The 57,671-nt window shown below is 31.8% G+C and carries 47 protein-coding genes and 1 pseudogene (1 of these 48 running past the window's edge); 20 read left to right on the top strand and 28 right to left on the bottom strand.

The window, feature by feature from the left end; translation table 11 throughout:
* Window positions 1-1,702, bottom strand: partial view of a triple tyrosine motif-containing protein gene (locus BUC29_RS04335; protein ID WP_317043474.1) — the 5' portion only. The gene continues 1,100 nt to the left of window position 1, outside the view; the window shows 1,702 of its 2,802 coding nt (coding positions 1-1,702); the start codon lies at window positions 1,700-1,702; its stop codon lies off the left edge, out of view.
* A gap of 345 nt (window positions 1,703-2,047) precedes the next feature.
* Here BUC29_RS04335 and uvrA point away from each other — a divergent pair, with 345 nt between their 5' ends.
* Window positions 2,048-4,843 (top strand): excinuclease ABC subunit UvrA, encoded by a 2,796-nt coding sequence (gene uvrA / locus BUC29_RS04330; protein WP_073413720.1) that lies wholly within the window; start codon window positions 2,048-2,050, stop codon window positions 4,841-4,843.
* 92 nt (window positions 4,844-4,935) lie between these two features.
* Here uvrA and BUC29_RS04325 read toward each other — a convergent pair whose 3' ends face one another.
* The 6 genes from BUC29_RS04325 to BUC29_RS04295 form a co-directional block, all read right to left on the bottom strand.
* A complete protein-coding gene (locus BUC29_RS04325; protein WP_244160765.1) occupies window positions 4,936-5,313 on the bottom strand; it encodes a hypothetical protein in 378 nt (125 codons plus the stop codon).
* Between the two features lie 161 nt (window positions 5,314-5,474).
* Window positions 5,475-7,127 (bottom strand): mechanosensitive ion channel family protein, encoded by a 1,653-nt coding sequence (locus BUC29_RS04320; protein ID WP_073413718.1) that lies wholly within the window; start codon window positions 7,125-7,127, stop codon window positions 5,475-5,477.
* A gap of 83 nt (window positions 7,128-7,210) precedes the next feature.
* Window positions 7,211-8,680 (bottom strand): lipopolysaccharide biosynthesis protein, encoded by a 1,470-nt coding sequence (locus BUC29_RS04315; protein WP_073413716.1) that lies wholly within the window; start codon window positions 8,678-8,680, stop codon window positions 7,211-7,213.
* Window positions 8,681-8,736: 56 nt separating this feature from the next.
* Complete coding sequence (locus tag BUC29_RS04310) at window positions 8,737-10,023, bottom strand: glycosyltransferase family 4 protein (RefSeq protein ID WP_073413714.1); 1,287 nt, start codon at window positions 10,021-10,023, stop codon at window positions 8,737-8,739.
* A 297-nt stretch (window positions 10,024-10,320) separates the two neighbouring features.
* Window positions 10,321-12,774 carry a YfhO family protein gene (locus BUC29_RS04300; protein WP_073413710.1) on the bottom strand — a complete coding sequence of 818 codons (2,454 nt, stop codon included), beginning with the start codon at window positions 12,772-12,774 and terminating at the stop codon, window positions 10,321-10,323.
* Between the two features lie 53 nt (window positions 12,775-12,827).
* Complete coding sequence (locus BUC29_RS04295; protein WP_073413708.1) at window positions 12,828-13,115, bottom strand: DUF4834 family protein; 288 nt, start codon at window positions 13,113-13,115, stop codon at window positions 12,828-12,830.
* Window positions 13,116-13,239: 124 nt separating this feature from the next.
* Here BUC29_RS04295 and BUC29_RS04290 point away from each other — a divergent pair, with 124 nt between their 5' ends.
* From BUC29_RS04290 to BUC29_RS04270, 5 genes are all read left to right on the top strand, one after another.
* Window positions 13,240-14,208 carry a transporter gene (locus BUC29_RS04290; RefSeq protein ID WP_073413706.1) on the top strand — a complete coding sequence of 323 codons (969 nt, stop codon included), beginning with the start codon at window positions 13,240-13,242 and terminating at the stop codon, window positions 14,206-14,208.
* A gap of 91 nt (window positions 14,209-14,299) precedes the next feature.
* Window positions 14,300-15,985 (top strand): hypothetical protein, encoded by a 1,686-nt coding sequence (locus BUC29_RS04285; protein WP_073413704.1) that lies wholly within the window; start codon window positions 14,300-14,302, stop codon window positions 15,983-15,985.
* A gap of 133 nt (window positions 15,986-16,118) precedes the next feature.
* Window positions 16,119-16,628, top strand: a complete 510-nt coding sequence (locus tag BUC29_RS04280; protein ID WP_139260405.1) for a hypothetical protein — start codon at window positions 16,119-16,121, stop codon at window positions 16,626-16,628.
* A 14-nt stretch (window positions 16,629-16,642) separates the two neighbouring features.
* Complete coding sequence (locus BUC29_RS04275; RefSeq protein WP_073413701.1) at window positions 16,643-17,188, top strand: hypothetical protein; 546 nt, start codon at window positions 16,643-16,645, stop codon at window positions 17,186-17,188.
* Window positions 17,189-17,306: 118 nt separating this feature from the next.
* Window positions 17,307-18,425, top strand: coding sequence for a GTP cyclohydrolase (locus BUC29_RS04270; RefSeq protein WP_073413699.1), 1,119 nt, complete (start codon window positions 17,307-17,309; stop codon window positions 18,423-18,425).
* Window positions 18,426-18,734: 309 nt separating this feature from the next.
* Here the strand turns inward: BUC29_RS04270 and BUC29_RS04260 are convergent, their stop codons facing one another.
* Window positions 18,735-19,220: a hypothetical protein gene (locus tag BUC29_RS04260; RefSeq protein WP_073413697.1), complete on the bottom strand. Its 486-nt coding sequence runs from the start codon at window positions 19,218-19,220 to the stop codon at window positions 18,735-18,737.
* Between the two features lie 120 nt (window positions 19,221-19,340).
* Window positions 19,341-20,600 (bottom strand): cysteate-C-fatty acyltransferase, encoded by a 1,260-nt coding sequence (locus BUC29_RS04255; protein ID WP_073413695.1) that lies wholly within the window; start codon window positions 20,598-20,600, stop codon window positions 19,341-19,343.
* A gap of 483 nt (window positions 20,601-21,083) precedes the next feature.
* On the opposite strand from BUC29_RS04255, the gene BUC29_RS04250 reads away from it, so the two are divergent.
* Entirely contained in the window at window positions 21,084-21,863 is a 780-nt protein-coding gene (locus BUC29_RS04250) for an NYN domain-containing protein (RefSeq protein WP_073413693.1), read from the top strand.
* 34 nt (window positions 21,864-21,897) lie between these two features.
* Window positions 21,898-23,412, top strand: coding sequence for an FMN-binding glutamate synthase family protein (locus tag BUC29_RS04245; protein WP_073413691.1), 1,515 nt, complete (start codon window positions 21,898-21,900; stop codon window positions 23,410-23,412).
* A 44-nt stretch (window positions 23,413-23,456) separates the two neighbouring features.
* On the opposite strand, the gene BUC29_RS04240 is transcribed toward BUC29_RS04245, so the two are convergent.
* From BUC29_RS04240 to BUC29_RS04220, 5 genes are all read right to left on the bottom strand, one after another.
* Window positions 23,457-24,062 carry a hypothetical protein gene (locus BUC29_RS04240; protein WP_139260403.1) on the bottom strand — a complete coding sequence of 202 codons (606 nt, stop codon included), beginning with the start codon at window positions 24,060-24,062 and terminating at the stop codon, window positions 23,457-23,459.
* Between the two features lie 89 nt (window positions 24,063-24,151).
* On the bottom strand, window positions 24,152-24,928 hold the full coding sequence (locus BUC29_RS21630) for a hypothetical protein (protein WP_073413687.1): 777 nt from the start codon (window positions 24,926-24,928) through the stop codon (window positions 24,152-24,154).
* Window positions 24,929-25,078: 150 nt separating this feature from the next.
* Window positions 25,079-25,513 (bottom strand): hypothetical protein, encoded by a 435-nt coding sequence (locus BUC29_RS04230; protein WP_073413685.1) that lies wholly within the window; start codon window positions 25,511-25,513, stop codon window positions 25,079-25,081.
* A 188-nt stretch (window positions 25,514-25,701) separates the two neighbouring features.
* Window positions 25,702-26,100 carry a hypothetical protein gene (locus BUC29_RS04225; protein ID WP_073413683.1) on the bottom strand — a complete coding sequence of 133 codons (399 nt, stop codon included), beginning with the start codon at window positions 26,098-26,100 and terminating at the stop codon, window positions 25,702-25,704.
* A 7-nt stretch (window positions 26,101-26,107) separates the two neighbouring features.
* Window positions 26,108-27,286 (bottom strand): glycoside hydrolase family 88 protein, encoded by a 1,179-nt coding sequence (locus BUC29_RS04220; RefSeq protein ID WP_073414870.1) that lies wholly within the window; start codon window positions 27,284-27,286, stop codon window positions 26,108-26,110.
* A gap of 122 nt (window positions 27,287-27,408) precedes the next feature.
* On the opposite strand from BUC29_RS04220, the gene BUC29_RS04215 reads away from it, so the two are divergent.
* The 4 genes from BUC29_RS04215 (at window position 27,409) to BUC29_RS04200 (ending at window position 31,312) form a co-directional block, all read left to right on the top strand.
* A complete protein-coding gene (locus tag BUC29_RS04215; protein ID WP_073413681.1) occupies window positions 27,409-27,783 on the top strand; it encodes a ribosomal maturation YjgA family protein in 375 nt (124 codons plus the stop codon).
* Entirely contained in the window at window positions 27,780-28,358 is a 579-nt protein-coding gene (locus BUC29_RS04210; protein ID WP_073413679.1) for a non-canonical purine NTP diphosphatase, read from the top strand. Before BUC29_RS04215 ends, BUC29_RS04210 begins: the two co-directional genes overlap by 4 nt.
* Before the next feature lie 193 nt (window positions 28,359-28,551).
* Complete coding sequence (locus BUC29_RS04205; protein WP_073413677.1) at window positions 28,552-30,450, top strand: DEAD/DEAH box helicase; 1,899 nt, start codon at window positions 28,552-28,554, stop codon at window positions 30,448-30,450.
* An 88-nt stretch (window positions 30,451-30,538) separates the two neighbouring features.
* Window positions 30,539-31,312 carry a protein BamP4 gene (locus BUC29_RS04200; protein WP_073413675.1) on the top strand — a complete coding sequence of 258 codons (774 nt, stop codon included), beginning with the start codon at window positions 30,539-30,541 and terminating at the stop codon, window positions 31,310-31,312.
* Between the two features lie 59 nt (window positions 31,313-31,371).
* Here BUC29_RS04200 and BUC29_RS04195 read toward each other — a convergent pair whose 3' ends face one another.
* Complete coding sequence (locus BUC29_RS04195) at window positions 31,372-32,832, bottom strand: aminoacyl-histidine dipeptidase (protein ID WP_073413673.1); 1,461 nt, start codon at window positions 32,830-32,832, stop codon at window positions 31,372-31,374.
* Between the two features lie 178 nt (window positions 32,833-33,010).
* Between BUC29_RS04195 and BUC29_RS04190 the strand changes: the two genes are divergently transcribed.
* Genes BUC29_RS04190 through BUC29_RS04180 form a run of 3 tightly spaced genes read left to right on the top strand, consistent with a single transcriptional unit; the run spans window position 33,011 to window position 35,250 of the window.
* Window positions 33,011-34,072, top strand: coding sequence for a DUF3810 domain-containing protein (locus BUC29_RS04190; protein ID WP_073413671.1), 1,062 nt, complete (start codon window positions 33,011-33,013; stop codon window positions 34,070-34,072).
* Window positions 34,073-34,114: 42 nt separating this feature from the next.
* Complete coding sequence (locus BUC29_RS04185) at window positions 34,115-34,609, top strand: RNA polymerase sigma factor (RefSeq protein WP_073409791.1); 495 nt, start codon at window positions 34,115-34,117, stop codon at window positions 34,607-34,609.
* An 8-nt stretch (window positions 34,610-34,617) separates the two neighbouring features.
* Window positions 34,618-35,250: a hypothetical protein gene (locus BUC29_RS04180; RefSeq protein WP_073413669.1), complete on the top strand. Its 633-nt coding sequence runs from the start codon at window positions 34,618-34,620 to the stop codon at window positions 35,248-35,250.
* A gap of 94 nt (window positions 35,251-35,344) precedes the next feature.
* On the opposite strand, the gene BUC29_RS04175 is transcribed toward BUC29_RS04180, so the two are convergent.
* Both BUC29_RS04175 and BUC29_RS04170 read right to left on the bottom strand, forming a co-directional pair.
* On the bottom strand, window positions 35,345-36,154 hold the full coding sequence (locus tag BUC29_RS04175; protein WP_073413667.1) for a lysophospholipid acyltransferase family protein: 810 nt from the start codon (window positions 36,152-36,154) through the stop codon (window positions 35,345-35,347).
* A gap of 124 nt (window positions 36,155-36,278) precedes the next feature.
* Window positions 36,279-36,932, bottom strand: coding sequence for an NUDIX hydrolase (locus tag BUC29_RS04170; RefSeq protein WP_073413665.1), 654 nt, complete (start codon window positions 36,930-36,932; stop codon window positions 36,279-36,281).
* A 91-nt stretch (window positions 36,933-37,023) separates the two neighbouring features.
* Between BUC29_RS04170 and BUC29_RS04165 the strand changes: the two genes are divergently transcribed.
* From BUC29_RS04165 to BUC29_RS04150, 4 genes are all read left to right on the top strand, one after another.
* Entirely contained in the window at window positions 37,024-37,458 is a 435-nt protein-coding gene (locus BUC29_RS04165) for a DUF4268 domain-containing protein (RefSeq protein ID WP_073413663.1), read from the top strand.
* 207 nt (window positions 37,459-37,665) lie between these two features.
* Complete coding sequence (locus BUC29_RS04160) at window positions 37,666-40,920, top strand: toxin-antitoxin system YwqK family antitoxin (protein WP_073413661.1); 3,255 nt, start codon at window positions 37,666-37,668, stop codon at window positions 40,918-40,920.
* Window positions 40,895-42,829 (top strand): DUF3857 domain-containing protein, encoded by a 1,935-nt coding sequence (locus BUC29_RS04155; RefSeq protein ID WP_167369519.1) that lies wholly within the window; start codon window positions 40,895-40,897, stop codon window positions 42,827-42,829. Before BUC29_RS04160 ends, BUC29_RS04155 begins: the two co-directional genes overlap by 26 nt.
* Window positions 42,829-44,799 (top strand): DUF3857 domain-containing protein, encoded by a 1,971-nt coding sequence (locus BUC29_RS04150; protein WP_073413657.1) that lies wholly within the window; start codon window positions 42,829-42,831, stop codon window positions 44,797-44,799. Before BUC29_RS04155 ends, BUC29_RS04150 begins: the two co-directional genes overlap by 1 nt.
* A gap of 82 nt (window positions 44,800-44,881) precedes the next feature.
* Here the strand turns inward: BUC29_RS04150 and BUC29_RS04145 are convergent, their stop codons facing one another.
* Genes BUC29_RS04145 through mnmA form a run of 4 tightly spaced genes read right to left on the bottom strand, consistent with a single transcriptional unit; the run spans window position 44,882 to window position 49,092 of the window.
* Window positions 44,882-45,292: a hypothetical protein gene (locus BUC29_RS04145; protein ID WP_073413655.1), complete on the bottom strand. Its 411-nt coding sequence runs from the start codon at window positions 45,290-45,292 to the stop codon at window positions 44,882-44,884.
* A 20-nt stretch (window positions 45,293-45,312) separates the two neighbouring features.
* Entirely contained in the window at window positions 45,313-46,257 is a 945-nt protein-coding gene (locus tag BUC29_RS04140) for an NAD(P)H-dependent flavin oxidoreductase (protein WP_073413653.1), read from the bottom strand.
* Between the two features lie 8 nt (window positions 46,258-46,265).
* On the bottom strand, window positions 46,266-47,864 hold the full coding sequence (locus BUC29_RS04135) for a S8 family serine peptidase (RefSeq protein ID WP_073413652.1): 1,599 nt from the start codon (window positions 47,862-47,864) through the stop codon (window positions 46,266-46,268).
* 43 nt (window positions 47,865-47,907) lie between these two features.
* On the bottom strand, window positions 47,908-49,092 hold the full coding sequence (gene mnmA, locus BUC29_RS04130) for a tRNA 2-thiouridine(34) synthase MnmA (RefSeq protein WP_073413650.1): 1,185 nt from the start codon (window positions 49,090-49,092) through the stop codon (window positions 47,908-47,910).
* A 142-nt stretch (window positions 49,093-49,234) separates the two neighbouring features.
* Between mnmA and BUC29_RS04125 the strand changes: the two genes are divergently transcribed.
* Entirely contained in the window at window positions 49,235-51,112 is a 1,878-nt protein-coding gene (locus BUC29_RS04125) for a PEP/pyruvate-binding domain-containing protein (protein WP_073413648.1), read from the top strand.
* On the opposite strand, the gene BUC29_RS04120 is transcribed toward BUC29_RS04125, so the two are convergent.
* The 7 genes and pseudogenes from BUC29_RS04120 to BUC29_RS04090 form a co-directional block, all read right to left on the bottom strand.
* Window positions 51,109-51,666, bottom strand: a complete 558-nt coding sequence (locus BUC29_RS04120; protein WP_073413646.1) for a DUF4956 domain-containing protein — start codon at window positions 51,664-51,666, stop codon at window positions 51,109-51,111. The genes BUC29_RS04125 and BUC29_RS04120 overlap by 4 nt on opposite strands.
* A 127-nt stretch (window positions 51,667-51,793) precedes the next feature.
* Window positions 51,794-52,513, bottom strand: a complete 720-nt coding sequence (locus BUC29_RS04115; protein WP_073413644.1) for a toxin-antitoxin system YwqK family antitoxin — start codon at window positions 52,511-52,513, stop codon at window positions 51,794-51,796.
* 144 nt (window positions 52,514-52,657) lie between these two features.
* Window positions 52,658-54,571 (bottom strand): membrane protein insertase YidC, encoded by a 1,914-nt coding sequence (gene yidC, locus BUC29_RS04110; RefSeq protein WP_073413641.1) that lies wholly within the window; start codon window positions 54,569-54,571, stop codon window positions 52,658-52,660.
* A gap of 80 nt (window positions 54,572-54,651) precedes the next feature.
* Window positions 54,652-56,265 (bottom strand): CTP synthase, encoded by a 1,614-nt coding sequence (locus tag BUC29_RS04105; RefSeq protein WP_073413639.1) that lies wholly within the window; start codon window positions 56,263-56,265, stop codon window positions 54,652-54,654.
* Window positions 56,266-56,480: 215 nt separating this feature from the next.
* Complete coding sequence (locus tag BUC29_RS04100; protein WP_139260401.1) at window positions 56,481-56,897, bottom strand: hypothetical protein; 417 nt, start codon at window positions 56,895-56,897, stop codon at window positions 56,481-56,483.
* A 94-nt stretch (window positions 56,898-56,991) separates the two neighbouring features.
* The gene (locus BUC29_RS04095) at window positions 56,992-57,228 is read right to left on the bottom strand and encodes a DUF3820 family protein (protein ID WP_073414869.1); all 237 of its coding nucleotides are present in this window, start codon (window positions 57,226-57,228) and stop codon (window positions 56,992-56,994) included.
* A 227-nt stretch (window positions 57,229-57,455) separates the two neighbouring features.
* A pseudogene (locus tag BUC29_RS04090) lies at window positions 57,456-57,671 on the bottom strand (glucosamine-6-phosphate deaminase); the annotation flags it as partial.

Genomic DNA, 57,671 nt, shown 5'->3' with positions numbered 1-57,671 from the left:
TACTTAATTTACTTGCCGAAAAATAATGAATGTAATTTTTAGAAAACAGCCATATTTTATTCGAATTATCAACAATTAATTTTCCCGATGTATATTCATCTTTTTCAAAAATCGAACTTAAAACGGTATCTTTTTCAAATTGTCTGGTTTTAGGATTTAATTTAAAAATTCCGCCTTTGTAAGCGTAATAAATTGAATTATTAAAAGTCGTTAAACTGGCACTGTTTCCTTTTTCTGGAGATTTATACGCATAAAAACCATGTGTTTTTAAAAGAGATTTATCCAGTTTTAATCTAAAAATTCCTTTGTATTCATGACTTACATAAACATCTAGGTTTTTTGTGATTTCGAAATAACGTGAAGAATAATCAAAGCCGTTAATCTTATTTATAAACATCCATTGATTATTTACTTTTTCTAAAACCGAAAGTCCATAATAATTTCCCTGAATTAATTGATTTTTATTTCCCGGAACTAGTTCAAACTTCCAGGTTCCCGAAGCTGAAAAAATATTTCTCGCCGAATCATTTGTTATAATAAAAGTTCCCGAATCATGTCCGCAAAAAAGCGTATTATCATACGTAAACAAAGACCAAACCTGACCTTTTGTCCCGTTTATAAATTTAAATTCAGCATTGCTTTGCGTTGGCTTACAAAACAACCCCTGATTGGTTCCAATGTATAACATTCCGTTAAAAACCGCCGATGCGTAAACCGTTCCCAAAACACCCGTATCATCAGTAAAACTATGTACAGGCGACTGAATATTGATACAGTTAATTCCATTATCAAGACCAACCCACAAATTTTGATCTTTATCTTCAAAAAGAGATAAAGCAGTATTGTTGCTAAGACCTTTACTTTGGGTTAAATGATATTTTAGTTTTCCTTTATCAGACAAAATAAAAACGCCGTTTGAAACTGTTCCCAAAGCAAAACTTCCATCCTGAAGACGCTGTGAGCTGTAAACAAAACTTGATTTTAATTCTGAGTCTACATCAGTAACAACTCTTGCAAGCGAATTTCCAACAAGTTTATAAATTCCGTCCAGCTGTGTCTGAATAAGTAAACCTTCATCGGTAGTTAGTACATTTGCAATCGTAAATTTCTTCAAAATAGGATTATCCGAAACTAATTTTGCTCTTCCGCTTTCAATTTCAAAAAGCCCTTCTTTTGTTGTTTGAAAATATATGGCATTTTTGGTCGCAAATGATTTTACGACACCATTTTTAGGAGCGATAATATTAAATCTTTTGCTTTTTGTATCATAAATATAAATGCGGTTTAAGGATTGAAACAGAATCCATTGGTCATATTTTAAGATATTCCAAAACTGCTCGTCATCCAGAATTTTATTCTTGATTTTATCACTCAGCGAAATATATTTTAATTTTCCATCTTCATTTCTGGTCCAGTAACCAAAATTCATATAACTACCCGTAAAGATTTTATTTCCAATAACTTTTACAGACCGAATAATCGTTTCGTTTGGACCTGGATACAATTGCCAGCTCGTTCCGTTATATTCTAAAAGTCCATCATTATTAGCAAAATATAAATAGTTTTCATCGTCCTGTGATATCATCCAACTTTGATTTCCGGCTCCGTAAACAGACGAAGAATATTTAACAATTGGAGGAAGTTCTTGCGCATACAACAAGAAATTCATTAAAAATAACAAGGTAAATAGTTTGGTTTTCAAGTTTGGTCAGGATTTTAAGGGTACTAAAACAGTTCTAAAATAGCATATTTTATACGGAAACCACAAATTTTTAGTAAAATAAAAGATTGTCATTTTAATTGTTAGAAAATCTATTGCATTATTAAATTGTATCCAGCGGTTGAAACCGCTGGGATACAATTTATATAACATTTCCTCAAAATATTCAAATATAGCCTGTGGTTTCAACCACAGGAAACGTATCGTAATGAAAATTTACAATTAAACCCATCACTCAAAACATGGTAATTCTGTTAAGATTTGGGACAATATCCTTAACAGAACTCTATTTAAAATTGATTACTTTTGTAAAAATTGACTTTTTTTATGCAAATTGATCTTTCTAAATTAGACCCGAAGCAAAATATTATAATAAAAGGCGCACAAGTACATAATTTAAAAAATGTAGATGTAGCCATTCCTCGAAACAAACTTGTTGTTATTACTGGGCTTTCAGGATCAGGAAAATCAAGCTTAGCATTTGACACTTTATATGCCGAAGGACAACGCCGTTATGTAGAAAGTTTATCTTCATACGCACGTCAGTTTTTGGGTCGTTTAGATAAGCCAAAAGTAGAATATATTAAAGGAATTGCGCCTGCTATAGCCATTGAGCAGAAAGTAAACACAACAAACGCACGTTCTACTGTTGGAACTTCGACTGAAATCTACGATTACATCAAACTTTTGTTTGCCAGAATTGGAAGAACCTATTCACCAATTTCAGGACAGGAAGTCAAAAAAAATACTGTTTCTGATGTTATTGCCGATGTAAAAACGCTAGAAATAGATAGTAAATGGCTTCTTCTCTCTCCTATCCATTTAGAAGAAGGACGCCAGCTGGAAGATAAACTAAAAATACTTTTACAACAGGGTTTTGCCCGTATTTTGGTAGATAATGAAATGGTACGTTTAGATGAGTTTTCTCCGGAAAATATTCATCAACTAGACAATAAAGATATTCTCCTTATCATTGACCGTATTGTCGTTAAGGAAGAGGAAGAATTCTACAATCGTCTCGCAGATGCTGTACAAACTGCATTTTTTGAAGGAAAAGGAATTTGTTATTTACAGGAATTAGGTACAAATAAACGTTTTTCATATTCAAACAATTTCGAATTAGACGGCATTACTTTCCTTGAACCAAACGTTCATTTATTTAGCTTTAATAATCCTTACGGTGCTTGTCCGGTTTGCGAAGGTTATGGAAATATTATTGGTATCGATGCTGATTTAGTAGTTCCTAATACTTCATTATCTGTTTTTGAAAGTGCCATTTATCCATGGCGCGGCGACAGTATGAGCTGGTATAAAGACGAATTGGTAAAACATGCTTACAAATTCGATTTCCCAATTCACAAACCTTATTTTGAACTTACAGAAGATCAAAAAGATTTAATCTGGACTGGAAATCAATATTTTCAGGGATTAAATGATTTCTTTAGAGAACTTGAAGAAAAGAATTATAAAATACAAAATCGTGTAATGCTTTCGCGTTACCGCGGAAAAACAAAATGCCACGCCTGCCGCGGAAAACGCTTACGCGAAGAAGCTTCGTATGTTAAAATTGGCGGAAAAACAGTTTCAGATTTAGTTGATCTTCCAATTAGACATTTAGTTACTTTTTTCAAAAATCTTGAACTAAATGTTTACGAACAGCAAATCGCAAAACGTTTAATGGTCGAAATCAATAATCGTTTGTCATTTTTGACCGAAGTTGGTTTAGACTATTTAACCTTAAATAGAAATTCTTCTACGCTTTCAGGAGGAGAATCGCAGCGTATCAATCTTGCTACTTCTTTAGGAAGCAGTTTAGTTGGTTCAATGTACATTCTCGACGAACCAAGTATTGGACTTCATCCAAAAGATTCTGAGCGACTGATAAAAGTACTGCTTTCACTTCGTGATTTAGGAAATACGGTAATTGTTGTAGAACATGACGAAGATATCATGAAAGCGGCCGATATGATTATTGATATTGGTCCTGAAGCCGGAACTTTTGGAGGTCAATTAGTTGCTCAGGGAACTTATCCTGAAATTCTAAAATCTGATTCGCTTACTTCAAAATATCTTAATGGTGATTTAGAAATTTCAGTTCCTAAGAAAAGAAGAAAATTCAAAAATCATATTGATATTATTGGCGCGCGAGAAAATAATCTTAAAAATATTAATGTTACTTTTCCTCTCGATGTTTTAACAGTAGTAACCGGAGTTTCAGGAAGTGGAAAAAGTACCTTGATTAAGAAAATTTTATTTCCGGCGATGCAGAAAAAACTGGAAAATGCTTCAGAAAAAGCGGGGCAGTTCAGTGAACTTTCGGGATCTTTTTCGCAGATAAAACATATCGAATATGTAGATCAAAACCCTATCGGAAGAAGTTCAAGATCGAATCCGGTAACATATATAAAAGCTTATGATGACATTCGTGATTTGTATGCAAAAGAAAAATTATCTAAAATAAGAGGTTATCAGGCAAAACATTTCTCTTTTAATGTTGATGGAGGCAGATGCGAAACTTGTAAAGGAGAAGGTTCTATAAACGTCGAAATGGTATTCATGGCCGATGTTTCTTTACCTTGTGAAACCTGTGGAGGAAAACGTTTTAAAAAAGAAATTCTGGAAGTTACTTTTGATAATCAAAACATCAACGATGTTCTTACAATGACTATTGATGATGCTATTGCTTTTTTTGAAAAGAATAAACAATCAAAAATCACTCAAAAATTACAGCCTTTACAAGATGTTGGTTTAGGTTATGTTCAATTAGGACAATCTTCTTCTACTCTTTCTGGTGGTGAAGCACAGCGTATTAAGTTAGCTTCGTTTTTAGTAAAAGGGGCTACAAAAGATAAAGCTTTATTTGTTTTTGATGAACCTACAACGGGATTACATTTTCACGATATTAAAAAACTATTGGCTTCTTTTGATGCTTTAATCGAAAAAGGACATTCTATAATTGTTATCGAACATAATTTGGATTTAATAAAATGTGCCGACTGGATTATAGATTTAGGTCCCGAAGGTGGAGAAAACGGCGGACATTTATTAGCTGCCGGAACACCAGAAGATGTCGTAAAAATAAAAGAATCCGTTACAGGAATTTATTTGAAAGAGAAACTATAAAAATTGAGTTGAAAATATTTCAAAAAAAAATAGCCATAAATTACAAACTTCAAGAATGTAATTTATGGCTAAAATATTTTAAGTGAAAAAGTTTATGCAACTAAACATTTTTCTTCAAAAGGAAAACCATCTTCGTCAATGGCTACTAACACCTTTTTTTGTTTGGATGCCTCGAACGTTAAATACAGCCAGGCGAATGACCATAATCCGAGGGTTAAACAAAAAATCATGAAATTTAAACTGTGGTTAACTACTTTTCCCCCTTTAGAAAGGACCGCAAAAAGTAATTCATCATTTCTCTCTTCTAGTGTAAATCCGTTATGTACCTTATTAGATATCATATTAGAAAACACCTGTACACTTTGTTCCTGACTTAGCTTACTGCTTTTCATAATCATTTGTTTGGTTTTGTCTGCATGTGATACTTTAAATTTAACAATTGGGATAGCGAGTTTAATTTGAAATGACATTAAGACATCAATTTATTGCACTTTCGTGAATATTTTTCAGACTGTCAATGAAGAGATGTAATAAAAATCTACATAAAATTAAATTTAATTAATTACATTACAAAACAAATGAAAGAAAAATTTTAAGATTCCTTTCACATTTTCCAAATATTAAAAAAAGCCTAGCTTTTATTCTTGATATTAAAAAAAGGCGGTTCGTAATCGCTTTTTAGATAATTTTCAGGTATTGTTGTTGTATTTCCGTCTCTTAGAGCGTTATAATGCGGAGACATAATCTCGATTCCGGCAGCATTAAACGAATCCTGAATATTTTGATGAAGTGAAGAATAAATCCTTGGCTGTTTATTAGGTTCTTTTGTATAGACATTGATTTGATACGAAACATAAAAATCATCTAAGCTTGTTTGAAGCACAAATGGCACTGGTGTTTTTTCCGTCAATTCAGTATTTAAAGCTGCGTCTATTAAAGCATTGTGAATATCTTTCCACGGAACGTCATAACCAATCGTTACGGTGGTATGAATTAACAAACCATCTTTAGACTGCTGTGCATTTGCAGAAAAATTGGTTGAGGTACTCGAAAGTATAGTTGCATTTGGAATCGTAATATCTTCAAATTTTGTTGTTCTTATTCTGGTTACCAATGCTGTTTTCTCGATTACTTCTCCGCTTACATCACCAATTTTAATAAAATCACCAATTTTAAACGGACGCATATAGGTGATAACCAAACCTGCAACCATATTGGCAATCGCATTTGAAGAACCTAATGAAAATAAAATTCCAACGAATACTGAAACTCCTTTAAAAATATCAGAATCTGATCCTGGCAGATACGGAAAAATAATGACCAGCATAAAAGCATATGCCAAAAACCTAATTATATTAAATGTCGGCTTTGCCCAATCACTGTAAAAACCATCCACTTTTATGTTTTCTTTATTGATTTCGTCAACAAAAAACTTAACTATTTTAAGTGAATATCTGAAAATTAAAATAATAACAATGATTGTAAAAAGGTTGGGCAGAAAATCAACAAATCCAAAAAAGGCCGCTTTTATTGGAGTTAGTGTCCATTTTAATATTGTTGCCGTGTAAGCCTGAGTTGCCGGAAAAATATTAAAAAGCAGCGGAAGCGTTAAATAGGTCAGTAAAATAAATGCAATTATTTTTAAGATGTCAATAACTCGTGTTGTTACATATTCCTGCTTTTCAGGAGTTAAAATATTGATGTTATTATATTTAAATCCTTTAAAAAATGTTTCTCTTCTTATTGAAAAATAGGATTTTATTTTGTTGAAAACTTTAGATACTAAAAATAAAACAAGGCTTAATATCAGAATCAATAAAGCGGTAAAACCAATTCTTTTTGGTAAAAGTGAATGGTTTTGGTTTTGATATATAACCGCATTTCTAATTACTTTAAAATTACGTTTTACAATCTCATCAGCTGTCTTATTTTCAGCTTTTGCATCAGATTGTAATACTGACATAAGAATGAAATCATTTTTATAGACAATATCAAAACTTATATCAGATGGAACTATTTTTAAGGAATCTGGTCTAAAAATATCATCTTCATAAAGGGATTTTATTTTTGCAGTAATTGCTTTTGCACGATTCTCAGCAGAAAAAGATCCAACATTATTATACACATAGAAAAGTGTGTCTTTAAAAGGAGTTACCGGAAAACCTTTTGGCTTTAGTTTAACTTCGCTTTTTTCAGGATTTTTATTTTTCTGGTTTTGTGCAGAAGAAATAAAATACATTGAACTAACAAAAAACACCAACAAACAAAGTAATTTATTTTTCATATTCAATTAGAAATAAGTTAGTTATACTTCTAACAAATATAAAAACAAATTAGATTGGAAATTAAATTACTTCTTTGCTTATCTTAAATTTTAATTCCGATTTTTCTAAGAACAGCATCGATAACTTTATTAATATCCGGAGAAATATTAAACTTATAATTTAGATAAACATAAAGAATAGTTACTAAAATAGATTTTAAAGCTATGCTTATGAGCTGGAAAAAAGGAAATTCCCAAAAATAAAATGCCAGGAATAAAACAAAAGTAAGCAGCATTGATGAAAGCGTTTCTTTTGTAAATGGGTACAAATGAAGCTTTTTTACAACAAAAAGCAGCTTGGCTAAACTGTACAAGGTAATAGATAATAACGTAGCAAAAGCTGATCCGAAAATTCCAAAAATCGGAATAAATATCATGTTTAGAATTACTGTTAAAACAACCAGCATTAATCCTAAATACAATACCATTCGGTAATATTTGGTATTAAAAATGATCGCATTGTTGTTTCCTAAAATTAAATCAAAATATTTAGATAAACCAATCATAAACACAACCGCAATACCACCGCTGTATTCTTTTGGAACCAATTCGTATAATTGATTAATATTTACAAAAATGCAAAGCATTACAAAACCACCTACAATCTGCAGGTTTATAGAAGTCTTTTTATAAAGATCGTTCAATTCATCATGCTTGTTTTCGTGCATTAATTTGGCCGTAATAGGATACACAATTTGATGCATCGCCCGACTAGGAACCGAAATTACCAGAGCAATATAAGTAGCAACAGAATAGAATGCAATATTCTCAATCTGCATATATTGGTTTAATATCATTTTATCCCCATCCAAAAGCAAATTGGCAACACTTCCTGATAATATAATGTAAAAAGTATATATCAATATATCTTTTGTATTTGCTGGTATTGTAAACTGAAATGTTGGTTTCTGAATACTAAATGCATATAACATTGTTATTAAAAATGCTAAAAAATATAGACCTGCAGTTGCATACACAAATCCTTCTACACTTAGCCAATCGTAGTAAACACCTATTAATAGAAATAATGAAAACAATCGTAAACCTACTTCTTTTACAAAGTTGCCAAAAACAGAATACATATTTACTCGCAGCCAGGCATAAAAAATTTCAAAATAGGCCATACACAATCCTATAAATGGTATTAGCCATATATAACTTTTTACAATTGCATTCTTTTTTGATACAAAAAATAAAATCTCGTCATAAAAGACAAGACCAATCAGTAAAAGGGGTATAATTAGGAATAACGGAAATAAAACAGTAAAAGATAAAAAACGGGATTTTTCTTCTTCTGTCTGGTATTGCGAATAAAATTTAACCAATGTATTTTGCATACCAATGGCAAATAATGGCATAATTACATTGGCGGCAGATGTTATATAATTCGTTAAACCATAATAAGTTGCACCCAGAAAAAATGGGTACAAATAAAGTGTGTTTATGGCTCCTATTGCGAAACCTATATACGTAATAACAGTATTTTTAAAAGACTGGTTTAAAACAATACCCATTTTTTTATTTTAGATTGTAGAGTTCAGATTTTTTTATTGGATTATCGATTTTAATCTTACTCCTGAATCAATTGTGCTAATTGTTTCGTTAGGTTTTTTCTTGAATATTGCTGTAAACCAACACCATTAGCTTGTAAATTTCCTTCCAAAAATTGATTATAAAAGCCCAAAATTACACTTTTTAACTTCGCTTTTTCTGAATAATCAAAAAATACGCCTGTATTGGTTTCTTTTATTATATCGGCAAAATCAGAACCTTGTGGCCCAATCGCTATTATTGGTCGATTTGAAACCATATATTCAAACAATTTTCCGGGAATGATACTTTTAGTATCTTCTGAATTGATTTCTATTAAAAGCAAAACCTGAGACTTTTTTTGATGTGCAATTGCCTCGTTATGCGAAACGTACCCTAAAAGATTTAAATAATCATTCAGTTTAAATTCGTCTACAGAATCCAAGACTTCCTGACTCACTGCTCCAATTAGTTTAATTTCTAAATGCATTTTAAAATCAGGAATTTCCTGAAGCAGTTCTACCAGACATTCCCATAGAAACTTAGGATTTCTGTCTGATAAAAAAGAACCGATATGAGCAAGTGTGAATTTTGTGTCTAAAGTTTGTTTTTCGACTTTTTCAATATCGTAACCATTTGTAATTACAGAAATTGGTTTATTAGTAATCGCCTGAAATTCTGCTTTTGTAGTTTTACTGGTAACTATAATAGTATCTGTAGAATTAAGAACTGTATACTCTAATTTTTTATGTTTTTTAGCCGCATAATTAGACAAACGCAGTGCTTTATGATACCCAATAGTTGTCCACGGGTCGCGGAAATCGGCAAACCATTTTACATTTAGTTTTTCTTTTAATTTTAAACCTATTAAATGTAAACTATGCGGCGGTCCCGAAGTAACAATAGTATCAATATCATTTTCTTTGATGTATTTCTCAAGATAAGAAACAGAAGGTTTTACCCAAAAAACACGGGCATCTGGAATAAATAAGTTGCCTCGTACCCAAAGAAAAGCTTTATCTAAAAAAGTCTGCTTTTTTTTGTGTGGAAAAATTCCGGAACTGATTTTCTTGGTTTTATTTTTTGAAAAAACAGAAGCCAGTTGATACGGCTCCCAAATTTTATTTTTAAGAACAATTACTTTATCTGATATTTCGCTTACCAAACCTTCGTCAACAATTGGATATGTTGGGTTTTCAGGAACATACACAATCGGCTCAACGCCAAAATCCGGCAGATACTTTGTAAATTTCAACCAGCGCTGTACTCCCGGTCCGCCTGCTGGAGGAAAGTAATACGTTATAATTAAGAGCTTTTTTTGTTCCAAGGAAAATCGTTTATTGTTAAAAAGTGTAAGTTTATTTCAAAGCAAATCTATTATAAACTTTATATATGATATAAATTAAAAGTAAGATGTTTAAAACTATCCAAAAATTATAAAATCCCCAGACAATTTTATATTCCGTTTTCATGCTCGAAAAGCTAAAATATTCTCCTTGACTTTCATTATAAAAGTCATCATATCCCATTATAAAAATTCCACAGAAAATAAATACTGCTAAGTCTAAAAAGATAAAAAGAACAACTTTAATAATCTTCAATAACATTTCTTATCTGAGACTGATTACTGCAACTGATTACTAAACAATCTCTTTCTTTCAAAATAAATTCCACCCGCCAAAAGCAACAGCATTCCAATAGAACTAATTAAATTGATTGTCCCTCCAGTTTTAATAATCTGAGGTTCAAACTTAAATTCGATTTTATGTTTTCCGCCCGGAATTTCCATCGCTCTTAAAACATAATCAACAGGAAAATGATCTGTCAATTTACCATCAATATAAGCGTTCCAGCCATTTTTATAATAAATTTCCGAGAAAACTGCTAAGCCGTCTTTTGCATTATCAGATTCGTATTTAATATAATTTGGCTTGTATTGAACAACTTTAATAGTGCCGGTTGTATCCCATTGTTTTTTCATGCGTGCATTTTGAAATTTACTTTCATGTTCATGAACATTAAAAACAGCTACTTTTTTAGTATCAATATGATCCAACGCTTTCATTACATCATCTGGTTTATTCACCAATTTTACTGTGCTTACAAACCATGCATTTCCATTTGCATCTGGATTAATTGTTGGTATAGGCGCGCCTGTCGTATCTCTCTGAATTACATACTTAACATTTAACATATTAAGTATTTCAAGATTCATTGGTTTGGTTTTATTTGCGATTTGATAATCAAATAATTGTTGCATTCTTCTTGGTTTTGCAGCATGATACCCCCCAATAGAATGGTGAAAATACGAAGCTGTTGCGCTTGACATGTTTCCATCCATATCGAAAACTCTGTAATGAGTTGTGTCTTCTAAAATTTTAGCATCTGCCGGCGTTTCCTGAAAAGGAGCAGCAATCTGAACCGGACTGACAAAATCTTTTGCAGATACATATTTTTTATCTACAAAAAACAAATCAAAAATCATCAAAAGCGCAACAATTACCAAAGTTGTGGTTTGTGAAAATTTATTTTTTATAAATAACCATAAAACTCCAAATGTCACTATGATGAAGAAACCTGAACGAAGTAAATCTGCAGAATATAAAGACATTCTGTCTTCTCTAAGAGCATCAACAAATGCTGCACCGTAGTTTTTTAAAAAATAATTATCATTACTTCCTGAAAAGTGGAAAGAACCTTTTGCAATTATTAAAATTGCGATAACTCCCAATCCAAAAACTCCTGTTTGAATAAGTGCTTTTTGTTGTAGTTTCGGCTCTTCTTTTGCTTTAAAAAACGATTGAATTCCCATAACAGCAAGGACAGGAAAACATAATTCTAAAATTACCTGAATTGATGATACTGCTCTAAATTTATCGTACATAGGTACGTAATCGATAAAAAAGTCCGTTAATAACGAGAAATTTTTTCCCCATGAAAGTATTAACGAAAATAATGCCCCTGAAAGAAAAACATATTTAATTTTTCGATCATCAATAAATAAAGCCAAAACTGCCAGAAAAAACACAACAATACCAATATATGCAGGCGCAGCTACAATAGGCTGATCTCCCCAATACGTTGGTACTCCTGACGCATATTCAGCAGCTTGAGACGGAGAAGCTCCCTGCTCAATAGCAAAAGAATACATACGGCTATCAGGCCCAAGGTTTTCATGATTAGAACCTCCAAAAAGCCTAGGAGCGATAAGATTGAAACTTTCTGCAATTCCATAGCTGTATTCTGTAATATACTCTCGGCTTAAAGCGTTTTCATTTTCTTTTTTAGTCCCGTCAGGATTAAAAGTTAATTCACTGTTACTGCGCGTACTAAATTTAGCATATTCGCTTGTTGCCAGCAAATTTCCGGCATTTACTCCAATGGCAAAAATTCCGGCTGCTGCCAATGTTCCAATAGCAGTCAAAAGCGGCTTATATTCTTTATCTTTTATAAAATTGAAAGTAAAATAACCTGAAAGTATCAATAAGAAAATCAATAAATAATAGGTCATTTGAAAGTGGTTAGCATTAACTTCTAATGCAACCGCAAACATCGTGAGTAAACCTCCCCAAATATATTTTTTCTGAAAAACGAGTATAAAACCGGCAATAACAAGCGGCATATAAGCAATTGCATGTGCTTTTGCATTATGACCAACACCAAGAATAATGATCAGATAAGTAGAAAAACCAAACGCAATCGCGCCTATAAAAGCTTTTAAAGGATCTGTTTTAAGAACTAATAACAAACCATAAAAACCTAAGAAATATAGAAATAAATAATCTGCCGGGCGTGGTAAAAAACGTAAGACATCATCTATTTTTCCAACAAAATCATTTGGATAGTTTGCCCCTAATTGATAAGTCGGCATGCCGCCAAAAGCAGAATTTGTCCAGTATGGCTCTGAATGTTCAGCAGCTCTAAAGTCATTTTGCTCTTTGGCCATTCCGGTATATTGTGCAATATCTGACTGGAAAATTTGTTTTCCCTGCAGAACCGGATAAAAATAAATTAATGAAACGAGAATAAAGCCCAAGATTACAAGGGCGTGCGGATAAAATTTATTTACTATTTTCAATTTTGGCTGGTTTGGTTAAATGATGAATCCTCCTTTAGTTTTAGGATGCAAACTTAATCTATTTCTTCGTAATCAACATAATCACCTACTTTTTTGGTTTCGCGTGATTTTTTAGCATTTGTAGTATCTATGATTATTTCGTCGTTGTTGTTATTACGAGTTTTTTGCCATGTATCCTGGCTGTATTGCTGTTGTTGTTTCTGAAAATTTTCTCCTGCTTTCTCAACCGCTTTTTTAACCAAAACAGGCAAAAAGATTTGAGCTAAAAATTTAAAAATATAATAAAACGCAATAATCCACATTATCGTTTTAAACAAATTTGTAAAAGATGCTTCTTGCATGATCATATAATTTTTTTCCAAAATTAGTAAATCCGTTGTTTAAAAATAAAATATGAATCTTAAATAAATAATAAAATATGTACATTTGAAATACGTTATAGCTTTTTAATCAAAAAATACATTTATGTTGAAAATTAAAAACTTACTCTTTTTATCTCTCTTCTTTGTACCACAAATTTTCTTTGCACAATACACTGATGTGATTAATTCAAACCGTCCGGGAGAAACCATGTCTGCTTATGCAGTTGGAAAATCAGTGATTCAGGGCGAAATTGGTGTTTATGGCATTAAAGAAAAACACGATTTATTAGATTATGACGCTGCTGGTTTTGGAACCGATTTAAGTATTCGATATGGCGCTTTTCTTGAACAGCTTGAATTTATTCTTGATGTTCAATATCAAATGGAAAACTTCGATACGCCATATACAAGCTATAAAAAGAATAATTTTAGACAAACTGTTTTAGGTGCCAAATATCTTATTTATGATCCTTATAAAAACTATAAAGACGAGCCGAATATTTATAGCTACAAGGCCAATCACAGTTTTAAATGGCGCGAATTAATTCCTGCTGTTTCTATATTTGCCGGAGCCAATTTTGTTGGTGCAGATAATCCTTATTATTTTTCTCCAGACGGCGCAATTTCTCCAAAAGTTGCTTTAGTGACCCAAAATTTATTTGGAGGAGGTAGATGGGTTTTTGTAACCAATATTATTGCTGATTATATTGGAACTGATTATCCTAGTTATGGATATATCTTAACTTTGACTCATGGATTTAATGACAAGTGGTCTGGTTTTGTTGAAAATCAAGGCTATAAAAGTGATTTTTACAGCGATGCAATTGTCCGCGGCGGCGCAGCCTATCTCTTATCTCCAAACATGCAGATTGACGCTTCTATAAGTACAAATTTCAAGAATACACCATCTATTTTATATGGCGGATTTGGTTTTTCATGGCGATATGACGGATGGTACAAGGAAAAACAAATCGCTAATAAGAACAAAGACAAAGCGAAGAAAAACTCTGATAATAAGGAAAATATAGATTATCAGGAAAAAGAAAGAAAACGTAAAGCTAAGTATGAGTAAAAGATTTATACGAAAAAACATAAGATAAAGTTTTTTCGTATAGAAAAAATCTTATATTTGAAATTCACATTTTTAACAAAAAATTTCAAGTATGATGCAATTTTACTCAATTAATTTCAAAAAGTCAAACTTATTTTTCAAATCATTTACACTTCTTGCAGTGTTTCTTCTTTTTTCGTGTGAAAATGAAAAATACGATTTAGGTAATAAAAGTCAAAGTCAAAAAAGCGAATTTGAGGTAAAAAATGGTAGACTTCATTTTCCTTCAAAAGAATCCTTTGCACAGTTATATAATGAATATGTCAACTTATCAGAAGATAAATTAAATGACTTATTGATACCACTTTATAACAAGGGCTTTCTTTCTTTAAGACCAATTGTTACTGAAAAAAACGAAGAAATAATTTTCAACCTTTATAAAGAAAAATTAAACTTAGAAAGACCTAGAGACAGAACCTCAAAAAATGCAGGCGAAGTTACAACTGCACCTACTGAACCACCTGTTTTTGATGATCCGCTTGGACCAGTAGATTTTATTGGAGATGATACTTTTGCAGGTTTCTTGAATATTGATGGAGAGATACAAATTGGTGAAGATATATATAAATATACTGATGTAGGTTTGTTCATTGTTGACGAAACAGAATATACTACTCTTGAAGATTATTTAGGCTCTGAAAGTATTTCTAGTGATCCTTTTATAGAAACTGAACTTCAAGTTAGAGTAGATGTAACTCTTTTACTTCCTGAAAACTATCCAACTCCAATAGGAGCAGGAAAAATTGTATATTACAGACCATCAAATTATCAATCTAATACTTCCAGTTCTACATATAGTAGTCCGGTTGCGGGATCAGCAGTGGCTAACGATCCAAACTATTATTCATTTTTAAGCAATTTAAGCAGCTGTGACCCTAAAAGTGGCTTATTTGGCAATTTATTTGGAGATAATGATGTATGTATAGATCAATACGAAAGTAAAAGACGAGTAAAAACAAAAGCCTTTAACTATAACTATTTTCTTGTTTACCATATGGGGGTTAAATGCGTTCATCAATTTAAAGGATGGACTGGTTTTTGGCGTGTAGAAGCAACAGATGAAATTAGACTGGTAGTCGAAGCTGCTCAATTTGAATATGATGTTGACAAATTATTAGGGAATTCTGAAATTAATAACAATGCGCAGATTAAGGAATTTTATTATGAAGATAAAAAATTAACATATGGTCCAAATACAATTACTGTCGGAGGAGCATATGGATTTACATTTACTGATTTAAATCATTCTTCTTTACCTCAGATTTTTCAAAATACAGGCCAGGGATTGTCATTTGAATGGTTTGGAACAGGATTAAATTCATTAGATAATTTAATTCAAAATGAAATAAATTCAAATTTGAATGCTAAAAAATTAAATGAGCATTTTTATAACTATGCCTATAATGAAGCTAAAAGTATAATACAACAAGCGCAAAACAGTTCGTACACACCTCCTGCAAATAGAACTTTTGGTGCTAAATTTCCTGAAAATGGTAAAATCCTTATCCAAAAATCTGTTGTAGATCAAGGTTTAAATATTGGAGTTAGAGAAAAAACATTTGATTGGGGAGCTGAAATTAGATTCAATGCTAAATCTTCTGGAGGTGGACCTTGGAAAATTACAGGAGGAGAAGGATCTGTTTTAGCCAGACCAAAAAACTTTAGAGTAAAAATTATTGGCGCCGCAAGAAAAGGGACAAGTTGGCATGGAAGTAAGTTTAGTGTAGGTATTGACTAATTTTATTAAATTTTTAATTCATATAAATTAAACTATTGCAATAAATTAAATGAAAAAAAACGCCTTAATTCTGCTGCTCTCTTTACAGTTAACATCTTGCGCATTTCCATCATATACTTTTCAAGATCAAAAAATGCAAACTGGAATAGATTTCAGCAGCGGAAAATGGTTATTAAACGGTATTGATTCTCCTTATAAAATTAATGACAAATTAACTAAACTTGCAATAAATGACTTTGATAAGCTAATAAGAACGAATTTAAACTATGCTCCAGTAACTAAGGGACTTCTATTACCAAAAAACATTCCGTTTAATCCAAATTTAACTGAACTAAAGAATTTAAAACTTGGAAATGATTTTGATTATTTTATAAACTTAAAAGCTAAAGTTCTTAAAGATGAAATTGGAGTTATTGATTTTACTGTAACAAATAGTTTAAAGGAAAGTTATAAAAATGAAGTTGAAATTGAGATTGAAATATATGATTTGAATAATTCTGAAATAATTTATTCAAAAACAATAAAAGGTTCTGTCGAAATATCAAAAAATTCTCAAGACTTTTATATAGCTAAAACCACAGATGGTCTAATTTTAGGAGCTTATAAAAAATTAATAAGGGATATAAATAAAAAGTCAATTTAATAAAATTCACTTCTATGAAACAATCAATTTTTATTTTTCTGTTTTGCTTAATCATTCAAATTAACTATTCTCAAAACAGCGGAGTAGAAAAATCAATATTTAATATCCAAACTGGCTTTTTAGGAGTTTGGGTAAATAATGAACTTCGTTTATCAAACCAAATCAGTTTAAGAAGTGAAATTGGTTTAGATGCAGGGCTTAGAGGTTGCTCAGATTGTGATACAAAATATGCGTTGGCTCCTGTTATTACTTTAGAACCAAGATGGTATTACAATATAAATAAACGAATTTTACAAAATAAAGGAAGCAATAATAGTGCTAACTTTTTAACATTAGCAATTAAATATCACCCAGATTTGTTTGTGATTTCAAATACAGATAATACATATGTATCTAATCAAATAGCGTTTATACCAAAATGGGGAATAAGAAGAAATATAGGAAATAGTAATTTTAACTATGAAGCAGGAATTGGAATTGGTTACAAGTATTATATTGACGAAAAACAGTTTGAAACAGCTGCAGATTTACATCTTAGAATTGGATACACGTTTAAATAAATAATAAAGAAAGCCCATTCAATTGGGCTATTTTTATACAAATCTTTTTTGTTCAATTAAAGATAACTATATTCGTTCTTAAATATAAATAACAAAAACTCAACAAATAAAATCTTAAATGATTACAATCAAAGAAGCTAAAACTAAAAAAGAACTTACCGAATACATAAAATTTCCGTTCTCACTTTATAAGGATAATCCATATTGGGTTCCTCCTATTATTGCCGACGAACTCGAATCGTTTGATAAAACTAAAAATCCGGCTTTTGACAATGCTGAAGCTTATTTCTATTTAGCTTATAAAGACAATAAAATTGTTGGACGAATTACAGCTATTATAAACTGGGCAGAAGTTAATAACCAGCATAAAAGAAAAGTTCGTTTTGGGTGGTTTGATGCTATTGATGATATTGAAGTTTCAAAAGCGCTTCTTGAAAAAGTATATGAATTAGGCCAAAAACATAATCTGGAACATGTCGAAGGTCCAATGGGATTTTCTAATTTAGACAAAGTTGGTGTTCTAACCGAAGGTTATGATCAGCTTGGAACTATGATTACATGGTACAACCATCCTTATTATGTAACTCACTTAGAGCAGCTTGGTTTTGAGGTTGAAAAACAGTATATCGAAAGTATTTTTCCTTTTTCGAACGTTAAACCGGAATTTTTCCAAAAAGCGCAGGCTTTGATTAAAAAACGTTACGAATTAAAAGCACTCAATTTCAGCAAAACAAAAGACATTATGCCTCATGTAGACAAAATGTTTGATTTGTTTAATGAAACCTATGCTAAATTAGCTTCTTTTGTAGCCATTTCGGATGTACAAAAAGAGTATTTTAAAAAGAAATACATAAGTTTTATAAATCCCGAATACATCAAATTTATCGTAGATAAAGATGATAATCTCGTAGCGTTTAGTATTGTAATGCCAAGTTTTGCTCAGGCTTTACAAAAAGCAAAGGGAAAACTTTTTCCATTTGGTTTTATTCATCTTCTAAAAGCAAAAAGAAAAAGTAAAGATGTCGTATTTTATTTAATTGGCGTTCATCCGGAATATCAAAATAAAGGTGTAACTGCCATTATTTTTGATGAATACTATAAAACATTTTCTGAAAAAGGAATTCAAAACTGCATTCGAACTCCAGAATTATTAGAAAACAATGCCATTCATTTACTTTGGAAAAACTTTGATCCCACTATTCATTGCCAGAGAAAAACTTATTTGAAGTATTTATAAGTTTTCAGTGGCAGTTCTCAATTTTCATAATGAAGATAAAAAATATACCATAAAATTATGTGATGAGTGTAATAGTGAATTTTACAAAGAAATCTCAAGTATGGAAAATTTATGCCCTGAATGCAGTCATATTTTATATGGGTGCAAAAATCGCGAACATATCTTTGTAAATCAACGGTGTGCAAAATGTTATTGGAATAGAAATTCCAGCGATTATATCAATACGATTAAGAATCAAAAGTAAATTCTTTAATACAAAAAATCCATTCGCCCCCAAAACGAATGGATTTCTTCATTAATAACAATTCATTACTCCACTTTGCAATCTATTTTGGTCAGCGCATTTTTCTGATCAAATTTTAGTTTTGTTTTATCTTTAAATGAAACCTTATCATTGGCTTGAACAATATCTCCATATCCTTCAATAAAAGTTCCGTCTTTTTGTAGAAAAACAACCTCTCTTACCGATGAAACTCCTTCAGACATAAAAGTATAATCGGCAACAAGAGTATCACCTTTCATATTACCAATAAGAGTTCCTTCATTTTTATCTTTCCCTACTAAATTGTAGCTTAATTTTCCGTTTACTTCCTGATGAGAGTTTACATTAAAACTCATTTCGATAACGCTTCCGTTTGATCTCCATGCATAACATTGATCTCCTGCCGGCTCTACAATTTCAGCTTCTTTTGGCGGACTTGGTGTAATTTGTACCGGTTCTGTTGTAGTGGTTTCTTTTTTACAAGAAACGAGAACCGTCAGAATAAGGGTCGATATTGTTAATACTTTTTTCATAATGCTGTTTTTTATTTTGTGATTATGAAATAAAGTTACCTTAAATAAAAAAAATCCATTCGTATAACAAATGGATTTTTTTACATAATTTCCACTTAAGGAAATTTATTTTATAAGTAATTACGAAACATCTACTGTAGTACGTTCTGCAATTTCTTTATAAGTTCCGTTAACTAATTTCTCGCGAATAGCTTCAAAAGCAGTTAAGGTTTCATTGATATCTTCTAATGTATGAGAAGCTGTTGGAATCATTCTTAACAAAATAATTCCTTTTGGAATAACAGGATAAACAACAATAGAAAGGAAAATACCGTAGTTTTCTCTTAAATCGTTTACCATTACCATCGCTTCAGGAATACTTCCTTCTAAATAAACCGGAGTAATACAAGTATTTGTATCTCCAATATTAAATCCTTTTTCTTTTAAACCACTTTGAAGAGCATTTACATTTTCCCAAAGTTTATCCTTTATTGAAGATGAATTACGCAGTAACTCTAAACGTTTCAATGAACCAATTGTTTGGATCATTGGTAATGCTTTTGCAAACATTTGAGAGCGTAAATTGTATTTTAAGTAATCAATAACTGTTTTATCTGCAGCCACAAAAGCTCCAATATTTGCCATAGATTTTGCAAAAGTAGAGAAGTAAACATCAATATCATCCTGAACTCCCTGCTCCTCACCTGCTCCGGCACCAGTTTTACCAAGTGTACCAAAACCGTGTGCATCATCTACTAATAAACGGAAATTATATTTTTTCTTTAATGCTGCGATTTCTTTTAATTTTCCCTGCTGTCCTCGCATTCCAAAAACACCTTCGGTAATAAATAAAATACCTCCGCCTGTTTCTTCGGCCATTTTAGTAGCACGCTGCAGGTTTTTTTCCATACTTTCAAGATCATTGTGCTTGTAAGTAAAACGTTTTCCCATGTGCAGACGAACACCGTCAATTATACATGCATGAGAATCTACATCGTAAACAATAATATCATTTTTAGTAACCAAAGCATCAATAATAGATACCATTCCCTGATAACCAAAATTTAACAAATAAGCTGATTCTTTCATAACGAAAGAAGCTAATTCATTTTCTAATTGTTCGTGGTAAGTTGTGTGTCCAGACATCATACGAGCTCCCATCGGATACGCTGCACCAAATTGAGCTGCCGCATCTGTATCTGCTTTACGAACTTCTGGATGATTAGCTAAACCTAAATAATCATTTAAACTCCAGTTTAGGATATTTTTTCCATGAAATGTCATTCTCGGACCCAACTCTCCTTCTAACTTTGGGAAAACGTAATAACCTTCTGCCTGAGAAGCCCATTTTCCTAAAGGTCCCTTATTGTCCTGAATTCTTTCGAATAAATCTTTTACCATAAATATATTTTGAAGTAATAATTTTATTTATACAGGTCGCAAAAATAATGATTATTATTCTAAAATAGAGTTGGGCTTTTGTTTTTATTAAAAAAATATCTAAATATTAATTTACAAAAACTTTACACCATATTAAAGTTTTGAATTTAAACACTTTAAGTTTTAAAAAAGAATATACATTAGTTTAACAAAATGCTTTATTTGTAGGTAATATATTATATTTAAACTACGTAAATACAAAGGCATATTTTATGTTTATTAAAACTAACGGTATAAGTTTTTAAGAATTAGTTTTCGGCAGTCAGCTATTTGCATTAAATATTTAAAACAATAAATTCATCTATTTTACAAACAAATTTGTTCGCATATATTATTTATAATGATAATAATTAAGAGCATTAAAAACACTTATTGATTAACAAATTCTCACAAAAACGAATTTTATTTTAACTTTGAAAGTACATAATTTCTAATATCTTAAAAATGCCTTTAAACAACATAAAAGATTTAAAATTGGCTGTTCTTATTGATGCCGATAACGTGCCGTATAGCAATGTAAAAGGTATGATGGAAGAAATTGCAAAACTTGGAACCCCAACAACCAAGCGTATTTATGCCGACTGGACAAAACCAAATGCCAATGGCTGGAAGGGAGTTTTGCTGGAACATGCGATAACACCCATTCAGCAATATAGTTACACAGTTGGGAAAAACTCTTCAGATTCTGCTTTGATTATCGATGCTATGGATTTGCTTTACTCAGGAAAATTAGATGGTTTTTGTATTGTTTCGAGCGATAGCGATTTTACCCGTTTAGCGATTCGTTTACGGGAATCTGGCATGAAAGTAATTGGTATTGGTGAAAAGAAAACCCCAAGCTCTTTTATTGTTGCCTGCGACAGGTTTATTTATATTGAGGTTTTGGATGGAGCAACGCAGAAAAAGAAAAAACCAAAAGTAACCGCAGCAGACAAAAAACCAATCGAAAAACCTGCTGAAAAAGCACTTCATAAAGTCGATAAACAAACTATTGAACTTATTGAAGCTACTATTGAAGATATTGAGGATGACGACGGCTGGGCGTTTCTTGGCGATGTCGGAAATTTGATTGTAAAGAAAAAACCAGAATTTGACCCAAGGAATTATGGCTATTCTAAGCTTACACCCATGTTGAAATCATTGACCGATATTCTCGAAATCGACGAAAGAGAATCTGATAAAAAAGGCATCAAACATGTCTATGTCAGATTACGATTAAACTAATTAATTTATTACCTATTATTATTGTTTAAAAAACATGAGAAAAAAATTCTTTATTTACGGATTCTTATTGTTTCTAATTGTTGCTGCAATTTACTATTACACAGGACGTGGTTATTTACTCGTTTTTATTATTCCAATTTTACTGATTATTGGAATTTACAATGCTACTCAAAAAAAACATGCTATTTTAAGAAACTTTCCGGTTTTGGGTTATTTCAGATACTTATTTGAAATGATTGCTCCGGAAATTCAGCAATATTTTATTGAAAGATCTACAGACGGAAAGCCTTTTTCAAGAAATCAGCGTTCGCTTGTTTACCAAAGAGCCAAAAATATCGATTCGAGCACTCCTTTTGGAACCCAGCAAAATCTAAATACAGAAACGTATGAAGGTATAAAACATTCTATTTTTCCGGCAAAAGTCAACGAAGAATTACCTCGTGTTTTAGTAGGCGGAAAAGACTGTAAACAACCTTATAATGCTTCTTTATTTAATGTTTCGGCAATGAGTTTTGGTTCTCTGAGCGAACATGCGGTTCGTGCCATTAACCTTGGAGCCAAAAAAGGGAATTTTTATCAAAATACCGGAGAAGGCGGTTTAACCGAATTTCACCTTGAAGGCGGCGGCGATATTACATGGCAGATTGGTACAGGATATTTTGGCTGTCGTGACGAAGACGGAAATTTCAGCCCTGAAAAATTCTCTGAAAAAGCCAATCTACCAAATGTAAAAATGATTGAAATTAAACTTTCACAAGGTGCAAAACCAGGTCATGGAGGTGTGCTTCCGGCTGCTAAAAATACAGAACAAATTGCTAAAATAAGAGGTGTAAAACCGCATACTATGATTCTTTCTCCTCCGGGTCATCATGCTTTTTCTGATGCAAAAGGATTAATTCATTTTGTTAAAAAACTACGTGATTTATCAAATGGAAAACCAATTGGTTTTAAATTATGTATTGGAAATACATCTGAATTTGAAGCTATTTGCCACGAAATGATTGCCGAAGATATTTACCCTGATTTTATTACAGTTGACGGTGCAGAGGGAGGAACCGGAGCTGCTCCGCTTGAGTTTGCTGATGGCGTAGGAATGCCTTTTGAACCTGCATTGATTTTCGTGAATAAAACGTTAGTAGGTCTAAACATTCGCGACAAAATACGCATTATTGGAAGTGGAAAAATCATTTCAGGATATTCGATTCTTCATGCCGTTGCTTTAGGCGCAGATATGTGCAACAGTGCACGGGGTTTTATGTTTTCTCTGGGCTGTATTCAGGCTTTAAGATGCCATAATAACGAATGCCCAACCGGAGTTGCTACTCAAAATAAAATGCTGATGAAAGGTTTGGTTGTAACTGACAAATCAGATCGTGTTTATCATTTTCATAAAAATACACTTCATGCCGCAAACGAACTTTTGGCTGCAGCCGGAAAAACATCTTTTGCAGATGTTGATATTAATATTTTTATGCGTGGAGATGAATTTACAAATTTATCAGAACTCTATTTCCCAGATAATTTAACAAATGTTACAAAACGTAATTAATAGAAAAAGCCTCTTTATTCAAGAGGCTTTTTTTAAAATCTGTTCTACTTTTTCTCTTTCATATTGTGAGAAAAAAAATCAATAGCTCTTGCTTTTAGTTTATCAAGAGGAAGCTTATCACTTTCGAATTCATAGAAATTAAGAAATCCATCATTTTTAAAGCAAAGAGCATAACCGTTATATCTTTTGTTTTCTTTGGTTATTTTATAAGACAATGCCTTCACGTCTCCAATAGTATTTTCTACTTTAAACTTTTGAAGATTACTACTGTTTTTCAGACTTTTAAAACTTGGCTCGATTTCTTCTTTAGACACAAAATCGTGAATAAAAACATTCATGTTATCCGGAGATTTAAATGCCATCCGGAGCGTATCATCATGCCTGTTTTGAAGATAATAATTCTTAGCTATTTTTATCTGCGTATCAAGTGCTATATAAATCAATGAATCCTTTTCTAATTTTAAAATGCCGTAATTTTCTTTTTGTAAAGGCGGCAAACTGTCTAATTTTTCATAATCAGAATACAATATATCATTCGACAATTTATTTTGAATTTCACGTTGGCGTCTAAAATTCTCTTTCATCTCTTCCTGCGAAATTCGAAAATTTTCCATAACAGGATCAATATTCGAAGAGCTGGATTTGTTCATATTAGAACAAGTAAACAGAAGTCTGCAGCTTAAAATTATAATCGACAAAACACCTAATACCGTTCTCCAGGTTGACCTTTCCTCCATAATTACTGCAGGTCTTTTCCGGTCAAAATAATATCATTTACCGATTTGCCTTTATCATCAAGATATTCGTATTTTATTGTCGTAATGTTGTAACGCTGTATCGAACCCAAAACCGTTTTTAAGTCGCTGCTTCTTAGAATGCTTTCTTTCATTAAAACTTTTGCCCCTTCACCTTTTAGTAATTCAGCATATTGTTTTGGTACTTCAATTTTATAAACCAATTCGTTTTTATCGCTAATATCAATTTTCAGGATTTTGGTGCCGTCTTCATTTGTAATAGGCATATTTTGGTTCATTATAGAAAGCATTTGCTGTAATTCAGGATTTAGCCCGGAACCAGAAGTCTCTTTTTTGTCAATTGAAACCATTTTGCTTTTATTCAAAAGTTCATTTAATTCTTTTTCGTCGACTTTCAACTCTGCAAGAACACTGGCATTATTAGCCAAAAAGAACATTTCAAACTTTACACCTTCTCTAATTAATTCCATAGAAGCTGCATCACTTTTTAATATTTCGCTAAGGAGCGATGGAAACATTTGACTGTAAACAGACTTGCTCGATCCATCTGGTTCTAAATTAGTATAGATTCTAATTTCAATTTTATTTTCTGCCAAAAAAGCATTTGCCTTGGCACTGCTGATAATATTATTTTGAAAAAGCTCACTTGAATTATTAAAAGCGTTAACATATTCCTGCATTTTTTGTTTGGTGTTTTTACAGCTTACCAGAAACAATAAAAGAACAAATGTGCATGCGATTTGGGTAGTTTTTTTGATCATAGTTTTATAGGTTTTATTAAGTAGAATTTTACACAAACATAATCTAATATTAGAAGTGTTCCAAAGAAACTTATTATTCTTAACAAAAAAGAAATAGCCCCTTTGCATATCTACAAAGAGGCTGTTTCCGATACTAATTCTGATATTTAATTAAAGTTTTGCTGTTTCTTTATTGTCGGTCGAAGCTCCGCTTTCTAAAACGGCTAATTCTTCTTTATCGACTAATTTCTGAGCAAGTATTGTATTATTATAGGCTAAAAAGTAAACATCAAATTTTACTCCTTCATCTATTAAATCTGTAGAAATCTGATCGTTTTTAATCATTTCTTTTAACAAATCAGGAAACGAATTAGCAGCAGCAATTTTATTTGCTTCGTCCCCTTCTAAATTTGTTTCAATTCTAATTTCAATTTTATTTTCATTTAAAAATGCTTTCGCTGCAGTACTGGTAATTCCGTTACCTTTTATTGTCGATGAATTATTGTAAGTACTTACGTGTTCCTGTATTTTCTGCTTGGTATTTTTACAGCTTACCAGCAGTAATGCAAAAGCAAACGCAAATGCGATTTGGGTAATTTTTTTCATAATTTTTTAGGTTTTTGGTTTATTTTTAACTCAAACATAATAAATTTATAACACAAAAACAACCTAAATTGCAAAATTAAAAAAATGCAATTATTTGAATATAAAGCAATTGTAGGAAAAATTAGAGCTAAAAAAAACTCTTTAAATATGCTTTAAAGAGTTTTCTTAAAAATCACAAATAAACAGTGTTATAATTCTGTTATCGATTCTTTATTTATTATTTGTTTTACAAGAACTGTATTATCATCAGCCAGAAAATAAGCATCAAATTGCACACCTTCATCAATTAATTCTTTAGGAATCTGATTTTTAGCAATCATTTCTTTCAATAATTTAGGAAAAGATACTTCTGCGTTTGATTTATTAACTGTATTTTGTGTGAGATTGGTTTCAAATCGCAATTCAATTTTATTATCATTGACATAACCTCTTGCAGTTGTCAGTCTCACATCTTTCGCCTTAAAAACTGCGGCTGTACTGTTATATGTTTTGACATATTCCTGAAGTTTTTGTTTTGTATTTTTACAGCTCAAAAGCGTTACAGAAAGAATTAATGCAAATGAAATCTGGATTATTTTCTTCATCATAATTCATTTATTTTAGTTTTTGAAGTCTTAAAAGTGCTTCAAGATAATAATAATCTGCATAATTAATAGAACAGTCAATTTCACTTCCGGCAGGTTTGTGTCCTGTGGCGTGCAATAAAAATGCCGAATTTACATCGCGGCTTTGATAATTATCTGAAAGCGAAACAATCATTTTTTTAGACTTTGTTAAATATTCATTTTTCAGCGTTTTATCTTTTGTATAAGAACTCAATTCTAATAATGCCGAAGAAACAATTGCCGCTGCTGAAGCGTCTCTAGGCGCATTTGGAATATCCGGAGCATTAAAATCCCAATACGGAACCAGATCTTCTGTTGTTAGTTTATCCAAATATACCCGGGCTAATTTATGTGCAAAATCTAAAAATTTAGGATCTTTAGTTTCTCTGTAAACCATTGTAAAACCATAAATTGCCCAGGCTTGTCCTCGTGCCCACATACTGTCATCACTGTAACCTTGCGCAGTTCGTCCTTTTATTTTTTTTCCGGTTTCAAAATCATAAATCAAAACATGATACGAAGTATAATCAGGTCTAAAATGATTATTCATAGTCGTTTCGGCATGCCTTACGGCAATATCGTACAGGTTTTTACTGCCTCCATTTTTAGAAGCCCAAAACAACAATTCAAGATTCATCATGTTATCAATAATAGTATTATGACCGCCCATTTTATTATGAGGCCAGGACTGAATTGTTCCAACTTTGGGGTTAAAAAGAGTTGCCAGAGTATCGGCTGTTTTAAGAATAATTTCCTTGTATTCTTTATTTTTAGTCAATCGGTAACCGTTTCCGAAGCTATTAAAAACCTGAAAACCTAAATCGTGATCTGCTGCTTTACTAACCGATAACGGAGTCAGGAAACGTGTAAATTTATCGGCTTCTTTTTCCCATTTTTTATCTTTTGTAGCTTCGTATAAATACCACAATTCTCCCGGCCAGAATCCGCTTGTCCAGTCTTTGTAATTTACAAATTTCCATTCATTACTTCCATTCAGAACCGTTCTTGGAGAAGTTCCGTCATTCGGAATTACTTTCAGGGTTTTAGATGCCTGATCTGCACAATAATCAAGCTGTTTTTTAATATTAAACGAATCATTTTTTTGAGAATACCCTTGATTTCCAAGAAGAAAAACAGCCGAAATAAGGGCAAGAAATTTTGAATTCATGTGGTTATTTTTAGATAAATAGTTTTTTGAACTGATAAATTTATAAAATAAAGTAAACCTATTCGAATCTTTGTATTTTTGTTTTACCAAAAAAGTACAATTATTTCCAATCAAAATAAACTTTGAGCAAATCCAGAATACAATATTCCATAGCATTTCTTATTACTATTGCAGTTGGAATTCTTTCAAGAAAAATTTCATTTATTCCGTTATGGATTGGTGATTTTCTTTACGCTGTAATGATATATTTTTTGATTAAAATATTTTTTCATGAAAAAAAAACGCATTTTATCTTTTTGCTTTCTCTTGTAATTTGTTATTCGATCGAGTTCTTACAGCTTTATCAGGCGCAATGGATTATAGATCTTAGAAAAACACTTTTCGGAAGATATGTTTTAGGGCAGGGATTTTTATGGTCAGATATTTTAGCCTATACTTTGGGCTGTACTTTTATCTTTTTAGTCGAAAAATTAATTTTAAAAATACAAAACACATGAAACTCGTTTTCGCATCAAACAATAAAAATAAAATCAAGGAAATTCAAAGCATCTTAAACGGATCGATTCAACTGCTAAGTCTTGAAGATATTAACTGTCATGAAGATATTCCGGAAACGGCAGATACTATTGAAGGAAACGCGATCTTAAAAGCCAATTATGTAACCGAAAAATATGGCTACGATTGTTTTGCCGATGATACAGGTTTGGAAGTGAAAGCTTTAAACGGAGAACCAGGCGTTTATTCTGCCAGATATGCCGGCGAACAAAAAAATGCTGATGACAATATGAACAAGCTTTTAAAAGCATTAAAAGATGAAGAAAATCGAACGGCACAATTTAAGACTGTTATTGCTTTAAATTTAGAAGGAAAACAGTATCTTTTTACAGGTTTGGCTAAAGGAAATATCACTTTAAACAAAACTGGAAATCAAGGTTTTGGATACGATCCTATTTTTCAGCCGGAAAATTACAGCGAAACTTTTGCCGAATTACCTTCTGAAATCAAAAATAAAATTAGTCATCGCGCAAAAGCAACCGAGCAACTAATTGATTTTCTGAATTCAAGAAAATAATTGTTTAAAATCCAACATTTTAAAGGTCAAAATTGATATTTCGCGACGTATTTTTTTTGGTTTCTTTCGAAAAGGATTTTACCTCAAACATAACTTTTTGAAAATCAAATCATAACAAATATATAAATCTTAAAAATGCATTAGTATATCTGAATAATTAACAGTAATTTTGCACCCTATTTTAAAAACACATATGAATAAATTTGAACAATTAGGATTGAATGAATCGTTACTGAAGGCGATTTTAGATCTAGGATTTGAAAATCCGTCAGAGGTACAGGAAAAGGCGATTCCCCTATTATTGGAAAAAGACACGGATATGGTTGCGTTGGCTCAAACAGGGACAGGGAAAACGGCAGCTTTCGGTTTTCCGCTAATTCAAAAAATTGATGCCGACAACAGAAATACACAAGCATTAGTTTTATCGCCAACACGCGAGCTTTGTTTACAGATTACTAACGAACTTAAAAACTACTCAAAATACGAAAAAGGTATTAATGTGGTAGCAGTTTACGGAGGAGCTAGTATTACAGAGCAGGCAAGAGAAATAAAAAGAGGAGCACAGATTATTGTAGCAACTCCGGGAAGAATGCAAGACATGATTAACAGAGGTCTGGTAAACATTAAAAACATAGATTACTGTGTTCTTGATGAGGCTGACGAAATGTTAAACATGGGATTTTATGATGATATCGTTTCGATTTTATCTGATACTCCAGACGAAAAAAGTACATGGTTATTCTCTGCAACAATGCCGCAGGAAGTTGCCAGAATTGCAAAACAATTCATGAGCGAACCAGTTGAAATTACTGTTGGAACTAAAAACTCTGGCTCATCTACAGTTTCTCACGAATTTTATTTAGTGAATGCTCGTGATCGTTACGAAGCCCTAAAACGTTTAGCAGATGCTAACCCGGATATTTTTTCTGTGGTTTTCTGTCGTACTAAAAGAGACACTCAGGCTATTGCCGAAAAATTAATTGAGGATGGATATAGTGCTGCTGCATTGCATGGAGATTTATCTCAGGCACAGCGTGATGGTGTAATGAAATCTTTCAGAGGAAGACAGATTCAGATGCTTGTTGCAACTGACGTTGCTGCTCGTGGTATTGACGTTGATAACGTAACACACGTTGTTAACTACCAATTACCTGACGAAATTGAAACTTACAACCACCGTTCTGGTCGTACTGGTAGAGCTGGAAAATTAGGAACTTCTATTGTAATTGTTACAAAAAGTGAGTTGCGTAAAATTTACTCTATCGAGAGAATCATTAAACAAAAATTCGAAGAAAAAACTATTCCATCTGGAATCGAAATCTGCGAAATTCAATTATTACACTTAGCTAATAAAATTAAAGATACTGAGGTTGATCACGAAATTGACAACTATTTACCAGCAATCAATAATGTTCTTGAAGATTTATCTAAAGAAGAATTGATTAAAAAAATGGTATCTGTTGAGTTTAACCGTTTCATTACTTACTACAAAAAGAATAGAGATATCTCTGCTCAATCTTCTGGAGAAAGACGTGAAAGAGGTGATTCTGAACCAAGAGAATTCAATAATAACGGAGCAGTTCGCTATTTTGTAAACATCGGTTCTAGAGACAATTTCGACTGGATGTCTTTAAAAGATTACTTGAAAGAAACATTAGACTTAGGTCGTGATGATGTATTTAAAGTTGATGTAAAAGAAGGTTTCTCTTTCTTTAATACTGATCCGGAACATACTGATAAAGTAATGGATATTTTAAACAATGTTCAGTTAGAAGGGCGTCGTATTAATGTTGAAATTTCTAAAAACGACGGCGGCGGAAGACGTGATCATAACAACCGTGGCGGAAGACGTGATTCTTCTAAAAGAGACGGAAATTTTGCCCCAAGACGCGAAGGTTCAGGAGGCGGATTTAGAAGCGACAGAAACTCATCTTCAAGACGTGAAGGTTCATCTGGAGGATTTAGAAATGACAGAAATTCTTCTTCAAGAGAAGGCGGTTTCAGAAGAAACGAAGGAAGTTCTGACAGAGCCCCAAGACGTTCTGAAAGCTTTGGTGATTCGCCAAAACCAAGAAGACCAAGAAGAGATTAATTCTCTTTGTTAATTTTCTGATAATTATATTCCAAGACTGCGAAATATTTAATCTCGATTTACTACTTTTAGTGCTTTAAATCAGGATATGAAATATTTCGCAGTTTTCTTTTTTTTACTATTCTCCGCCATTGGTTTCGCACAAGAGACTGAAACTACAACTCCTCAAAGAGTATCGGGTTATATTATAAATGACGATAGTAAACAACCTCTTCCAAACGTAAATATCATTAACACCAATAAAGTACGCGGTGCTAAATCTGATTCAAAAGGGTATTTTGAAATTGATGTACAGCCTAATGATACGATTCATTTTTCTCTTTTAGGATTTCAATCTCTAAGAATCAGAGTAACAAATGACTGGATAAAAAATAAAGTAACGCGAATTCAACTTACTGAAAAAGCCATTGCACTTGAAGAAGTTGTGATTGCACCTTTTAATCTGACGGGGTATCTTGAAATTGACTCGAAATTAATTCCAACAAAAGAAAATTACCGATACAGCATTTCTGGTCTTACACAAGGTTATGAAGCTGGAGAATACTCGCCAAATGCTTTTGGAAAAGTATTGGGTTCTATTTTTAATCCGGCAGATATGCTTTATAATTTCTTCGGAAAAAACAGCAGAGAGCTTAAAAAGCTGAAGGATATGAAAAAAGACGACACAATTAGAAATCTTTTAGAAACCAAATACGATCGCGAAACTATTGCTGTTCTTTTAGGAATAAGCAAAGATGAAATTCCTGAAATCATGCATCGATGTAACTACTCAGATGCTTTTATTCAAACAGCAAATGATTTACAAATTTTAGACGCTATAAGCGGCTGTTATGAACAATATAAAGTATTAAAACGCAATTAAGTTTTCAGTCGCAGTCGCAGTTTTTCAGTAAAAACTGCGACTGTAAACTGTGACTGTAACTATTTTACCGGTATATTCGAAAGAATTTCCAATACAAATTTCCAATATTTTTGTGCAGATGAAATACTTGCTCTTTCGTCTGGAGAATGCGCTCCGTGGATTGTAGGTCCAAAAGAAATCATATCCATTCCCGGATAATTTGTTCCTAAAATTCCACATTCTAAACCTGCATGGCAAGCTACAACTTTAGGTTGTTCTCCATTTTGCTTTTCGTAAATCTCTTTTAAAACTTCTAATATTTCAGAATTTACATTTGGAGTCCATCCTGGGTAAGATCCGGAAAGTTCAACTTCGCATCCAACTAATTCAAACGCAGAACGCAAAGAATTAGCCAAATCAAATTTTGAAGATTCAACAGAAGAACGTGTTAAACATCCAACCAAAATTTCTCCGTCTTTTACCACTACTCGCGCAATATTATTTGAAGTTTCAACTAAATCAGCCATATCAGCGCTCATTTTGTAAACTCCGTTTTGGGCAGCATAAATCGCTCTGATAATACCTTCCTGAACACCTAAATCCATTACTTTTTCAGGTAATTCAGTTTTAACGATTTCGATAGATAAATTAGGTTCAGTCGTTTTGTATTCCGCTTTGATATCAGTAATAATTTCCTGCATATCAAACACAAAGGCTTCATCAAACATTTGAGAAATAATCACTTTAGCAACACTTTCTCTAGGAATAGCATTTCTAAGACTTCCTCCATTGATTTCAGCAATCTGCAAACCAAAATTTTCAAAACCATCAAACAATAAACGGTTCATGATTTTGTTTGCATTTCCTAAACCTTTATGAATATCCATTCCTGAATGTCCTCCGTTTAGCCCCTTTACAGTAATAGTATATCCTACTGAACCTTCAGGAACTTCTTCCTCATTATATTCTCTAGTCGCTGTTACGTCAATTCCTCCAGCACATCCAATATCAATTTCATCATCTTCTTCGGTATCCAGATTTAATAAAATCTGTCCTTGTAAAATTCCTCCTTTAAGGTTTAATGCACCTGTCATTCCTGTCTCTTCATCAATTGTAAACAAAGCTTCAATTGCAGGATGCGGAATATCTTTACTTTCTAAAATTACCATAATGGTTGCTACTCCTAACCCATTATCTGCACCAAGAGTTGTACCGCGAGCACGAACCCAGTCACCATCAACATACATATCGATTCCTTGTGTGTCGAAATCAAAAACTGTATCTGCATTTTTTTGGTGCACCATATCAAGGTGCCCTTGCATTACAATTGGTTTACGGTTTTCCATTCCTGGGGTTGCCGGTTTTCTGATGATTACATTTCGAATTTCGTCTTCAAAAGTTTCTAAACCTAAGCTGTTTCCAAAATTTTTCATAAACTCGATCACACGCTCTTCTTTCTTTGACGGACGCGGAACGGCATTTAAATCTGCAAATTTGTTCCAAAGTAGTTTTGGTTCCAGATTTCTAATTTCCTGACTCATTATATTTTGTTTGATGTTTAACAATTAAGAGCTTCAAAGTTACAAAGTTTAAATGCTTTTTTAGACACAAATTTCACGAATTAGCACTAATTAGTCACATTAAAATCAAATTCCTCAAATACAATTCTTTTTTAGTTATAATAATTGTAATTATATTTACTTATCCAAAAATTATAATGTGAAATCAAAATATATACTTCCTTTATTTCTTTTAATTCAGATTCTCTTTTTAAAAATTCTGCCGTTTTTTCCAGATTATGTCGAGGGTCTTTACAGCAACAATTTATACATTAGAATTTCAAACTTTTCACGAACAATTTTAGGTAAAATTCCATTTTCGGTTGGAGATTGTATTTACGCTATTCTTATCTTGTCAATTATAAGCTGGTTTTGGAAAATTCGAAAAACCTGGCGATCAGACTGGAAAGATCATCTTTTAAAAATTTTAGGTAAAATTTCTGTTTTTTACTTTTTCTTTCACGTGCTTTGGGCATTCAATTATTATCGAAAACCTCTTTTTGAGAAAATGGAAATCAAAAGAGAATATACCGATGCTGATTTATTAGCCTTTACAAAAAGACTGATTGTAAAAACTAATGAAATTCAGTTTAAAATCACAAAAAATAAGGTCAAAAAAATTAGTTTTCCTTATTCTCAGGAAGAAGTTTTTAAAATGAATTTAAATGGGTATAAAAATCTGGCGGAGGAACATCCTTATTTTAAATATCAAACCTTAAGTATAAAAAAATCACTATTCAGTGTACCATTGACTTACATGGGCTTTGGAGGATATTTAAACCCATTTACAAACGAAGCGCAGGTAAATGATTTATTACCGATGTATTCATTTCCGCTAACGGCTTCTCACGAAATGGCACATCAAATAGGTTTTGCGAGCGAAAACGAATGTAATTTTATAGGTGTTTTAGCTTCAGTAAAAAATGACGATTTATATTTTCAATATTCAGGCTATAGTTTTGCTTTGCGTTATTGTCTCGGAATCTGGAAATTTAAAAACGAAAAAGTTTTTGAAGTTTTAAAAAACCAGATAAATCCCGGAATTTTAAAAAATTATCAGGAAAGTCAGGATTTCTGGAAAAAATACGACACTTTTATTGATAAAGGTTTTCATTTTTTATATGATAATTTCCTTAAATCAAATAACCAGAAAGACGGAATGGAAAGTTACAGCAAGTTTATTGATTTGATGATAAATTATTACAGAACAAGAAAATTTTAATTCAACTGTAACAAAAATGTTTTCATTACTACTAATACATTTATGAGCGAAAATCTAGAACAGTCATTTGTTGCACAATTGCAGGCAAATCAGAATATAATCCACAAGATTTGTAGATTATATACTGATGGCGAAGACGCTCATAAAGATTTGTTTCAGGAAATCACCATTCAGCTCTGGAAAGCTTATCCAAAATTTAGGGGCGACAGTAAATTTTCGACCTGGACGTATCGTGTTGCTTTGAATACAGCAATTACATTATACCGAAAAACCAAAAGAACTATATCTACCGTAGATTATGAAAGTCATCAGCATTTTGTGAGAGATGTTGATTATAATTATGAAGAGGAAGAACAGATAAAATTGATGTACAAAGCAGTTTATCAGCTTAATGACATCGAAAAAGCATTAGTTTTTATGTATTTAGAAGACAAAGATTATCAAGAAATAGCCGAAACCTTAGGAATCAGCGAAGTGAATGCGCGCGTGAAAATGAACAGAATTAAGGGGAAACTTAAGAAAATACTAAATCCTTAAAAATTATTATGAAAGAACTGGATTTACTAAAAAAAGACTGGAAAAAGAACTCGGATTCTTTTGAACAAATTTCTGAAAAAGAAATCTATAAAATGATTCACAAAAAATCTTCATCGATTGTGAAATGGATTTTAATTATCAGTATTTTGGAGATTTCTTTTTGGACTTTTTCAAACTTATTTATTAATACAGATGATGTTTTGCGAAAAATAAATCATCCGGAAATTGTTGCTGCCCTTGAATATCTAACGTATCTAAATTATTTAGTAGGTTTAATTTTTGTTTTTATTTTCTATAAAAATTACACTACTATTTCTACAACAGTTGCTACAAAATCTCTAATGAGTGCTATTTTAAGAACCCGAAAAACAGTTCAGTATTATGTTTGGTACAATCTGGGAATGATAGTGGTTACATCTATTTTAAGTTTCTTTATTGCTTTTGTCTACAATCCCGATATGGCTTTTTTAAGGGAAAAACTAGCCGTTAACGGAAAAGCAATGTTAACCACAGTTGGGATTTTAATTCTTGTAATCTTAGGTTTCTTCGGATTATTCTGGTGTTTCTACAGATTATTGTACGGAACTCTTTTACGCAGATTGTATGTTAATTATAAGGAGTTGAAGAAGATAGATTTTTAAAGTTGCTAAAGTTCTGAGATTCTAAGATACTACGTTTTTTAACCTGAAACTTTAAACAAAAAACAATCTAAAATCTAAATTCAGAAATCTAAAATCAATAATCCCATTGTCTCATTTTATTAAGTTCTTCCTGTGCTTTTAGTTCTTCGGCAGGAATGACTTTTAAAAATGATGGATGCTGTTCGATAGCATATTCTACCTTTTCTACGATTTGCTCGATAGTATCGTTTTCATAATCAATTTCAAGAGGTTCTTTGATTATGAAAGACTGCAGGATGTTTTTCTTTTTCATACGAAGTCCTTTTTTGTCAAAAGAACGACGGAAACCATCAATAACAATTGGAATTACGATAGGTTTGTGCTGTTTTATAATGTGTGCTGTTCCTTTACGAACGGGTTTAAAAGACTTTGTAGTTCCCTGCGGAAACGTGATAACCCAGCCGTCTTCAAGGGCAATGCGGATATTTTCGGTATCATTTGGGTTTACTTCGCGTTTTTCGGTGACATCAACACCTTTTGATCGCCAGGTTCTTTCTACAGTAATTGCTCCAACATAAGCCAAAATTCTTGGCAATAATCCGGCCTGCATTGTTTCTTTTGCGGCAACATAATAAATATTCATTTTTGGCTGCCACAAATAGCCAATGTTCTTAATAGTATCTTGACGTCCGCTTAAACTTGCGTTAAACACATGAAACATTGCCACAACATCGGCAAAATAAGTCTGATGATTGGATATAAACAAAACATTTCTGTCAGGAAGCGTTTTAATAATTTCAGATCCTTCAATCTGCAATTCGTTAAAACCTCTATATCTTCTATGAGTCATGGCACCTAAAATACGGATTAACCATTTCTTGATGAATAATATATGTCCAAAAGGATTTCGTTTAAACAATCCCATAACGTCGTTTTGTGTTTTTTTTGGTTAAGTCGCAAACATACAAAAATTATTCTTTTAGCAATAGTAATAAACAATTTACGAAATAATTATATATTCCCATGAATATCAAATTGTTAATTTTATGTTATTCGGATTTTTCTGAAAAAGCAAATTTAAGCACGTCTCTTAATTCGCTTAAAATCATTGCCGTTGCCCCCCAAACAATATGATTTTGAATATTAAAAGCAGGAACTAAAATATCATTTCCGTAAGAAGTTGACAATGTGGCTTCCATTATGATTTCGTCATCTAAAAACTCTGATAAAGGAAATTCAATAATTGCTGCAACTTCACGAACGTCCGGATAAAACGAAAGTTCTTCCTTTGCAATTCCTAAATACGGATGTACTAAAAAGTTACTTGGCGGAATATACATAGGAGTAAATTGCTTTATAATTTCAATTTTTTCGGGAATAACCCCAATTTCTTCACTCGTTTCACGCAAAGCTGTTTCCTTATAATCACGATCTGTAAGTTCATATTTACCACCCGGAAATGCAATTTGCGACGAATGGACTCCATTGTAAGCATTTCGAACAATTAAAATTAAATTCGTTTTCCCATTTTTGGGATAAAACAACATCATTACGGCGGCAACTCTTGGATTTTTTGAATCAATATCTAAGTTTTTCAAAGCCTGAATACGTTCTTTAGGAGCCATTTTTATATGTGACAATTCTGCCGGAAGCTCAACTGGAATTAAATTAGGAACATATTGCAAAAAATCTTGAAAATCCATATTCAAAGTTTATTTTTGTACTTTCAAATTAAAATATAAATATACTCTAGAAAATGCGGTTCTACAAGTTTTCTAAAACAAAGCCATAAAAATGTACAGCAGAGAAGAATCACAAAGAATGAAAAGAGAATTTTGGGTAGCATTTGCCGAAAAGTACCCACGAAAATGGATTCTTTATGATACCAAGATTAAAGATTTCTCTTTTAAATTCTATGTAGATAATAAAAAAGCACAGGTGTTAATTGACATTGAACACAGAAGCGACGAAAAACGAAATGCTTATTTTGAAAAAATAGAAGCCTTAAAAAACATTCTGGAAGAAGAGTTTATCAAAGATTTGGTTTTCGAAAAAAATTACACTCTAGAAAGCGGTAAAACCATTAGCCGAATCTGGGTTGAAAAACTTGGGGTCGGTTTCAGTAACCGTAATAACTGGGATGCTATTTTTGATTTCTTCAACGAAAATATGCATGCTCTCGAAATGTTTTATCTGGAATATGATGAGTTTATAAAAGATGTTCAATAGATTTTGAATATCATATACTAATAAATAAACCCTATTATTTTTGATAAAATATAGGGTTTTATTTTTTCTTTCATATTTCAAAATTTCAATAATTACAAGACTTTTTATTGTTTTTAAAACTGCTTAAAAATATTTTACAAAGAAGTATTTCTACTAGGTGCATATTATGTTAAAATTTTTATATTTGAAAAAACCTAAACCAAAACAATGAAAAAAATTTTACTATTCCTTTCTTTAATTTTATTTTCAAAAAACTATTCCCAAACCGATTACACTTTTGTATACAACGCCGATTCCATCATTAATAAAGGTGCTCGTTTACACGATCAAAAAAAATACGATGAAGCGATAAAAGAGTACAAAAAAATTAGCAAATGGGACCCTAAATACCTGACTGCTCAATACGAGATAGCATTGACACTTAGCGCACAACAGAAGAAAAGTGAGTTAAAAGCATTTCTGGAGGATCTTCATAAAAGAGGAAAAATGGAGGAGAATCCGGAACTTTTTCAGATTTATGCAATCTTTTTAAGTAATGAAAAAGAATACGAAGCTTCTGAAAAAATATTTAACGAAGGTCAAAAATATTTAGGCAATTCGTCTACATTTTTATATAATCTTGCCGTTTTATATATTCGAAAAGATGAACCGCAAAAGGGTGTCGAGGTATTGAAAACGATCATTACAAAAAATCCAAATCATGCCGGATCTCATTATTTATTGGGGCTTACTGCTTTTGATAATGGAAAAATTACAGAAGGGACATTGGCACTTATGACTTATTTAATGCTGGCTCCAACCGGTCCTTATGCAAATCAGGCGATTACAAATTTGAATGCAAATTACGGTCAGAATTATATAGCCGAAAGTAAAGTTATTTTCTCTAAATCTGGTGATAATTTCGAAGAAATCGAAACTATTTTAAGAAATCAATTACCTCTAAAAAAAGTCTATAAAATCAAATCAACTATCGATGATAATCTCACGCGTCAAATTCAGGCTGTTGCAGAATATGCTGTTGAGCATAAAATGGAAGACGGTTTTTTTGAAACAACTTATATTCCGTGGGTAAAACAAATGGTAGAAAAGAACCAGCTGGAAGGTTATTCATATTATAGTCTGGTTTCTATTGAAGACAGAATTGGTAAAGAATTAAACAAACAAAAGAAAAAAATAAACTCATTTATTGATGATTATCTTCAAAAAGATTTCTGGCCGGTTTTTGGAAAACGAAAAATGGATATGTTTGGAACTACCGAAGAAGTAATTGTTTCTATCGATAAGCACAGACCTTATATAATTGGAAAACAAGTAAATGGATTATTTGAAGGTAAATGCAAATACTTAAATGAATATGAAAATTTAGGCAGCGAACTTAATTTTAAAAATGGTGCTCTGGATGGTTTACAAAGATTCTTTAATAACAAAGGAAATCTAATTGAAGAAAAATCTTTTTCAGCAGGGAAACTTAACGGAAAAAGAACTACGTATTATGAAAACGGAAATATTTCTTTAATCGAAAATTATAAAAATGATGTTTTAGATGGCATTAGTACATCATTTTACCTGAACGGTGGCAAAAATTGCGAAGTTAATTTTGTTAATGGAGAAAAAGACGGAACTTTCATTTGTTTATATGAAAGCGGGACTAAGAAAAATGAAAGCCAGTTTTCTAAAAACAAACTAAATGGAAAATATGTTCATTATAATGAATTAGGAGACATTCTTGAAACTTACAATTTTGTCAATAATATGATCGATGGAAATTATGTTGAGTATTTCGATGGAAAAACAATTCAGTCTGAAGCTTTTTATAAAAATGGAGTTATTGAAGGAACTTCTAAAATCTATTATCCAAACAAAACTCTAAAAAAAGAAAATACATTTATCGCGGGAAAAATTAGTAAGTCTGTTGAATATGGCGAAAATGGAAACAAATCGTCGGAAACTATCTATAATAATAAAGAAGAAATAGAAAGTTACGCGTATTTTGATAATCAGGGAAATAAGTATTTTGAAGAAAAATACAAAGGAGGCGAATTAAAATCTGGTGTTCAATTTACTGCAAACTCTCCAGCAGGAACAGAAGTTAATTTGGGCAAGAAAGGCTTCGAAGTAAAAAATTACAATGGTACACCCCGTATTATTGGAAATTTTGAAAAAGGTAAAAAAAATGGAGAATGGAAGTATTTCTTTTCTTCTGAAATTTTACGTTTAAAAGAATCTTACATTAATGGGAAAAACAATGGTCTTACTACAAATTACAATCGTAACGGAAATGTTTCGAGCATTTGTAATTTTGAAAATGATACTATTAGTGGAATTTATGAAGTTTATAATGCTAATAAATTAAATCAGGTCTATCATTACGATAAAGGACAGCAAAATGGCCCTTTTACCACTTTTTACTCAAATGGCGCTGTACTTTCTGAAGGTTTTATAATTAATAATGAAATCAATTCTAATAAAACTATATACTCTCAAAGCGGAAAAATATCAAGTATAGAAACTTATTTATCGGGATATTTAACTCATATTGAAACGTTTACTGACAATGGAGATATCGAAAACAGCATTGATTATAAAAATAAAACCGGAAATTTTAATTTAACTTTTAATAAAGGCGTTTACACTAAAAACAGCTCTTATATTAACGGTATATTGAATGGAAAATTAACCGCTCAGGATAAATTCAAAAATAAAATTGTGGAGAGTGAATATGCAAATGGTATACTTCAAAATTCTTATAAAACATATAGCCCATTAGGATCAATTCTTGTTGAAAACAATTACTATAATGGTAAATTAAATGGTTTAAATAAATATTACGATTATGTTGGTAATTTAAGAATGACTTTAGAATATGCACATGGTCTTGAAAACGGAAAAACCATTCGTTATTATAACAATAAATCTAAATTATCAGAAAGTAATCATGTAAATGATATTGATGAAGGAAACAAAACGTATTATAATCAAAAAGGTGAGCCCGTATTAATTTTAGGCTATGAAAACAATGTCCCTAAATTTTATATCAAAAAGAATAAAACTGGAGAATTGACTGAAAAAGTTTTAATCGAAAATCAAACAGCCCAGATTTCATCATTATATCCTAACGGAAAAACGGCTATTCAGTTTAAAATTACTAAAGGAAATTTTGATGGAAAATTTGTAATTAATAATGTAGATGGAAAAGCTGATTATGAATGTAATTATATTAATAACATGTTAGATGGAGATCGAATTGAATATTATGCCAACGGAAAAATCTATAAAAAAGAACATTTTGTTAATAACGAATATGATGGACAGCAGCAGTATTTTAAAGAAGATGGACAACTTTGGGCTGATATCTCTCTAAAAAATGATGAATTACACGGAAACACATTAATCTACAACGCTGGGAAACTAGTGCAAACAAATAAATATGACTCAGATGAATTGGTCGACATTATTAAATAAATCTTTTTTTCTGACTTTATTTCTTATTGCATACTCTAGTATAATTACAGCGCAAAAATCTTTTCAGGACACTAAAAATCTGTATCCGGATTATAATGAAATTGTCATTGATAATTCTGAATTATATGATATTTCGATAGAAAACAATGGTTTAAAAATTCTGCAGGACACGCATTATGAATCAATGATTTTAACTCAAAATGGTATAATTAACAACAAAGAATCTTTTTCATATTCAGGATTAATTCCGCTAAAAAGTTATGAAGCATATACTGTTTTAAATGATAATGAAAAAGAAAAAAAACTAAAAGTAACTCAGACAATTGAAAAACAATCTGAGCAAGGTTCTATTTTTTATAATGATGTAAAAGAACGTCAGCTTACATTTCCGGGTATAGAAACCGGAGCAAAAAAAGTGTATCATTATCAAACTCAGTTTTTAGATCCGCACTTGCTTCATAAATTTATATTTGGAGGGGTTTTGCCAATTCAAAATTGTGTTTTAGAAGTTCGAACAGATAAAAATGTCGTGATCGATTATAAAATTTTCAATGATCCTGATAAAACAATTACGTATTCTAAAACGGAAAAAAAAGGAAAATGGATTCACAAGTGGACTTCTTCAAACATTAAACCATCAAAATATGAAGACAATGCTCCTGGCTATTTGTATATAGTTCCCCATGTTGATTTTTATATAAAAGAATATACAATTAATAACAAAACTACTCCAGTTTTAGGAGATATAAATGAGCTTTACAACTATTACAAATCATTTGTAAAAGACTTAAACAAAAAGGAAGATCCTGATTTAAAAGCTTTGGCAATTGACCTTACAAAAGATAAGAATAATGATGAAGAAAAAGTAAAAAGCATTTTTTACTGGGTAAAAAACAACATCAAATACATTGCTTTTGAAGATGGTTACGAAGGTTTTATACCACGTGAAGCCAGTTTGGTGTTTGAACGAAAATTTGGAGACTGCAAGGATATGGCAAATCTTATATCTACAATGTCTTTATATGCAGGTTTAAAAAATGTAACAATTGCCTGGATTGGAACCCGAAGCATTCCTTACTCATACAATGATCTTGCAACACCATCAGTAGACAATCACATGATTGCAATCTTTAAAAAAGATAACGATTATGTATTTCTGGACGGTACAGATAAAGAAACACGCTATGGAATTCCCACTGCTTTTATTCAGGGAAAAGAAGTTCTTTTTACAGAAAACGATCAATATAAAATTCAGCCAGTTCCGGTTGTTCCCGGTGATTTAAACGAGATTAAAGAAGATGTAATTCTTAAAATCGAGAATAGTAAATTAGTCGGAAATGCAAAAATTTCCCGTTATGGTTATAACCGAAGCCACGTTTTAATGCAGATTGGTGATGCGTCAAACAAAACGCGTCAGGACATGATAAAATCACTAGTTTTAAAAGGAAATAACAAGTTTAATTTAAAGGATTTTAAAGAAGAAAATCTTTTAAACAAAGATTTGCCATACACTATTAATTACAATTTCGATCTTGATAATTATATTGTAAAAGTTGATAAAGAAACGTATGTCAATTTGTTTTTGGACAAATTTTTAGAAAAAACAATTATTGCAAAAGATCGTGTTTATCCATACGAATTTGAATATTTAACAAAATTCTCAACGCAGTATGCATTAGAAATTCCAAAAAATAATACAATCAAATATCTTCCAAAAAACTTTGATCTCGATAATGATTACGTAAAAGCAAATTTCGTTTATGAATTAAAAAACAACATTTTATATCTAAATGTGAGCCTTACGGTAAAAAAGTTATTACTCAACAAATCTGATTTTGAACCTTGGAATGCCACAATAAAAAAACTAAAAACTAACTATAACGAAACTATAATTTTACTCGAAAAATAATGAAAAACCAATTATTAAAAACCATTTTTATTTTTGCAGCATTGCTAAACACCTCGTTTTTCTTTGCTCAGGAATATACTTTTAAGGACTATAACTGGAACGAAAAAGATACGAAGATTGAAGTTCCTAAAAACTACGAAAACGAGAAAGAAGTAATCTTAAGTCGTAATTTAAAAATAGAAGTTGTTGTAGATAAAAATACTGCGAAACAATACCGTTTGATACATGAAAAAAAGTACATAAACTCAGACGATGCAATCGAAAGAAACAATAAAATCTATATTCCGTTTGGCGATAATGAAAATGTTTTGATTACAAAAGTTCGGGTAATCTTAAAAAACGGCAAAACAAACGTTCTTGATAAAAAAGACATCAAAGAAGAAGTTGATCAGGAAAAAGGAATGAAATATAATTATTTTGCCCTGAACGGTCTTGAAAAAGGCGCTGTAATCGAGAAACTTTATATTATAGAAGAAGCTCCCGATTTAAAAGGAAATACAGTTAAAATGCAGGATGAATATCCTATTAACGAGTTTAACTTTGAATTGATAGCTCCGGCTCATCTTGTTTTTAAAACCAAATCTTACAACGGTTTAAGCGAACCCGTTTTGGATGATAAAAAATTTGAGAACAAAAAAGTTTTAAGTATTTCTGAAAAAGATATTCCAGCTTTAAAAGATGACGAAGCGTATTCAAATTGGGATGTGAAAATAAAATTATTCAGATACAAATTAGACGCAAACCTTTATAACGGCGGTAAAAACCTAAGCAATTTTAAAGAATATGCTACAAGAACTTATGAGTTGATTAATCCCGTTTTAGATAAAAAACAAGAAAAGGCGATTAACTCTTTCTGCAGCAATATTCCAGTTTCTAAAGATCCTCAGGAACAAATCTGGAACATTGAAAACAAGATTAAAAAAACAATTATTTATGATAAATATACGGATTCAAAAGATGGATTAAGCGATATTATCAGTTCAAAACAAGCAAACAGTTTAGATATCATTAAACTTTATGTTGCTGTTTTTAAATATTTTAAAATCGAACAGAATCTTGTTTTTACTTCAAACCGATATAAAGTTCCTTTTGACAAAGATTTTGAGAGTTATGAAAATTTAGACGAGTTTTTATTCTATTTTCCAAGTATCAAAAAATACCTGACACCAACTGAAGTAGAATACAGATTACCGCTTTTTCCTAGTTATTTAGGAAATAATAACGGATTATTTATTAAAGAAAAAGTATTTGCAGGTCTTTCTATGGGAATTGGAGAAATAAACTTTATTGAAATCCCCGGAACTGAAATCACGCATGATTATATGGATATTACAGCCGATTTTACAAAAGATATCGAAAATCCATTAATTACAAGCCACATGACTTATGGCGGATATTCTGGTTTAAATTTTCAGCCGATAAAGGATTTTGTTTCTAATGATCAATACCAGACAATGCTAAAAACCATTTCTGAAAATTACACGTTACAAACTGAATATAAAACCCTTACAACAGAAAATGATGGCACTGAATTTATTGGAAAAAAACCATACAAATTAAACTTAACATTTGATGGAAAAGACATGATTCAAAAAGCGGGAGGAAATTATTTGTTTTCTGTAGGACAAACCATTGGTAAACAAATGGAATTTTATCAGGAAAACAAAAGAGTGCTTCCTATTGAAATCGATTATCCACACTATTATACCAGAAAAATTAAAATCATTTTACCAGAAGGCGCAACCATCAAAAATTTGGATAAGTTTGTGATGGATTTCAAAACAGAACTTAACGGTAAAACCGAAGCCGCATTTACAAGTAATTATTCTCAAAACAAAAACGAAGTAATAATAGAAAATACTGAATTTTACAACATCATAAATTATCCATTAAGCAGTTTTGATCAATATAAAGCAGTTATCAATGCTGCCGCAGATTTTAATAAAATTGTGGTTATCGTAACGCAATAGTTTTTTTAGAAATTAATTCTGATGAAATAAAAAACCCGACAACTTTAAAATTGTCGGGTTTTTGTTTTGTATAATTATTTAATTACACCGTAAAAATATTATAAACAATAATATGATCTTCGTAATTAATATAAAGCTGTTTACGATTATCTTGCTTTTTTCGCGTAATTATCGAGAGTTTGCATTCGCGTCCGTCGTTGTCTTTGCACATAAAAGAATACACAATATCGGTATCATTTTCTTCGCGTTCTATATAATCCAGAATATTAAAAAGCTGAATTTCTTGAGAATAAACTACAATTCTATGCTTATCAGTATCCAAAACAACCGAAAGGTTTACCAAATCAAGATCTGACCATTCTCCCCACTTCCCTCTTTCATTTTTTTCCAGAACACTAAATCCCGAAGTTTTAAAATGATAAGACTGACTTTGAACTTGTTGAAATCCAAAACCGAGAAACAATACTACTATATAAGTGCAAATAGAATTCATAAAATATTTCCTGCAGACAATTAAAACTCAAATGTAGCTTTTTCTTGGCATGCATCTCTAAAATCCGACATCATTTCTTGAACAATTTGTTCTACTGGCAAAATTTCATGGATCAATCCGGATATTTGCCCAATTTCGAGTTCTCCTTCTTCAAGATCACCTTCAAACATTCCTTTTTTGGCTCTGGCTCTTCCTAAAAGTGCTATTAAATCTTCTTTAGAAGGGCATTTCTCATACAAAGCCTGAACATCATTATAAAATTTATTTTTCACCAATCGAACTGGAGCTAATTCTTTTAAAGTCAATTGAGTACCCCCTTCTTTTATATTAACTATCGTTTCTTTAAAATTATTGTGGGCAGAAGATTCTACTGATGCCGCAAAACGGCTTCCAACCTGAACGCCATCGGCACCTAGAATCATTACGGCAAGCATTCCTCTTCCGGTAGCAATTCCGCCAGCGGCAATAAGCGGAATGTGAACTTTTTCTTTAACCATCGGAATCAAGGTTAAAGTCGTCGTTTCGTCGCGTCCGTTGTGTCCGCCTGCTTCAAAGCCTTCAGCCACAATAGCGTCTACGCCGGCTTCCTGCGCTTTTAATGCAAAAACACTGCTGCTTACAACATGCACAACTGTAATTCCTTTTTCTTTTAAAAACGAAGTCCAGGTTTTAGGATTTCCTGCCGAAGTAAAAACGATTTTCACGTCTTCTTCAACAACAATATTCATAATTTCTTCAATATTAGGATACAACATCGGAATATTGACTCCAAATGGCTTATCAGTCGCTTTTTTGCATTTCTGAATATGTTCTCTCAAAACATCAGGATACATTGATCCAGCGCCAATTAAACCTAAACCACCCGCATTACTAACTGCCGATGCTAATTTATAACCACTATTCCAGATCATTCCACCTTGAATAATTGGATATTTTATATTGAAAAGTTTTGTAATTCTATTCATTAAAACGCTTATTGTTTTATAAGTTTTCCTGTTTTCTGCAAATCTCCAGATTTAAAAGTATAAAAATAAAGTCCGCTTGTTAAGCTTTCCACAGAAAGAACGGGATTTTGATTTGTAATTTCTTTTTCAATCAGCTTTTGTCCTAAAATTGAATAAATAGAAACTGATGCCGTTTCATTTTCAAACAAAAATGAAATATTGGATTTTGCAGGATTTGGATAAACTGAAAAATCAAATGAATTCTGAAAAGTTTCTGTTCTTAATGTCGAGCCAAAATTCGGAATTCCGAAACCATAATTATTATCCGGAGTTGTATATCTGTCAGCCGACTGAATAATCATATTTCTAATTTCCTGATTTGTTTTTGATGGAAATGCCTGCCATAAACAAGCTACCATCCCTGCCATTATCGGGCAAGAAAAAGAAGTTCCGTTTGCAGTAGAAATTGTTCCCGAAGTAGTCGAAACCACAGCCGCAACTCCCTGCGCCATTACATCTGGTTTTGTACGGTTATCAAAACTTGGCCCAATAGAACTAGAAGATGCTTTAACTTTTGAAGCATTAACCGAACCCACTGTAATAACAGAAGCGCCATCTGCAGGTGAACCAATATGGTTTTCTGCCTGATTTCCCTCATTTCCGGCAGAAGCCAAAACAATGATTCCTTTACTAAAAGCAATTTCAGCGCCTTTGGTAATAAAATTTGTTGTACCATTCATATCGCTGTAAGTGTGGCTGTAATTTGGATTATCAAAAGCAAAATAACCCAAAGAACTCGTGATGATATCAGCTCCAACAGCATCTGCTTGTTCTGCAGCTTCAACCCAGTACGATTCTTCAACAGGATTTTCAGAAGCATCGTTTTCTGTTATAAACAAATAATAAGAAGCGTCCGGAGCAGTTCCTACCAAAGAGTTTTCTTTGTAACCTCCCATGGCAGATAAAACTAAAGTTCCGTGACTGTCTCCTGCATAAAAGTCTGTACTTCTGTTAACAAAATCATAGCCACCTAAAATCCTATTATTATCTCTTAATCTTTGAAAAGGTTCTGCTGTATTTACACCTGGAAAACCGGCATCTAAAACGGCAATTATTTTTCCCGAACCTGTAAAATTCTGCTGATGCAAGGTTTGCCCGTTGAGCATTTGTATTTGATTTGCAGAAGTTCCATAAGCATAATCAACCGCAGTTTCGAGTTTTTTCTTTACTTCCGAAATTTTATTTACTGAAGCCTTTTTTGAAGTTCCATTCAAAGTTTTATTGGCAAAAACTATTTTATCAACAAATGAAAGCAATTTCAGAGCATTAATATCAGTCTGGCTACCTCTAATATGCAGCGCATTTAACCATTTAGATTGTGCCATAACAGTTATTCCTGTACTCGCTTTTACCTGATCTATATAAGTAGTTTCAAGCGGAGCATCTGTAACATTTAAAGCAATATTTTGTGCTGTACGACGATCTAATGATCTCTGAGAAAGGGTTTGTGATGGATTATTAAAAAAATCCTGTGCATTTGGTTTTCCCGTAAAATAAACCCAGGCGTCCTCCTGAGCAAATAAAACAGTCGAAAACAATACTAAAAGAAAAGTAAAATTATATTTCATAGATACTCTTTTAAAAGGAAAACCTCATTAAAAAAGTATAAAGCTAAGAAATTACTCCCGAACCAACTAATTCATTTTCTAAATACCAGGCCACAAATTGTCCTTCTGTAATGGCAGACTGAGGTTCTTCAAAAGAAACATACATTCCGTCTTCAAATTGGTGTAAAGTCGCTTTTTGCAAAGGCTGACGATAACGAATTCTCGCCATTACCTCCATTGTTTCACCAGGTTTTAAAGTCATGTCTTCACGAATCCAGTGTACTTCAGATTCTCCAACAAATAATGCTTTTTTGAATAATCCTGGGTGATTGCTTGTTAAACCTGTGTAAATGGTATTAGTTTCAACATCTGTAGCGATTACAAATAACGGATCTGTAGTTCCGCCCACATTCAATCCTTTTCTTTGTCCAACAGTAAAATAATGCGCTCCCTGATGGTTACCCATAAATTTTCCCATTTCCGGACGATAATTCAATTTTTGAGCTTCAATTTTTAGTTCATCTTCTAAAGAATCAGCTTCTTTTTCTATAGTATAAATTGGATCGTTTTTGTCAATCTGAACAATTTTACCTTCTTTTGGCTGTAATTTTTGCTGTAAAAACTCTGGCAGACGAACTTTCCCAATGAAACAAAGTCCTTGAGAATCTTTCTTTTCGGCTGTAACCAATTCCATTTCAGCCGCAATTTGGCGAACTTCAGGTTTTGTCAAAGCACCTATTGGAAATAAAGCTTTAGAAAGTTGTTCTTGTGATAATTGGCATAAAAAGTAAGACTGATCTTTGTTTACGTCATTTCCGGCAATTAATTGATAAACCGTTTTTCCGTCAACTTCGATTTCGCTTTTTTGGCAGTAATGCCCAGTTGCCACATAATCAGCACCAAGACTTAAAGCAATTTTCATAAAAACATCAAATTTGATTTCGCGGTTACAAAGCACGTCAGGATTTGGAGTTCTTCCTTTTTCGTATTCGTTAAACATATAGTCAACGATTTTTTCTTTGTATTCTTCGCTTAAATCAACTGTCTGAAACGGTATTCCTAGTTTTTCTGCAACCAATAAAGCATCGTTACTATCTTCTAACCAAGGACATTCGTTAGAAATGGTAACAGAATCATCGTGCCAGTTTTTCATAAAAAGTCCAATAACTTCGTATCCCTGCTGCTGCAATAAATAAGCTGCAACACTAGAATCAACTCCGCCAGAAAGACCTACAACTACTCGTTTCATTTTAAAATGTTTATATTTTTATAAGGGTGCAAAGATACGCCATATTTTAGAAAATTTAATCCCTTTTAATTAGTTTATATAATCCCGCAGTAGATAAAACTTATTGTTTAAATACTTACTTTTAATATTCAATAAAATGGTCATGAAAAAGTCTCTTTACAGCTTGTTTTTCCTTCTAATGTTTGTGTCTGTGAATGCGCAAAAGTATTCTTCTACGCTGCAGGATTATAATGCTTACAAGGCTTTTAGAGGAAAACCATTATCTGATAAATTTTCGAATATCGAATCTGTAAAAGTTATTTACGATTTGAGAAAACAAAAAATGTATTATTTCAACAGTACTTTAATTCCGCTTCATTATGATTTTGTGGTTAACTATTTGCGATACAATTATGATTTAGAAGTTTTTAATAATGAAAATTATAGTAACACTTTAAAAAATCGAGATTTTCTATTAGGAAATCTGAACCACATTAAAGGAACAGATAAATGGATTTTTGAATTGGCGGCTTCAGACAGAATGCCAATTGAGCAGATAGAACGCTTTTTTAATCTCGTTAAAAATTCAACTTTTATCAAAGATGATTTAAAGTTTTATCTAAATAATCCAGATCAAATGGAATGGTTTGGTTTAGAACAATTCAAAATTCCATGCGTAAAATCAGATTATATTTTTAATGAAATACAATATCAGGAAGTTGTTTCCGGAACTAATGTCGGAATTCTAAAAGAATACAAAATCAAAGATTTGGATAAAACCAAACCAAATCCTGATGAAATTATTGTTTTAGACGGAACGCCGGAAATTCTGCCAAACGTAAGAGGAATTATTGTTAATGAACTTCAGACTCCGTTAAGTCATTTGGTAATTTTAGGAAAAAACAGGAAAATTCCAATTATGGCTTATACATTGGCATTAAAAGATGAAAACATAAAAAAATTACTTTCTAAAAAAGTAGAGTTGAAAATTCAGGTTGACACTTTTTTTATAAAAGAAACTGATAAAAAAATTGTTATTAAAACAAATTCAAAAAAGAAAAAACTAATCATTGATAATACCGTTACGGATTTAGTCGATTTGTCTAAAATTCCAAAAAAAGGAGTTAATTACATTGGTTCAAAAGCACAAAATATGGCGTATTTGATTGCGATTTCGAAAGAAATTCCTTTTAAAGTTCCGGAAAATGCGCATGCCATTCCTTTTTATTATTATACCAAACACATTCAAAAAGAGTCAATATCTCCTTTAATAAAAGAACTTTTAGAATCTACTAAAAAAGATTCGGCAGTTTGGATAAGTAAGCAATTGAAAAAAATTCGCGACGCTATTAAAAAAGAACCTATTGATCCTGAATTAATTTCGAAGCTAAATTTGGCTTTTAAAGACGCTAAATTTAAAAACTTCAGGTTTCGATCATCAACAAATGCAGAGGATCTGGACGAATTTAACGGCGCTGGATTATACGATTCGAAAACCGGAATTATCGGCGACAGCGTTAAAACTTTTGAAAAAGCAATTAAACAAGTTTGGGCAAGCGTTTGGAACGAAGCTTCGTATAACGAAAGAGAACTTTTTGGAATCGATCAGGAAAATATTGCAATGGGCGTTTTGGTTCATCGTTCTTTTCCCGATGAATTGGCAAATGGCGTTATTATAACCAAAAACATTTTTAGAGACAATTTTCCGGGAATCACGGTTAATATCCAAAAAGGTGAAAACTCAGTTGTAAAACCTGCAAAAGGAGAAATATGCGAACAGTTTGTGGCTTATCATTTTAATTCTGGAACAAATGATGACGATTTTGATGTTGACTATACTTCAAACTCAAATCTCAATAATAATGAACCTTTATTAAGCCGAAAAGAAATGAGCAGGCTTTTTCTGGTAAGCAAAAAGATAGAAGAAAAAATGTATCGCTATTGGAGGAAAAATTCATTTCATCCAGTAGATATTGAATTCAAAATTGTGGGCGAAGATCGGGATTTATACATCAAACAAGTACGTCCGTTTAATGATTAATAAAAAACCAAAAGATCAATTTCGCTGGTTACCGTATTGATCAAAACAATTTTAAAATCAAAATCCTGAATATTTATTTTTTCCTGAACTGCTTTGCGAATATTTCCATTTTCTAAAGAAAAATTACCTGCAAAAGCAATTTTTACATCAACAGTATTCAGGTATTTTGAAGCTTTTCGATTTACAATAATCGAAGCTGCAACATAAAAACCAATTATAATAATTTGAAAAAACAGCAGTAATTCTATTTTTTCAAATGGATACATAATATCTAAAATAGAAAGTGTAATTGTGGCAAAAAGAAAAATAATCGCATTTACAGTAAACGATTGTGTACGAAATCTTAGAATTGAAAAAATGGCAAACAAACCAAAACCAATACCAACGCCGATTTCAATTTTTGTAAACAAATAACAAAGCGAAAATGTACAAAGCCCAACAATAACCATTAATGGATTTATGGTTTCGTTATCTTTTCTGTTTGAGAAAAAATACAAAATCAAAATCGAAAAAAACAACAATAAAAATCGTCCGATAAGTTCGTTTAAATCCATTGAATCAAAATATTAGCTCAATCAAATTTAAACAATTACACAAAAAAAATCAGCCACGAATTCACAAATTTTAGTTTTATAACAAATTCGTGAATTCGTGGCTGAAAAATTTAATTCTTCAAATATTTTAATTGCTCATTTTAGGTTTTGAGTCAGCTTTATAACTTTGTTTTGGGTCGCTCATGTTTATTTCTTTCAATTTCCCTTTTGTATAAAACTGCCAGATTCCGGCTTTTTTACCATTTACAAATTTCCCTTTTGAAGCAACTGCTCCGTCTGCGTCATAAAAAACTGCACCGCCGTTATATTCATTGTTTTTATAAAAAGACTCTTCCTGAATAGTTCCGTTTTGTCCAAGTTTTCTATACTTTCCTTCTTTTATACCATTTACATACGTCATTTCTTCAGCAACTTTCGCATTAGGATAATAAACAGTTCGCACACCATCTAGTTTTCCATTTTTGTACGTTTCAGAAGTCATCAAAACTTTAGAAGCCTTGTGATAATATTTCCATTCTCCTTCCCTAACTTTCCCAACTTCTTTCCCTTCGCTTACTATATTTTTATTCTGGTCATAAAAAATTGTATATGATGTTCCGTCATTTGCAGTAAAATCACGTGTTGCAATCACATCTCCTTTTTTGGTATCATCAAAAAATTTAAAAATTCCGGTTTCCTTTCCGTGAACAAAAGTTCCTTCGTAGCGCGGACGCTTGGATTCCTCATAAACTCCTTTCCATACGCCGTCTTTTTTTCCGTTAGAATCTAATTTATTAAATTCGGTTTGAGCATTTAAGATGAAGACATTTAATAATACAAGTCCGGTTATCAGTCTTTTAGAAATCATATTTTATTTAATTTTAAACTAAAACGAAAATTCGTTTCATAAAGTATAATTGTTTTTCTCAAAGTTAAAATATTCATTCCTTTTTCAAAAGGAAGATATTTCTATAAATTAAAAAATCCCGATTTAATCGGGATTTTTAGTTTTTTATTTCTTTTTATTTTGAGTTTTTTTAGCTGCTTCCTGCTGCTCCATTACTTCCTGAAGACGCTGTTGGAATTTACTTGGCTTTTTAGGCTCTTTTAATTTGTTTTCCTGAATCTGCGCGTGAATTTTCTCGCTGTCGACAATATAGTTTTTGATAACAAACATAATTCCGATTGTAATTAAGTTTGAAATAAAGTTGTATAAACTCAATCCTGCACCGTAACTGTTGAAGAAAATTAACATCATTAATGGCGAAACATAAATCATGATTTTCATCATTTTTGCCATATCCGGCATACCTTCCTGTTGAGGCGCTGCCATCTGCTGATCTCCAGAAGTCATTTTCATGTAGAAGAAAATTGCAATTGCTGCCAAAATTGGGAACAAACTGATATGATCTCCATATAATGGAATGTGGAATGGTAATTTTACAACAGAGTCAAAAGATGATAAATCGTCTGCCCAAAGGAATCCTTTTTGTCTTAACTCAAAAGCTGCTGGAAAAAACTGGAACGATGCATACATAAAAGGAAGCTGAATCAACGCCGGAATACATCCTGCCATTGGGTTTACTCCTGCTTTGTTGTACAGTTTCATTGTTTCCTGTTGTTTTTTCATTGGGTCTTTTTTGTATTTCTCTCCCAACTCATTGATATCAGGTCTTAAAACTTTCATTTTAGCCTGAGACAAGAATGATTTATAGGTAATTGGCGACATTGCCAATTTGATAATTATTGTAAAAATAATGATCGCAATTCCTAAAGACAATCCAATAGTTGAACTTAAGAAACCGAATAACGGAACGAAAATTAATTTGTTAATCCATCCGAAAATTCCCCATCCTAGTGGAATAATTTTTTCGAAATTTTTATCGTACGATTTTAAGACTTTATAATCTGCAGGTCCAAAATACAAATGCATTTTATAATTAATTTCTCCACTAGAGAAAGCCAAAGGAACGGTTGCTTTAAATTGTTTTGTAAAAACCGTATCGATTTTATCGTCTTTAACTAAGTTTTCAGAAACTAAATTTGCTTTTTCAAAAGCCGTATCGGTTTTTAAAATTGTAGCAAAAAAGTGCTGTTTAAATGCAATATATTCAACTTTATCAGGTGTTTCTTCTTTAAGATCTCCCTGCCCTACGTAGCTTTCTTTTCCTTCTTCGTAGTTATAATAAATTTCGGCATAACGATTTTCATAAGAAACACTTTTTTCGTTTCTGTAAGTTTTTAAATCCCATTGTAAATCTAAAGGTTTAGCAGAATTTAAAACTTTATTTAAACCTTGAGAACGGATATCAAAACCAACTAAGTAATCGTTTGGTTTTAAAACATATTTATATTCTAAGAATTCGTTTGCACCGGCTTTTAAACGCATTGATAAAACCTGATCTGCACCAACTTTTTCTAATGTTGGTTCAAAATATAAATCTTTAGAATTTAATGTTCTGTTATCTGTTGTAAGAAGCTGTAAATTTAAGTTTGAATTATTGTTTTTAATTAACTCAACTAATTCTCCAGAACCTTTTCTAAATTTTTCGAATTCTTTTAAAGTTGCTTCAACAATATAACCACCTTTATTAGCAATTTTAAGTTTTACTTTCTCGTTTTCGATAGTTGTAAAAGATTCTTTTGCAGAAGGAAGTGTAGCAGAATATGCAAAACCGCCTAAAGTTTTTTGTAATTGTGCTAATTGAACTGTATCACCTGGCGTTACAGCAGCAGTTGGTACAACAGCAGTTTTAGCTCTATCAGCTTTTGCCTGAGCTTCTTGTTTAGCTACTAATTCTTTCTTGGCTTTTTCAGCAGCAATTTCTTTTTCAGAAGGTTTGTTTTGGTACATTATCCAAATCAAAATTCCGAATATCAATACAAAACCAATGATTGAATTAAGGTCTAATTTTTTTTCTTCCATTATTATTTAAAAAAGTTATTCTTCGAAGCCTATTAGTTATGAGTTTTACTCAAAAGTTACATCTTCCGGAATATTAATTATTATTTTTTATGTGCATTTACCGCTGCAGCTACAAAGTTTACAAAAATTGGGTGCGGATTTGCTACTGTACTTTTGTATTCCGGGTGGTACTGTACTCCAATAAAGAACGGATGGTTTTCAAGCTCTACAATTTCTACCAATCCTGTATCTGGATTTACTCCAGAAGCCTTTAAACCAGCTTTTTGCAATTCGTCAGCATATTTATTATTGTACTCATAGCGGTGGCGGTGACGCTCAGAAATAGTGGTTTCACCATAAATTCTGTGAGCCAGAGTATTTGGTTTAATATCACATTTCCAGGCTCCAAGACGCATTGTTCCTCCTTTATCAGTAATATTTTTTTGTTCTTCCATTAAATTCACAACCGGATGCGGCGTTTTCTCGTTCATCTCAGTTGAATTTGCATCAGCATAACCTAAAATATTTCTAGAATATTCAATAACAGACATCTGCATTCCTAAACAAATTCCGAAGAATGGAATATTATTTTCACGAACGTAACGTACTGCCTCGATTTTTCCTTCAATACCTCTTTCACCAAATCCTGGAGCAACTACTACTCCGTCAAGAGTTCCTAATTTTTCTTCTACATTCTCTGCATTAATATGTTCTGAATGAATAGAAATTACGTTTACTTTCGTTTCATTTGCTGCACCTGCATGGATAAACGCTTCTAAAATAGATTTGTAACAATCCTGCATTTCTACATATTTTCCAACCAAACCGATATTTACGGTTTGTTTTGGACTTTTTAACCTGCGTAAGAAAGTATTCCAGTTTTTAAGATCCGGAGCTGCTTTTTTAGGTAAATCTAATTTCTTCAAAGCCACAACATCTAATCCTTCTTCAAGCATTAAATTTGGAACTTCATATATCGTAGAAGCATCTATAGATTGGATAACTGCTTCTTTTTTAACATTACAAAACAAGGCTAATTTTTGACGTAATTCCTGAGATAATTCATGCTCAGTTCTACAAACCAAAATATCAGCTTTAATTCCGCTTTCCATTAAAGTTTTTACAGAGTGCTGCGTTGGTTTTGTTTTTAACTCGCCGGCAGCAGCCAAAAATGGAACTAAAGTTAAATGAATAACAATTCCGTTATTTTCGCCTAATTCCCAAACTAACTGACGAACAGATTCTATATAAGGTAATGATTCAATATCACCAACAGTCCCGCCAATTTCAGTAATAACAATATCATAATCACCTGATTTACCAAGCAATTGCATTCTGTCTTTGATTTCATTTGTAATGTGAGGAACAACCTGAACCGTTTTTCCTAAAAATTCTCCTCTTCTTTCTTTCTCAATAACCGAAAGATAAACTCTTCCTGTTGTAACGTTATTCGCCTGAGATGTAGGAACGTTAAGGAAACGCTCGTAGTGACCTAAATCTAAATCTGTTTCAGCACCATCATCTGTTACGTAACATTCGCCGTGTTCATAAGGGTTTAACGTTCCCGGATCCACATTGATATAAGGATCAAATTTTTGAATAGTTGTACGGTATCCTCTTCCTTGTAACAATTTTGCTAAAGATGCTGCAATGATCCCTTTTCCTAATGAAGAAGTCACACCGCCTGTAACAAAAATATATTTTGTTTGATTCATTCTGTTGTTTGTTTGTAAGTAGTTGTGTAAAAAACTTGGCAAAAGTACAAATTTAATTAGACAATTTATCTATTCGAGAATGAGATAATTTACAAATTTTTAAACAGATTGATTACTTGGTTTTATAATCAATAATTTTAAGCTTTTATTAGGAGTATTTTTAAGAAATATCTTTAAACTGGCTTTGGATATTACTACTTATGCAATGGTAAAAATTATTTATTTTGAACCTGAGTAGTATCTTGAATTATTTTTTCAGTTTTCATTACAGAATCGCGATGGCGTTTCATATCCTCTTTTATAGCTTCAACCTTATCTTGAGACATTTTATTTCTTAAATAATCAGATTTGGCAGCAAAAAAGATAGAAAAATATATTACCAATGGAATGAAAATCAGTCCAATTCCCATCCACATTCCAATTTTAGCAATCGAAGTTGAAATGTTTGCTTTTTTTGCCTGAGATAAACCAACTGCTCCCAAAATTATGGCAAAAACAGCCAATACTATATAAGCTATTTTAAAAGCAAAATGTGGTACAAAAACAAAAATAAGTGCCAATACAGCAAGTATTATTGCATATCTGCCTTGGCTTTCTCCTGGTTTTGATTGTTGGGAATTGTTTTCCATCATTTAGGTCTTTAATATTTACTGTAAAAATATAAAAACACCTCAAAAATGTTAATTCCCTGAAACAAAGTTACTAACAATTAAAACTCGTATTTCGTTAACTATTACCTTTCGGATACTGCTTTTTTATATTTCGGATTAACTCTTCTAAACCGTTTAATTTTAATTCGTAAATAAGCTGCAGCTGCTGTCCTAATTCACCTTTTGGAAAACCTTTATTATGATACCAAACTACGTAATATTCAGGTAAATCGATTAAAAATCGTCCTTCGTATTTCCCGAAAGGCATTTTGGTGTGAGCTAATTTTATGAGAAGTTTTTTGTCTTGTTCCATAGTTTTAGAAGAAAAAAGAAGCAAGAAAAAAGAATAAGTCTCTCTTCTTGCTTCAATTGTATGCAAAGCTATTATTAATTTGCCACAGATTAAAAAGATTTAAATGATTTTCGCCGCAAATTCACAAATTATTTTAAATGCATTGGTGAATTGCTTCGCCAGTTCGCTATCGCTCAAGTTATAACGAATAAAATCTTAATGCCATAGAACCTTAGCAACTTAGAATCTTAGTAATGCCATCTCACGAAAGCTTCCATGGCTGCGTAAGTTGCTAAACCTAACTGCTGATACAAAGCTGCTGTTTCGCTGTTTCGGTCTTCGGCTCTCTGCCAAAATTCTCTTGCGTCTGTTCCCTGAAACACAACACCGTCTTTCTGTGATTGGTGTTTGAATATTCCGTGGCGTTTTGCCAAAACCTGATCCGGACTCATTGGCACCGCCAT

Source organism: Flavobacterium defluvii (assembly GCF_900129555.1).
GTDB lineage: Bacteria > Bacteroidota > Bacteroidia > Flavobacteriales > Flavobacteriaceae > Flavobacterium > Flavobacterium defluvii.
Note: the sequence above shows the minus strand (reverse complement) of the source record. Positions and strands in the feature narration are given on the sequence as shown.

What these genes read in the sequence shown, in the direction of transcription:
- uvrA (WP_073413720.1), top strand. Translation starts at nt 2,048, where the DNA reads ATGCAAATTGATCTTTCTAAATTAGACCCGAAGCAAAATATTATAATA.
- BUC29_RS04325 (WP_244160765.1), bottom strand. Translation starts at nt 5,313, where the DNA reads ATGTCATTTCAAATTAAACTCGCTATCCCAATTGTTAAATTTAAAGTA.
- BUC29_RS04320 (WP_073413718.1), bottom strand. Translation starts at nt 7,127, where the DNA reads ATGAAAAATAAATTACTTTGTTTGTTGGTGTTTTTTGTTAGTTCAATG.
- BUC29_RS04315 (WP_073413716.1), bottom strand. Translation starts at nt 8,680, where the DNA reads ATGGGTATTGTTTTAAACCAGTCTTTTAAAAATACTGTTATTACGTAT.
- BUC29_RS04295 (WP_073413708.1), bottom strand. Translation starts at nt 13,115, where the DNA reads ATGCAAGAAGCATCTTTTACAAATTTGTTTAAAACGATAATGTGGATT.
- BUC29_RS04290 (WP_073413706.1), top strand. Translation starts at nt 13,240, where the DNA reads ATGTTGAAAATTAAAAACTTACTCTTTTTATCTCTCTTCTTTGTACCA.
- BUC29_RS04285 (WP_073413704.1), top strand. Translation starts at nt 14,300, where the DNA reads ATGATGCAATTTTACTCAATTAATTTCAAAAAGTCAAACTTATTTTTC.
- BUC29_RS04280 (WP_139260405.1), top strand. Translation starts at nt 16,119, where the DNA reads ATGCAAACTGGAATAGATTTCAGCAGCGGAAAATGGTTATTAAACGGT.
- BUC29_RS04275 (WP_073413701.1), top strand. Translation starts at nt 16,643, where the DNA reads ATGAAACAATCAATTTTTATTTTTCTGTTTTGCTTAATCATTCAAATT.
- BUC29_RS04270 (WP_073413699.1), top strand. Translation starts at nt 17,307, where the DNA reads ATGATTACAATCAAAGAAGCTAAAACTAAAAAAGAACTTACCGAATAC.
- BUC29_RS04260 (WP_073413697.1), bottom strand. Translation starts at nt 19,220, where the DNA reads ATGAAAAAAGTATTAACAATATCGACCCTTATTCTGACGGTTCTCGTT.
- BUC29_RS04255 (WP_073413695.1), bottom strand. Translation starts at nt 20,600, where the DNA reads ATGGTAAAAGATTTATTCGAAAGAATTCAGGACAATAAGGGACCTTTA.
- BUC29_RS04250 (WP_073413693.1), top strand. Translation starts at nt 21,084, where the DNA reads ATGCCTTTAAACAACATAAAAGATTTAAAATTGGCTGTTCTTATTGAT.
- BUC29_RS04245 (WP_073413691.1), top strand. Translation starts at nt 21,898, where the DNA reads ATGAGAAAAAAATTCTTTATTTACGGATTCTTATTGTTTCTAATTGTT.
- BUC29_RS04240 (WP_139260403.1), bottom strand. Translation starts at nt 24,062, where the DNA reads ATGAACAAATCCAGCTCTTCGAATATTGATCCTGTTATGGAAAATTTT.
- BUC29_RS21630 (WP_073413687.1), bottom strand. Translation starts at nt 24,928, where the DNA reads ATGATCAAAAAAACTACCCAAATCGCATGCACATTTGTTCTTTTATTG.
- BUC29_RS04230 (WP_073413685.1), bottom strand. Translation starts at nt 25,513, where the DNA reads ATGAAAAAAATTACCCAAATCGCATTTGCGTTTGCTTTTGCATTACTG.
- BUC29_RS04225 (WP_073413683.1), bottom strand. Translation starts at nt 26,100, where the DNA reads ATGATGAAGAAAATAATCCAGATTTCATTTGCATTAATTCTTTCTGTA.
- BUC29_RS04220 (WP_073414870.1), bottom strand. Translation starts at nt 27,286, where the DNA reads ATGAATTCAAAATTTCTTGCCCTTATTTCGGCTGTTTTTCTTCTTGGA.
- BUC29_RS04210 (WP_073413679.1), top strand. Translation starts at nt 27,780, where the DNA reads ATGAAACTCGTTTTCGCATCAAACAATAAAAATAAAATCAAGGAAATT.
- BUC29_RS04205 (WP_073413677.1), top strand. Translation starts at nt 28,552, where the DNA reads ATGAATAAATTTGAACAATTAGGATTGAATGAATCGTTACTGAAGGCG.
- BUC29_RS04200 (WP_073413675.1), top strand. Translation starts at nt 30,539, where the DNA reads ATGAAATATTTCGCAGTTTTCTTTTTTTTACTATTCTCCGCCATTGGT.
- BUC29_RS04195 (WP_073413673.1), bottom strand. Translation starts at nt 32,832, where the DNA reads ATGAGTCAGGAAATTAGAAATCTGGAACCAAAACTACTTTGGAACAAA.
- BUC29_RS04185 (WP_073409791.1), top strand. Translation starts at nt 34,115, where the DNA reads ATGAGCGAAAATCTAGAACAGTCATTTGTTGCACAATTGCAGGCAAAT.
- BUC29_RS04180 (WP_073413669.1), top strand. Translation starts at nt 34,618, where the DNA reads ATGAAAGAACTGGATTTACTAAAAAAAGACTGGAAAAAGAACTCGGAT.
- BUC29_RS04175 (WP_073413667.1), bottom strand. Translation starts at nt 36,154, where the DNA reads ATGGGATTGTTTAAACGAAATCCTTTTGGACATATATTATTCATCAAG.
- BUC29_RS04170 (WP_073413665.1), bottom strand. Translation starts at nt 36,932, where the DNA reads ATGGATTTTCAAGATTTTTTGCAATATGTTCCTAATTTAATTCCAGTT.
- BUC29_RS04165 (WP_073413663.1), top strand. Translation starts at nt 37,024, where the DNA reads ATGTACAGCAGAGAAGAATCACAAAGAATGAAAAGAGAATTTTGGGTA.
- BUC29_RS04160 (WP_073413661.1), top strand. Translation starts at nt 37,666, where the DNA reads ATGAAAAAAATTTTACTATTCCTTTCTTTAATTTTATTTTCAAAAAAC.
- BUC29_RS04155 (WP_167369519.1), top strand. Translation starts at nt 40,895, where the DNA reads ATGAATTGGTCGACATTATTAAATAAATCTTTTTTTCTGACTTTATTT.
- BUC29_RS04150 (WP_073413657.1), top strand. Translation starts at nt 42,829, where the DNA reads ATGAAAAACCAATTATTAAAAACCATTTTTATTTTTGCAGCATTGCTA.
- BUC29_RS04145 (WP_073413655.1), bottom strand. Translation starts at nt 45,292, where the DNA reads ATGAATTCTATTTGCACTTATATAGTAGTATTGTTTCTCGGTTTTGGA.
- BUC29_RS04140 (WP_073413653.1), bottom strand. Translation starts at nt 46,257, where the DNA reads ATGAATAGAATTACAAAACTTTTCAATATAAAATATCCAATTATTCAA.
- BUC29_RS04135 (WP_073413652.1), bottom strand. Translation starts at nt 47,864, where the DNA reads ATGAAATATAATTTTACTTTTCTTTTAGTATTGTTTTCGACTGTTTTA.
- mnmA (WP_073413650.1), bottom strand. Translation starts at nt 49,092, where the DNA reads ATGAAACGAGTAGTTGTAGGTCTTTCTGGCGGAGTTGATTCTAGTGTT.
- BUC29_RS04125 (WP_073413648.1), top strand. Translation starts at nt 49,235, where the DNA reads ATGAAAAAGTCTCTTTACAGCTTGTTTTTCCTTCTAATGTTTGTGTCT.
- BUC29_RS04120 (WP_073413646.1), bottom strand. Translation starts at nt 51,666, where the DNA reads ATGGATTTAAACGAACTTATCGGACGATTTTTATTGTTGTTTTTTTCG.
- BUC29_RS04115 (WP_073413644.1), bottom strand. Translation starts at nt 52,513, where the DNA reads ATGATTTCTAAAAGACTGATAACCGGACTTGTATTATTAAATGTCTTC.
- yidC (WP_073413641.1), bottom strand. Translation starts at nt 54,571, where the DNA reads ATGGAAGAAAAAAAATTAGACCTTAATTCAATCATTGGTTTTGTATTG.
- BUC29_RS04105 (WP_073413639.1), bottom strand. Translation starts at nt 56,265, where the DNA reads ATGAATCAAACAAAATATATTTTTGTTACAGGCGGTGTGACTTCTTCA.
- BUC29_RS04100 (WP_139260401.1), bottom strand. Translation starts at nt 56,897, where the DNA reads ATGATGGAAAACAATTCCCAACAATCAAAACCAGGAGAAAGCCAAGGC.
- BUC29_RS04095 (WP_073414869.1), bottom strand. Translation starts at nt 57,228, where the DNA reads ATGGAACAAGACAAAAAACTTCTCATAAAATTAGCTCACACCAAAATG.